At 39.8% G+C, this 57,671-nt stretch carries 53 protein-coding genes and 2 pseudogenes (2 of these 55 running past the window's edge); 34 read left to right on the plus strand and 21 right to left on the minus strand.

The window, feature by feature from the left end; genetic code table 11:
• Nucleotides 1-1,130 carry the 3' portion of a benzaldehyde dehydrogenase gene (locus NG55_RS16710; RefSeq protein ID WP_065343919.1) on the plus strand. The gene continues 325 nt to the left of window position 1, outside the view, so 1,130 of the gene's 1,455 nt are visible here — the last part of the coding sequence; the start codon falls outside the window, past its left edge; it ends in the stop codon at nucleotides 1,128-1,130.
• Nucleotides 1,131-1,184: 54 nt separating this feature from the next.
• On the opposite strand, the gene pobR is transcribed toward NG55_RS16710, so the two are convergent.
• The gene (gene pobR, locus NG55_RS16715; RefSeq protein ID WP_016540239.1) at nucleotides 1,185-2,000 is read right to left on the minus strand and encodes an IclR family transcriptional regulator PobR; all 816 of its coding nucleotides are present in this window, start codon (nucleotides 1,998-2,000) and stop codon (nucleotides 1,185-1,187) included.
• A gap of 139 nt (nucleotides 2,001-2,139) precedes the next feature.
• Here pobR and pobA point away from each other — a divergent pair, with 139 nt between their 5' ends.
• Nucleotides 2,140-3,363, plus strand: coding sequence for a 4-hydroxybenzoate 3-monooxygenase (gene pobA, locus NG55_RS16720; RefSeq protein WP_065343869.1), 1,224 nt, complete (start codon nucleotides 2,140-2,142; stop codon nucleotides 3,361-3,363).
• A 61-nt stretch (nucleotides 3,364-3,424) separates the two neighbouring features.
• On the opposite strand, the gene NG55_RS16725 is transcribed toward pobA, so the two are convergent.
• Together NG55_RS16725 and NG55_RS16730 are read right to left on the minus strand one after the other, a co-directional pair.
• Nucleotides 3,425-4,801, minus strand: a complete 1,377-nt coding sequence (locus NG55_RS16725) for an ABC1 kinase family protein (RefSeq protein WP_016540237.1) — start codon at nucleotides 4,799-4,801, stop codon at nucleotides 3,425-3,427.
• A 195-nt stretch (nucleotides 4,802-4,996) separates the two neighbouring features.
• A complete protein-coding gene (locus NG55_RS16730; RefSeq protein WP_016540236.1) occupies nucleotides 4,997-5,302 on the minus strand; it encodes a hypothetical protein in 306 nt (101 codons plus the stop codon).
• A gap of 165 nt (nucleotides 5,303-5,467) precedes the next feature.
• Between NG55_RS16730 and ybaK the strand changes: the two genes are divergently transcribed.
• The 17 genes from ybaK (at nucleotide 5,468) to NG55_RS16815 (ending at nucleotide 27,735) form a co-directional block, all read left to right on the plus strand.
• Entirely contained in the window at nucleotides 5,468-5,935 is a 468-nt protein-coding gene (gene ybaK / locus NG55_RS16735) for a Cys-tRNA(Pro) deacylase (protein ID WP_065343870.1), read from the plus strand.
• A 335-nt stretch (nucleotides 5,936-6,270) separates the two neighbouring features.
• Nucleotides 6,271-8,055, plus strand: coding sequence for an IucA/IucC family protein (locus NG55_RS16740; protein WP_065343871.1), 1,785 nt, complete (start codon nucleotides 6,271-6,273; stop codon nucleotides 8,053-8,055).
• Complete coding sequence (locus tag NG55_RS16745) at nucleotides 8,048-9,529, plus strand: lysine N(6)-hydroxylase/L-ornithine N(5)-oxygenase family protein (protein ID WP_065343872.1); 1,482 nt, start codon at nucleotides 8,048-8,050, stop codon at nucleotides 9,527-9,529. The genes NG55_RS16740 and NG55_RS16745 overlap by 8 nt, the downstream gene beginning before the upstream one ends.
• Nucleotides 9,526-11,343, plus strand: coding sequence for an IucA/IucC family protein (locus NG55_RS16750; protein ID WP_065343873.1), 1,818 nt, complete (start codon nucleotides 9,526-9,528; stop codon nucleotides 11,341-11,343). Before NG55_RS16745 ends, NG55_RS16750 begins: the two co-directional genes overlap by 4 nt.
• Nucleotides 11,344-11,373: 30 nt before the next feature.
• Nucleotides 11,374-12,012 carry an acinetoferrin biosynthesis acetyltransferase AcbD gene (gene acbD, locus NG55_RS16755; protein ID WP_016540231.1) on the plus strand — a complete coding sequence of 213 codons (639 nt, stop codon included), beginning with the start codon at nucleotides 11,374-11,376 and terminating at the stop codon, nucleotides 12,010-12,012.
• Nucleotides 12,009-12,380 (plus strand): hypothetical protein, encoded by a 372-nt coding sequence (locus tag NG55_RS16760; RefSeq protein WP_016540230.1) that lies wholly within the window; start codon nucleotides 12,009-12,011, stop codon nucleotides 12,378-12,380. The genes acbD and NG55_RS16760 overlap by 4 nt, the downstream gene beginning before the upstream one ends.
• Nucleotides 12,377-13,627 carry an MFS transporter gene (locus NG55_RS16765; RefSeq protein WP_016540229.1) on the plus strand — a complete coding sequence of 417 codons (1,251 nt, stop codon included), beginning with the start codon at nucleotides 12,377-12,379 and terminating at the stop codon, nucleotides 13,625-13,627. Before NG55_RS16760 ends, NG55_RS16765 begins: the two co-directional genes overlap by 4 nt.
• A gap of 9 nt (nucleotides 13,628-13,636) precedes the next feature.
• The gene (locus NG55_RS16770; protein WP_065343874.1) at nucleotides 13,637-16,033 is read left to right on the plus strand and encodes a TonB-dependent receptor; all 2,397 of its coding nucleotides are present in this window, start codon (nucleotides 13,637-13,639) and stop codon (nucleotides 16,031-16,033) included.
• A gap of 25 nt (nucleotides 16,034-16,058) precedes the next feature.
• Nucleotides 16,059-17,309, plus strand: a complete 1,251-nt coding sequence (locus NG55_RS16775) for an MFS transporter (RefSeq protein WP_065343875.1) — start codon at nucleotides 16,059-16,061, stop codon at nucleotides 17,307-17,309.
• A 281-nt stretch (nucleotides 17,310-17,590) separates the two neighbouring features.
• Complete coding sequence (locus NG55_RS16780) at nucleotides 17,591-19,864, plus strand: TonB-dependent receptor (protein WP_065343876.1); 2,274 nt, start codon at nucleotides 17,591-17,593, stop codon at nucleotides 19,862-19,864.
• Nucleotides 19,865-20,177: 313 nt separating this feature from the next.
• Nucleotides 20,178-22,301 carry a bifunctional mannitol-1-phosphate dehydrogenase/phosphatase gene (gene mtlD, locus NG55_RS16785; protein WP_065343877.1) on the plus strand — a complete coding sequence of 708 codons (2,124 nt, stop codon included), beginning with the start codon at nucleotides 20,178-20,180 and terminating at the stop codon, nucleotides 22,299-22,301.
• A gap of 84 nt (nucleotides 22,302-22,385) precedes the next feature.
• On the plus strand, nucleotides 22,386-23,009 hold the full coding sequence (locus NG55_RS16790; protein WP_065343878.1) for a 2'-5' RNA ligase family protein: 624 nt from the start codon (nucleotides 22,386-22,388) through the stop codon (nucleotides 23,007-23,009).
• Between the two features lie 2 nt (nucleotides 23,010-23,011).
• Entirely contained in the window at nucleotides 23,012-23,530 is a 519-nt protein-coding gene (gene cobU, locus NG55_RS16795) for a bifunctional adenosylcobinamide kinase/adenosylcobinamide-phosphate guanylyltransferase (protein WP_065343879.1), read from the plus strand.
• A gap of 1 nt (nucleotide 23,531) precedes the next feature.
• Entirely contained in the window at nucleotides 23,532-24,602 is a 1,071-nt protein-coding gene (cobT, locus tag NG55_RS16800) for a nicotinate-nucleotide--dimethylbenzimidazole phosphoribosyltransferase (protein WP_065343880.1), read from the plus strand.
• Entirely contained in the window at nucleotides 24,592-25,197 is a 606-nt protein-coding gene (locus tag NG55_RS16805; protein ID WP_065343881.1) for a histidine phosphatase family protein, read from the plus strand. Before cobT ends, NG55_RS16805 begins: the two co-directional genes overlap by 11 nt.
• Before the next feature lie 110 nt (nucleotides 25,198-25,307).
• Nucleotides 25,308-26,891 (plus strand): histidine-type phosphatase, encoded by a 1,584-nt coding sequence (locus tag NG55_RS16810; RefSeq protein ID WP_065343882.1) that lies wholly within the window; start codon nucleotides 25,308-25,310, stop codon nucleotides 26,889-26,891.
• 100 nt (nucleotides 26,892-26,991) lie between these two features.
• On the plus strand, nucleotides 26,992-27,735 hold the full coding sequence (locus NG55_RS16815; protein WP_065343883.1) for an adenosylcobinamide-GDP ribazoletransferase: 744 nt from the start codon (nucleotides 26,992-26,994) through the stop codon (nucleotides 27,733-27,735).
• Between the two features lie 61 nt (nucleotides 27,736-27,796).
• Here the strand turns inward: NG55_RS16815 and NG55_RS16820 are convergent, their stop codons facing one another.
• The 3 genes from NG55_RS16820 to NG55_RS16830 form a co-directional block, all read right to left on the minus strand.
• Entirely contained in the window at nucleotides 27,797-29,260 is a 1,464-nt protein-coding gene (locus tag NG55_RS16820; protein WP_065343884.1) for a PepSY domain-containing protein, read from the minus strand.
• A gap of 3 nt (nucleotides 29,261-29,263) precedes the next feature.
• Nucleotides 29,264-31,375 carry a TonB-dependent receptor gene (locus tag NG55_RS16825; RefSeq protein WP_065343885.1) on the minus strand — a complete coding sequence of 704 codons (2,112 nt, stop codon included), beginning with the start codon at nucleotides 31,373-31,375 and terminating at the stop codon, nucleotides 29,264-29,266.
• Between the two features lie 73 nt (nucleotides 31,376-31,448).
• On the minus strand, nucleotides 31,449-31,952 hold the full coding sequence (locus NG55_RS16830) for a hypothetical protein (RefSeq protein ID WP_065343920.1): 504 nt from the start codon (nucleotides 31,950-31,952) through the stop codon (nucleotides 31,449-31,451).
• Between the two features lie 119 nt (nucleotides 31,953-32,071).
• On the opposite strand from NG55_RS16830, the gene NG55_RS16835 reads away from it, so the two are divergent.
• Nucleotides 32,072-32,890 (plus strand): AraC family transcriptional regulator, encoded by an 819-nt coding sequence (locus NG55_RS16835; protein ID WP_065343886.1) that lies wholly within the window; start codon nucleotides 32,072-32,074, stop codon nucleotides 32,888-32,890.
• 24 nt (nucleotides 32,891-32,914) lie between these two features.
• On the opposite strand, the gene NG55_RS16840 is transcribed toward NG55_RS16835, so the two are convergent.
• The 3 genes from NG55_RS16840 to NG55_RS16850 all read right to left on the minus strand — a co-directional run bounded on the left by NG55_RS16840 (nucleotide 32,915) and on the right by NG55_RS16850 (nucleotide 35,756).
• Nucleotides 32,915-33,517 carry a LysE family translocator gene (locus tag NG55_RS16840; protein WP_065343887.1) on the minus strand — a complete coding sequence of 201 codons (603 nt, stop codon included), beginning with the start codon at nucleotides 33,515-33,517 and terminating at the stop codon, nucleotides 32,915-32,917.
• A 141-nt stretch (nucleotides 33,518-33,658) separates the two neighbouring features.
• Nucleotides 33,659-34,750: a 3-deoxy-7-phosphoheptulonate synthase gene (locus NG55_RS16845; protein WP_004653380.1), complete on the minus strand. Its 1,092-nt coding sequence runs from the start codon at nucleotides 34,748-34,750 to the stop codon at nucleotides 33,659-33,661.
• A gap of 118 nt (nucleotides 34,751-34,868) precedes the next feature.
• Nucleotides 34,869-35,756, minus strand: a complete 888-nt coding sequence (locus NG55_RS16850; RefSeq protein WP_065343888.1) for a sulfite exporter TauE/SafE family protein — start codon at nucleotides 35,754-35,756, stop codon at nucleotides 34,869-34,871.
• A 217-nt stretch (nucleotides 35,757-35,973) separates the two neighbouring features.
• Here NG55_RS16850 and NG55_RS16855 point away from each other — a divergent pair, with 217 nt between their 5' ends.
• Nucleotides 35,974-36,342, plus strand: a complete 369-nt coding sequence (locus tag NG55_RS16855) for a hypothetical protein (protein ID WP_065343889.1) — start codon at nucleotides 35,974-35,976, stop codon at nucleotides 36,340-36,342.
• Between the two features lie 36 nt (nucleotides 36,343-36,378).
• Nucleotides 36,379-36,570 (plus strand): hypothetical protein, encoded by a 192-nt coding sequence (locus tag NG55_RS16860; protein WP_016540212.1) that lies wholly within the window; start codon nucleotides 36,379-36,381, stop codon nucleotides 36,568-36,570.
• Between the two features lie 56 nt (nucleotides 36,571-36,626).
• Here NG55_RS16860 and NG55_RS16865 read toward each other — a convergent pair whose 3' ends face one another.
• Genes NG55_RS16865 through NG55_RS16875 form a run of 3 tightly spaced genes read right to left on the minus strand, consistent with a single transcriptional unit; the run spans nucleotide 36,627 to nucleotide 38,757 of the window.
• Nucleotides 36,627-36,905 (minus strand): DUF1634 domain-containing protein, encoded by a 279-nt coding sequence (locus NG55_RS16865; protein ID WP_065343890.1) that lies wholly within the window; start codon nucleotides 36,903-36,905, stop codon nucleotides 36,627-36,629.
• Nucleotides 36,902-38,461: a PepSY-associated TM helix domain-containing protein gene (locus NG55_RS16870; RefSeq protein ID WP_065343891.1), complete on the minus strand. Its 1,560-nt coding sequence runs from the start codon at nucleotides 38,459-38,461 to the stop codon at nucleotides 36,902-36,904. Before NG55_RS16870 ends, NG55_RS16865 begins: the two co-directional genes overlap by 4 nt.
• Before the next feature lie 2 nt (nucleotides 38,462-38,463).
• The gene (locus tag NG55_RS16875) at nucleotides 38,464-38,757 is read right to left on the minus strand and encodes a hypothetical protein (RefSeq protein WP_065343892.1); all 294 of its coding nucleotides are present in this window, start codon (nucleotides 38,755-38,757) and stop codon (nucleotides 38,464-38,466) included.
• A gap of 248 nt (nucleotides 38,758-39,005) precedes the next feature.
• Between NG55_RS16875 and lpxB the strand changes: the two genes are divergently transcribed.
• Nucleotides 39,006-40,184 (plus strand): lipid-A-disaccharide synthase, encoded by a 1,179-nt coding sequence (gene lpxB, locus NG55_RS16880; RefSeq protein WP_081409013.1) that lies wholly within the window; start codon nucleotides 39,006-39,008, stop codon nucleotides 40,182-40,184.
• Nucleotides 40,185-40,226: 42 nt separating this feature from the next.
• On the opposite strand, the gene NG55_RS16885 is transcribed toward lpxB, so the two are convergent.
• Nucleotides 40,227-41,096: a DUF2797 domain-containing protein gene (locus NG55_RS16885; RefSeq protein ID WP_065343894.1), complete on the minus strand. Its 870-nt coding sequence runs from the start codon at nucleotides 41,094-41,096 to the stop codon at nucleotides 40,227-40,229.
• A gap of 36 nt (nucleotides 41,097-41,132) precedes the next feature.
• Between NG55_RS16885 and NG55_RS16890 the strand changes: the two genes are divergently transcribed.
• Nucleotides 41,133-41,594 (plus strand): DUF6231 family protein, encoded by a 462-nt coding sequence (locus tag NG55_RS16890; protein WP_016540206.1) that lies wholly within the window; start codon nucleotides 41,133-41,135, stop codon nucleotides 41,592-41,594.
• Between the two features lie 118 nt (nucleotides 41,595-41,712).
• Nucleotides 41,713-42,327 carry a YidB family protein gene (locus NG55_RS16895; protein ID WP_065343895.1) on the plus strand — a complete coding sequence of 205 codons (615 nt, stop codon included), beginning with the start codon at nucleotides 41,713-41,715 and terminating at the stop codon, nucleotides 42,325-42,327.
• A gap of 68 nt (nucleotides 42,328-42,395) precedes the next feature.
• Here NG55_RS16895 and NG55_RS16900 read toward each other — a convergent pair whose 3' ends face one another.
• From NG55_RS16900 to speB, 3 genes are read right to left on the minus strand one after another with little or no spacing between them, the layout of a single operon-like run.
• Nucleotides 42,396-43,901, minus strand: coding sequence for a purine-cytosine permease family protein (locus tag NG55_RS16900; protein ID WP_065343896.1), 1,506 nt, complete (start codon nucleotides 43,899-43,901; stop codon nucleotides 42,396-42,398).
• A gap of 57 nt (nucleotides 43,902-43,958) precedes the next feature.
• Nucleotides 43,959-45,275, minus strand: a complete 1,317-nt coding sequence (locus NG55_RS16905; protein ID WP_065343897.1) for an MFS transporter — start codon at nucleotides 45,273-45,275, stop codon at nucleotides 43,959-43,961.
• A gap of 52 nt (nucleotides 45,276-45,327) precedes the next feature.
• Complete coding sequence (gene speB / locus NG55_RS16910; protein ID WP_065343898.1) at nucleotides 45,328-46,290, minus strand: agmatinase; 963 nt, start codon at nucleotides 46,288-46,290, stop codon at nucleotides 45,328-45,330.
• 146 nt (nucleotides 46,291-46,436) lie between these two features.
• On the opposite strand from speB, the gene NG55_RS16915 reads away from it, so the two are divergent.
• Complete coding sequence (locus tag NG55_RS16915; RefSeq protein ID WP_065343899.1) at nucleotides 46,437-47,315, plus strand: LysR family transcriptional regulator; 879 nt, start codon at nucleotides 46,437-46,439, stop codon at nucleotides 47,313-47,315.
• A 108-nt stretch (nucleotides 47,316-47,423) separates the two neighbouring features.
• Here the strand turns inward: NG55_RS16915 and NG55_RS16920 are convergent, their stop codons facing one another.
• The 3 genes from NG55_RS16920 to NG55_RS16930 form a co-directional block, all read right to left on the minus strand.
• Nucleotides 47,424-48,527, minus strand: a complete 1,104-nt coding sequence (locus tag NG55_RS16920) for a porin (protein WP_016540201.1) — start codon at nucleotides 48,525-48,527, stop codon at nucleotides 47,424-47,426.
• A 253-nt stretch (nucleotides 48,528-48,780) separates the two neighbouring features.
• Nucleotides 48,781-49,194 carry an HIT family protein gene (locus NG55_RS16925; protein ID WP_065343900.1) on the minus strand — a complete coding sequence of 138 codons (414 nt, stop codon included), beginning with the start codon at nucleotides 49,192-49,194 and terminating at the stop codon, nucleotides 48,781-48,783.
• Nucleotides 49,195-49,290: 96 nt separating this feature from the next.
• Nucleotides 49,291-49,560, minus strand: a complete 270-nt coding sequence (locus NG55_RS16930; RefSeq protein WP_016540199.1) for a YARHG domain-containing protein — start codon at nucleotides 49,558-49,560, stop codon at nucleotides 49,291-49,293.
• An 809-nt stretch (nucleotides 49,561-50,369) separates the two neighbouring features.
• Here NG55_RS16930 and NG55_RS21330 point away from each other — a divergent pair.
• The 5 genes and pseudogenes from NG55_RS21330 (at nucleotide 50,370) to NG55_RS20910 (ending at nucleotide 54,953) form a co-directional block, all read left to right on the plus strand.
• Nucleotides 50,370-50,652, plus strand: a pseudogene (locus tag NG55_RS21330) (hypothetical protein).
• A gap of 79 nt (nucleotides 50,653-50,731) precedes the next feature.
• A pseudogene (locus tag NG55_RS21335) lies at nucleotides 50,732-51,205 on the plus strand (hypothetical protein).
• Between the two features lie 814 nt (nucleotides 51,206-52,019).
• Entirely contained in the window at nucleotides 52,020-52,604 is a 585-nt protein-coding gene (locus NG55_RS16940) for a lysozyme (RefSeq protein ID WP_065343901.1), read from the plus strand.
• Between the two features lie 923 nt (nucleotides 52,605-53,527).
• Complete coding sequence (locus NG55_RS16945; protein WP_065343902.1) at nucleotides 53,528-54,640, plus strand: OmpW/AlkL family protein; 1,113 nt, start codon at nucleotides 53,528-53,530, stop codon at nucleotides 54,638-54,640.
• Nucleotides 54,641-54,839: 199 nt separating this feature from the next.
• Nucleotides 54,840-54,953: a hypothetical protein gene (locus NG55_RS20910; RefSeq protein WP_016540195.1), complete on the plus strand. Its 114-nt coding sequence runs from the start codon at nucleotides 54,840-54,842 to the stop codon at nucleotides 54,951-54,953.
• A 67-nt stretch (nucleotides 54,954-55,020) separates the two neighbouring features.
• Here NG55_RS20910 and NG55_RS16950 read toward each other — a convergent pair whose 3' ends face one another.
• Nucleotides 55,021-55,338: a DMT family transporter gene (locus tag NG55_RS16950; RefSeq protein ID WP_004807239.1), complete on the minus strand. Its 318-nt coding sequence runs from the start codon at nucleotides 55,336-55,338 to the stop codon at nucleotides 55,021-55,023.
• A gap of 199 nt (nucleotides 55,339-55,537) precedes the next feature.
• Nucleotides 55,538-55,981: a BLUF domain-containing protein gene (locus tag NG55_RS16955; protein ID WP_016540194.1), complete on the minus strand. Its 444-nt coding sequence runs from the start codon at nucleotides 55,979-55,981 to the stop codon at nucleotides 55,538-55,540.
• Nucleotides 55,982-56,433: 452 nt separating this feature from the next.
• Between NG55_RS16955 and NG55_RS16960 the strand changes: the two genes are divergently transcribed.
• The 3 genes from NG55_RS16960 to NG55_RS16970 all read left to right on the plus strand — a co-directional run.
• Nucleotides 56,434-57,027, plus strand: coding sequence for a LysE family translocator (locus NG55_RS16960; protein ID WP_065343903.1), 594 nt, complete (start codon nucleotides 56,434-56,436; stop codon nucleotides 57,025-57,027).
• Between the two features lie 48 nt (nucleotides 57,028-57,075).
• Complete coding sequence (locus NG55_RS16965; protein WP_016540192.1) at nucleotides 57,076-57,285, plus strand: hypothetical protein; 210 nt, start codon at nucleotides 57,076-57,078, stop codon at nucleotides 57,283-57,285.
• A 165-nt stretch (nucleotides 57,286-57,450) separates the two neighbouring features.
• Nucleotides 57,451-57,671, plus strand: the start of a protein-coding gene (locus tag NG55_RS16970; RefSeq protein WP_065343904.1) for a DUF4882 family protein. 568 nt of this gene lie beyond the right edge of the window; the window shows 221 of its 789 coding nt (coding positions 1-221); its start codon is at nucleotides 57,451-57,453; the stop codon falls past the right edge of the window.

The raw sequence follows: 57,671 nt of genomic DNA on the forward strand, positions 1-57,671 counted from the left end.
CTATTCAAGTACTGAAACATTGTATCGCTTTACCCGCAACCGATCAGGGCACATTACTGCCAACAGCTGCAGGTAAATTGAGTTTGGCCAAGCGAGTGCCTTTGGGTGTGGTCGGTGTCATTTCACCGTTTAATTTTCCATTGTATCTTGCGCTACGTGCGGTTGCGCCAGCCTTGGCGCTTGGAAATGCGGTGGTCTTAAAACCTGATGAACGTACCGCGGTCTGTAGCGGTTACGCGATTGCCCGTATTTTTGAATTGGCTGGTTTACCACAAGGACTGCTACACGTACTGCCTGGTGGGGCTGAAGTGGGCGAAGCACTGACCTTGGATAAAAATATTGCCAGTATTCAATTTACCGGTTCAACGCATGTAGGGCGGATTGTGGGTGCAAATGCGGCTAAAACACTGAAAAAAGTATCGCTTGAGTTAGGCGGTAAAAACTCGCTAATTATTCTGGACGATGCCGATATTGAGCTTGCGGCAGAGAATATCGCGTGGGGTGCTTTTTTGCATTCAGGTCAAATCTGTATGACTTCTGGAAAAATCCTGATTCAGGAAAAGATCTATCCGCAAGTCAAACAACGTGTGATTGAAAAGGTCAAAAATTTTGTGGTGGGCAATCCTTTGCATAGCGATGTCACGATTGGCCCTTTGATTAATGCCAAACAATCACAACGGGTTGAGCAGTTGGTCAATGAAGCAATAGCGCATGGGGCTAAACTGGAAGTTGGTGGACAGGCCAATGGTGTGTTTTTTGAACCAACGGTCTTAGCAGATGTCAAACAGGACAATCCAATTTTTGCTGAGGAAATTTTCGGTCCTGTTGCCGTGCTGATTCCTTTTAACAGCGATGAACAGGCCATTGAACTTGCAAATGATGGAGATTACGGGCTTTCGGCGGGGATTATTACTGCCAATGTTGGCCGTGGCATGCAGCTTGGGCAACAGCTGAATGTTGGGTTATTGCATATCAATGATCAAACCGTGAATGATGAAACGGTGAATCCCTTTGGTGGCTTTGGTGCTTCAGGCAATGGCACACGGATTGGTGGACCTGCGAATGCGGATGAGTTTACTCAATGGCAATGGATGACGATTCAGGCACAAGCGCCTCATTATCCATTCTAAGCTATCTTGGAAATTCCTTCTGATTTGTCTCTAAAGCATTAGGGACAAATCCTTTTAAATCACATTGCGTAGTTCATTGGCGGTGTTGCGCAGTAGCGGCAAAATCTGCTGGACTAAATAATCTTCTTGTACTCGGTTGGTCTGTGACATGCAGTTTAGCGCTGCAATCGCTTTTCCTTGGGCATTGATCACAGGTACAGCAATCGCAATCACACCGAGTTCGTGTTCTTCTTTGGATAGGCAGTGATCTGCTTCTGATATTGTTTTCAGTACCTCAAAAAACTTGATTTCGTCGGTTATTGTAAAAGGGGTTAAACGTCTTAAACCGAACCTTTTCACCCAGTCCCGTTGAGCTTGTTCAGATAACGCTGCTAATAATACTTTGCCTGTTGAGGTTGCATGTGCAGGTAAGCGATTGCCCAAATGCATACCATAAGGGCTGACACGAAGATTATCCTGCTGAGGCAGATAGCTACGTGCAATCGGGACTACCTCGTTATCATCTAGAACCACCAATGAAAAGGTTAATGTGGTTTGTGCAGATAAAAGATTCAGGAAAGATTGGGCAATTTTAGGCAGATGGGCTGAACTTAAATAAGAACTTGAGAAACGTAATACACGATGGGTGAGCCAGAAATAATGCTCATCTGTCTCTAAATAGCCTAGATATTTCAAAGTTTTAAGATAACGCCGTGCTGCTGTCCGACTGATTCCAGTCCGTTCAGCCACTTGAGTGACATTTAAACGTTGTCGATCAACCCCAAAAGCCTCCAGTAAAGCTAGGCCCTTTGCTAAACCTGCAATGTAGTCTTCCTGACGAATCTGTTCATATGAACTAGGGTGCTCTAATACAGCATCAACCTTAACCATGCTTCCATTCCTGTTATTGTGATGTTTTGTCCGCTATTCGGACAAATGAAATGATAAACGGTTCTTTTCAACTTGGCTATCTCGTGCACACAACTTAAAAGCAGTAAGTTAAAAGACAGCAGATCACAAGGAAGATGTCATGGAAATTTTAACAACACAGGTCGCAATTATTGGTGCTGGTCCAGCCGGATTGTTACTTGGGCAGCTCCTATACCAAGCTGGTATTGAGCATATTATCGTGGAGCAGCGCAGTGCTGATTATGTCGCTTCACGGATACGCGCAGGTATCTTGGAACAAGTTTCTGTCGATTTACTTAAGCAGGCAGGTGTCGATCAGCATTTAAAAGAGAAAGGATTACCGCATTCAGGCATTGAGATATTGACCAATGGCCATAAGCATCGAGTCGATTTATCTGCACTAACGGGCGGAAAGCAGGTCACCGTGTATGGTCAAACCGAAGTGACTAAAGATTTGATGGCTGCCCGAGAAGCTGCACACCTAAAATCCTTTTATGAAGCCCAAAATGTACAGATTAGCGATTTTTATCAAAAGCCTAAGGTGCAATTTGAATATCATGGTCAAACCATCCAGATAGAATCAGACTTTATTGCAGGTTGTGATGGCTATCATGGAATATGCCGAGCCAGCGTGCCTCAGGATAAAATCAAGACCTATGAGAAAGTGTATCCATTTGGCTGGTTAGGCGTGTTAGCCGATGTGCCTCCTGTTGCCGATGAATTGATTTATGTCCAATCAGAACGTGGGTTTGCTTTATGCAGTATGCGTTCAGAAACACGGAGTCGTTACTACTTGCAAGTGCCGATCAATGATCGAGTTGAAGATTGGTCAGATGAGAGGTTTTGGGAAGAACTCAAATTGCGTTTAGATGCTGAAAGCCGAGAAAAGTTGCTAACAGGACCATCAATCGAAAAAAGTATCGCGCCACTACGCAGTTTTGTGACTGAACCCATGCGCTTCGGCAAGCTATTTTTAGCCGGTGATGCGGCACATATTGTTCCACCAACGGGCGCAAAAGGGCTGAATCTTGCCGCTTCAGATATTGCTTATCTGTCAAGTGCATTGATTCAATATTATGTCGAAGGTTCAGATCAGGGTATCCAAGAATATTCAGAAAAATGTTTACAACGAGTTTGGAAGGCTGAGCGTTTTTCTTGGTGGATGACCCACTTATTGCATCGCTTTGAAACAGAAACTGAGTTTGAACATAAGATTAAACAAGCCGAACTCAGTTATATCCTTGGCTCTACAGCGGGTAAGACGACCTTAGCAGAAAATTATGTGGGTTTACCCTATGAGAGTAAAAACATGACTGAGCAAGTCCATGTTTCAATTGCTCAATAGAGCAAATAAAAAAGGCCTGTCCAATGCGTTAGGCAGGCCTTTTAAATATTGAATAAGTAACTTATTCAGCAAATTGCGGAATCATTTTACGTACATTGGTCTTTGCTTCAATCACGGTCATAAAGGTATAAGCACCAATGAATTTGCGACTAATAAACATAAATTCTTTTGGAGGAATCGAGAAATAGCGTGACGCCATCGATTGACCAGCCTGTTGCATTACACGATTATGCAGTTGGCTCTTTTTCCAGTCATAACGATCTTGATCATCCATAATCCCTGTAGGCATATCTGGATTGTTGCTTGGGCAGCTAAATGCCTCTGTTGCAATCAGGAACACATCCGCCATACCAGGTTTAACACTTTCAGGCATGGCATCAAAAAATTCATAGCCTGTCATAGCTTTAACCATGGCATTTTTATCATGCTCATAACCTGCATGAATCAGATTGCGGGCTACGGTCAGTAAATTGTTATCAAATTGGCGAATTGCACCAAAGTCGAGTAGCACAATTTTATCTTTAACATCCTCACCGTTGCCTAAACGAACCAAGTAGTTACCAAAGTTCGGGTCAGTCTGCATTTCACCCCATTCAAATAGTTCACGCACTGCGATTTCTAAAGAGGCTTCGCCTAATCGGTTGCGACGCTCTTGAGGGAGGGAAAGCATTACTGGGCTATTGACTGGTACGCCACGCTCAAAAGTCATGCACAACACTTTCTCAGCGCAAAATTCCTCAATGATTTCAGGCACTACATAACGAGGATCATCTTTCAATCGCTCAGCAAAGCGACGTGTCGTTGCCGCTTCAATGCCATAATCGACTTCACGATGCATCATTTCACGAACTTCATCAAACCACTGATCAAACTCACGGGTTTGAGGCACCATGCGAGTGAGCTTCAGCATGTTCTTAAATAGATTCATGTCGGAATCAATCGCTTCAGCAACACCTGGATACTGGATTTTCAGCACTAACTCTAAACCATCTGACTTACGGGTAGCACGATGGACTTGGGCAAGTGAGGCTGTTCCAATCGGTTCATGATCAATCGTCAGCTCATCGAGTTTCGAGCCCAGTTGATCTTGTAAGTGCGTTTTAATTGCAGGCCAAGCCAAGGCAACAGTTTGGTTGTTGAGTGTATTTAAGGCTTGTGTGATTTCTTCAGGTAAAAAATGTTCGCCATAAAGCGCCATCATTTGCCCAATCTTGACGATTGAACCTTTTAATTTCCCAATTTCAGAAACTAAATAGTGCGCCTGTTCAGCCATGGCTTTTTTACGTTTCTTCTCTTTTTCTTCTTCACTCGAAAATAGGGAAGTAGCACTTGCAGTCGCCCAACGTGTTCCAGCAAGTAAAGAAGCTTTTGCAATAGATAAGCGACGATCCACCGATGAGGTTTTTAGATTCTTAAGCTTATCGTTCTGATCTGACATGAAAGAAAAGTCCTATGCTGAAATCGGAGGGTTGAAAGCCGAGACTTGAATTGTAGCGGATATTACAGCTTTTGAACGTATTAAAATAGTTCAATCTCTTGAATTATCAGTCTAAATTTGTGCAATAAGAGCAACTACTCTTAAATAGCCTAAGTAAAAATTTCGTATTTACGTGATCTTTACTATACATATGTCCTAAATTTTAAACTGAATTTTGAGTGAAGACTTTCGCATTAAAGCCGCTCTGTTGCTATGGATATGTTTCACTAACATTCGCTTAACCTGACTATGATGAAAGCCAACCGCATAAGCTTTGACAATAATAATACTGGGGAGCGTAAAGAAAAAATACTTGGTGTCGTCTAAAGTCGCATCTCTGAAAATGCCTTCTTCAATAAGCATCTCTCTGAGAAATTGTTTTTCAGCTTGTACTGTGCTGGATGATTCATCATCCCAATAATTCTGACGCATTGCCATCAAATTATTATGTTTATAACTCATAAAACCATTGAGCCTGTTTATTTCACCGTTAGCCAATATATGAGGTTGCGAGGTCATTTATCAAGAATAGATTTATATCAAAAATAGCCTAAGTAAATTTAAACCTTTATTTAAAAATGATACACTTATCTAACTGCTAAACTTAGACAAAAATACTGAATTGTTATGACACCTGCTTGTAAACTGTTAGAAAAAAATAAAATATCATTTTCTATTCATGAGTATGAACATGATGTAAATGCAAAAAGTTTCGGACTGGAAGCAGCAGAAAAACTCAATTTAAAGGTGGAAGAAGTTTTTAAAACCTTAATGGTGACCGACGAAAAGAATTATTTCATTGCGGTTCTACCAGTGAATCACCAACTCAATCTAAAAAAAGTGGCGACAGCAGTAGGCTGTAAGAAACTACAAATGGCCAATCCTAAAGATGCTGAGCGCCTAACAGGTTATCTGGTAGGGGGGATTAGCCCATTAGGACAAAAGAAACGTCTTAAGACCGTTATTGATGCGACGGCGAAAGCGTTTGATAAAATTTATGTCAGTGGTGGGAAAAGAGGGCTGGACATTGGTGTTGACCCGCAGGATTTAGCAACATTGCTTGACGCAGAATTCTTTGATCTTTTAGACAAATAAAATAAAAGCTGTAGACAATGTAATTATTAAGATACTGTTATTTCTATGTTTTTATAAATCTATAAAAGCTATTGCCAATACAAAAATTATCATTTTATTTAATGAGAATTATTATTATCTTTTTGTATCTTTATTAAGCTAAATCAATATTTAAAACAATTTAATTCAATAGCTTATATTATTTATTTTAGGTTCTTTTATGGAATTGAAATAGTAAATGATAATAATTATCATTAGTTCCATCTTAATCGCAAACTCCCTTGTGCTTAAGATATGTTTCAGGCCTAAAACATTTCGAAAAACAAATTAACTCTCTTGAAAGAGGATACCGTCAGATGCAATCACTTGCCAATCGGTTGGCGATGCAACATTTCGTCAATGCATATACGCAAGAAACTGGCAAAGGTCACTTGCTAGATAACAGTCAGCAAAGTCCACAACAACAAGCGTTTAGCCAAGGTTTGACGCTGTTATCAATCCCTATCCATTCTATTCAAGCTCAATGTAATTTTCCTCTATCTTATGTCAGTCGAGTCGGGCGACATCGCTTAGCAGATCTTCCACAAATTATTATTCATGGTCAAATCAAGACATTCAGTTCAGTTGCAATCGTCGGGTTATTGCTTGAAGAACTGGTTTTTGAATCTTCTATTCCATTAGATGCAGCTTCTTTGTTAGAGAAGTGGATTCAGAGTCGTGATGCATTACAACAGTTTTTAGCACAGCGTGAAGCTGATTTTGATGACTTAGTCAAAGCAGGCCAGAGTTTTATTGAAACTGAGCAGGCGCTTATTCTAGGGCATAGTATGCATCCAGCGCCGAAAAGTAGAACCGGTTTTGTGCATGAGGATTGGTTAAAGTTCTCACCTGAACACAAAGGCAAGACTCAATTGCATTATTGGTTAGTGCATCAGGACTATATTTCAGAAGGCTGCGCTACGGATGAAAGTATTTCAGTCCAATTAAAAACAGCGTTACAGTGGTATTTGTCTGAAAATGATCTTAATCTCTTAAAAACCCATACTGAATATAAATTGCTTCCATTGCATCCATGGCAAGCCCGTTATTTGCAAAGTAAGTCATGGTTTGAACGTTTGAAACAAACGGGGCAGTTAATTGATGTAGGCTTACGAGGCTGGCAATTTTCTCCAACCACTTCAATTCGAACACTGGCGAGTTTTAATGCACCATGGATGGTAAAACCGTCACTTTCAGTGATGATTACCAACTCGATTCGGGTGAACTTAGCCAAAGAATGCCACCGTGGTGAGTTAACCCACCGTCTATGGCACAATGAGTTTGGTCAGAATATTTTAAAGCAATGCCCAAGCTTAAAAGCGGTGAATGATCCAGCATGGATTGCTTTGAAAATTGATGATGAAGTGGTGAATGAAAGTATCTGTATTTTCCGCGATCAGCCATTCCATCCGCATCAGCAAGTGACATGTATTGCATCCTTATGTCAGGATCATCCAGATAAGCCTTTAAATCGTTTTAATGCCTTATTCGCAAAAATTGCAAAAGCACATCATGAAACCGATTTTTCAGAAATTGCTCTGGATTGGTTTAACCGCTTCCTTGAAGTCAGTTTGCAACCGTTGATGTATCTATACCATCGTTATGGCATGGCTTTTGAGTCACATCAGCAGAATGTGCTGTTGGAGTTAGAGAATCATTTCCCTAAAACCTTATGGTTACGTGATAACCAAGGTTTTTATTATATTGAAGAGTTTGCAACCGAAATTCTGCAAGCACTGCCTGAACTGAAAGAAAAAGCATTTGCCGTTGGCCCTAAAGATTTCGTGGATGAACGTTTTAGTTATTATTTCTTTGGTAATACCTTGTTTGGCATTATCAATGCCATTGGCGCAACAGGCTATATTACTGAAGATGAATTGCTCGAACATTTAACAAGTTTCTTGCAGGAGCAATTGCAGCAATATCCAGACAGTACCTTGTTGCAGGGATTATTGTTTAATTCAACACTGCCTTATAAAGGTAATTTGCTGACACGTTTGCATGAGTTAGATGAGCTCATCGCACCAGTTGAAAATCAATCTGTCTATGTGCAACTGCCAAATCCGCTGCGTATTTCACAGAAGGATGTCAGTTATGCTTGATTTTATTGGAATTGGTCTAGGGCCATTTAATCTGAGTCTGGCCAGCCTGCTACATAATAAAAGCACACTGAACTATGCAATTTTCGAGCAGAAAGCTCAGTTTGACTGGCATGCGGGAATGCAGTTACCCAATACGATATTGCAAGTGCCGTTTATGGCGGATCTGGTCTCAATGGTTGATCCAACCAGTCCATTCAGCTTCTTGAATTATCTGCGTCATCAGCAGCGTTTATATAAGTTTTACTTTTTAGAACAGCCGCATATTCCACGCTGTGAATATAACCACTATTGCCAATGGGTTGCAGAGCAACTGGATTGTATTGAATACCAATCTCGTGTTTTGAAGATTGAACCTCAAACCATTGGCTTTAAAGTTGTGGTGGAATCAGAAGGTGTTCAGCACAGTTATTTATGCCGTCATCTGGTCATCGGAAGCGGTAATGTGCCTCACTTGCCTGAATGTTTGACCAAAGTACAGCAACAGCAACCACAAAAATGTCTGCATTCTGCGCAATATATGACGCATGCCGATACAGATTTACACGGCGATGTGGTGGTACTTGGTTCAGGGCAATCTGCTGCCGAAGTCTTTATTGATCTGTTTGATGAGCAGCAAGATACAGCCAATCATCAGTTCGACCTACACTGGTTTACGCGTTCTCAGGGCTTCTTCCCAATGGAATATGCGCCATTAGGACTGGAACATTTTAGCCCAGATTATGCACAGCATTTTTATACTTTACCAACTGAGAAGAAAGAACAGCAATTGCAGCAGCAGTCTTTGTTATACAAGGGCATTAGTGCAAAGACCATCCGTGAAATCTATCAAAAATTGTATCACCGTAGCATTGCGGGACAAAGTTTGCAGACACATTTACATAGCCAATGTGATTTGAAAGATGCAGAAGTCTTAGATACGCAAAAAATTCGACTGCATTTCCAACATCGTGCCACGGCACAGGCTTTCCACTTAGATTGTGATTTCCTGGTTGCTGCAACAGGCTACGTTACGCCTGACTTTGACTTTATGCAGTTGCTGAAACCTTATATTGAATTTGATCATAAACAGCGTTGGCAAATCACTGAAGACTATCGTGTCGTACATCATCTGAATGGCCATATTTTTGTTCAAAATCAAGAAATGCATAGCCATGGTGTCGGTACACCAGACTTAGGGCTGGGTGCTTATCGTGCAGCGACAATTATCAATCAATTGCTTGGTGAGCCACTTTATGAACTTGCTCAGCAGGCGCAAACCTTCCAGCATTTTGAAATCACTCAAAATCCTAAAATCCAAATGGTAGATGACAAAGCGCTTCCAGAAGATGCTGTTTCTGGAAAAGTTGTGAACAAAAACCACTCTATTTTAAAGAAAACAGAACAGAACACGATTACGGCACATTCAAATAGTCGCTGTGCAAATACACGGGCACAAAACGCTTCTGTACATTCAACTTATGAGAAATTGATATGAACTTTGCAACTTTAAAAATTAATCAGCAGCAATGGCGTGCCGCTGGGCAGCGTCTCATTGAAATGGCGATTGCAGAGTTTCTATATGAAGAAATTATTGAAGTGAAAGCCATATCAGCAGGACGTTATCAGTTAGATCTGGGCAATCGTCAGTATGAGTTTCAAGGCCATCAATATTTGTTAGGGCACTGGAATATTCAGGACGGCTCGGTACGTGATGTAAGCAAGGGTCAGCAGAGTGACCAACCTGCCTGGAATTTACATGAGTTTATTGTTGCAATGGCTGACAGTTCCAATGTAAAGCCATTCACCAAAGCGTATTTGATTAAGGAAATGAATAATACTTGGTTGGCAGAAGCGCACCTATTTAATGAAGCGCGTTTACCAAGCACAGCAGTGCTGACTGAACCGCACTATAAAGTTGAAGGCATGCTACGTGGTCACCCTTGGCTGATTATGAGCAAAGGCCGTATGGGCTTTGGTTATGATGATTATTTAAGTGCTGCACCAGAGCTATCTCCAGAAGTCAAAGTACTCTGGTTGGCAGTACATCGTGATCTAGCAGAATTCCGCAGTACAGAACAATGGGATGCTTGTGGTTTATATCAACATGAATTTGATGCCAATGAACTACAGCAGTTCATCCAAATTTTGAAAGAAAAAAATCTCGATCCTCAAAATTACTTTTTGATTCCTGTACATGCTTGGCAATGGCATCAATGGCTGGTTCCAACCTATGCCAATGAAATTGTCGACCAGAAAATCATTGAGCTCAACATTAGCCAAGACAGCTATGTGCCAATGCAGTCTATTCGCACATTATGCAATACATCAAACCTACAACGTCATTACATTAAGCTGCCAGTCAGTATTTTCAATACCGCTGTTTATCGTGGACTACCATCAAAACGTAATCTTGCTGCGCCAGCTGTAACTGGATGGTTAAAGCAAATCCATCAGCAAGATCAAGACCTGCAGAAGACTGGTGTGGTTTTCTTGGGTGAAGTTGCAACTTTAACCATTCACCAGCCATGTTTTGACCGAATTGAAGGTGCACCTTACCAATTTAAAGAGTTATTTGGCTGTTTATGGCGTGAGAGTGTCGATCGCTATGTTGATCCATCACAGCAAGTGCTCTCTCAAGCAGCCTTATTGCATCGGGATATTTCAGGTCAATCAATCCTGAGTGTACTGATTCAAGCATCAGGCCTAAGTCCTTTGACATGGTTGGCGCAGTTTGCCCAAGTGTGTTTAAGCCCGTTATTACTGTGTCTGTATCGCTATGGCCTAGCTTTTTCTCCGCATGGTGAAAATACCATGTTGGTACATGAAAATGGTGTGCCAAAAGCATTGGTATTAAAAGACTTCATTGATGACATCAATTTGGTGGATGAAGATTTCCCTGAGTTGGCTCAATTGCCATCTGAAGGTGATTTGTTGCTGCGACATGATGCTGCCGATTTAAGTCATTTTATTTTCACTGGGCTGTTCATGGTGCATTACCGTTATATCTGTAATGTGTTCTTGCAAGATTACCCAGAATATTCAGAACAGGATTTCTGGCAAACCATTTCTAACACCATTGTTGCGTTTAACCAACAACATCCCGAGTTGGCTGAACGTGCTGAAAAATTTGCCATGTTACGCCCAACCTACACCAAAATTTGTTTGAACCGTGTCCGCCTATTTACCACCAGTTATAACGATGAAGCAGAGCGTCCAGTGCCTGTATTCCTTGATCCAATCCCGAACCCAGTTAGCCCTGAAACGTTGGCTGAATGGTCGATTCAGCAAAATGAATCGAAAGCGGGTTAAGTCTTCTTCTAAATTTTATAAAGGTTCGATATGAAAACAATTTCTCAGCAATTACCTGACTACTTTGAATACCACGAAGATGGAACACAGTATTACTTACGTCAAGTGCAATATCCACAAGATATTCCTTTGCTGCATCAATGGATGCATGAACCGCATGTTATTCCACAATGGCAATTGAATAAATCTGAGTTAGATCTACAAGTTTACTTCGACAAAATGCTAGCAGATGACCATCAGCGTTTATTAATTGTGGGCGTAGATGGTAAAGATGTGGGTTATACCGAGATTTATGAAGGTAAGCGTGATCGTCTAGGCCGTTATTACCAAGGTGATGACAATGATCTTGGTTGGCATTTGCTATTTGGCGATAAATCTGTGTTTGGCAAAGGCTTTTTACGTCCAACCATTCGCTTACTGAGTTTCTATATTTTTGAACATTCGCAAGCGAAAAAAATCGTGGGTGAACCAGACCATACGGTTAAACCTTATGCTGCTGTGGTCGCAGAACTTTGCTACGAAACTCAACGTTTAATTCCGATGCCAGAAAAAACGGCAATGCTGTATTACTGCTTTAGAGAAACTTTTTATAACAAGTTTGGTGAATATTACCAAACCTCACAACAACAGCTAGCTGATCAGCCAGCCAAAATACTGAGTGTTACATGAGCTTATCCATCAATGAGATGCACATCTTGGACATGCGCTTTGCAGCGCATGTCTCAGTGGCCGAATTTGAGCAATGGTTAACGCATATTCAACAATATTTCGAACAAAAAAGAAGTTTTGTGCTGATTATGCAAACCGAGCCGAACACTGAATTTCCTGAAGAATATCGGGTGATTCAGGGGAAGTGGTACAAACAATATAAACAAGATTTTTATCAATATTGTTTAGGCCTTGCTCGCATTGCCCAAGATGAAGCAGATCGTATTCGATTAGACACGCCAGCTTTGCAAAAAGCCTGGCATGTTCCTTATTTTGTCAGTTTAGAAAAGACCGATGCCGTGCAATGGGCGATGCAGAGGTACTTATGAATCAACAAATAAAACCTGACCAAGATTTTCCAATCAAAACAGTCTCTGCACTGAGTCTATCTGTAGTGGTGGTGTTGTACCTTGCACATGCATTACCGCTGTATTTTTACAATGTTGCCTTACCTGCGATTTTACGTCATCAAGGGGTCGATCTACGCTGGATTGGCATGTTGTCATTGCTGTATATCCCATGGGCCTTTAAGTTTTTTTGGGCGCCCTTAATTGATCGTTTTTATTTTAAGGCGCTCGGTAAACGTAAGACTTGGCTTTTATTTACTCAAATTGCCTTGGTATTAGGTGTCGTTGCCTTGGCTTTGACTCAATTCGATTATGGTCTAAGTATCTTTGTCATTGTCGGTTTATGGATTTCAACCTTTGCCGCAACCCAAGATATTGCGATAGATGGTTATACCGTTGAAACCTTTTCTGAATCCGAATATCGCCTAGGCAGTATGGCACAAAGTATTGGTGTGGCACTGGGCAGTATGATTGGTGGTGCTGCAACTTTGTGGCTGTATCAATTGTATGGTTGGCAAACTGCACTGATCTGTTTAGCTGCTATGACAGCACTGACCATGTTGGCGGTGTTTCAAATCAAAGAAAAATCGAATACAGAAAAAATTGCCAAACAAGCGCCGAGTTTAATTCGAGCATTTAAACGTCCAGAAATGTTATGGGCTTTGGCTTTGATCGTGTGTTATCGCGTAGTCGAAGCGCCAGCAATGGCCATGCTAAATCCGATGTTGATTGATCAAAAATGGTCATTGGCAGAGATTGGTGTACTGATGTCTGTGATTGGCGCGGGCATTGGTTTATTGGCCGCAGTAACAGCCGCATTCCTGTTAAAAAAAATTGCAGCAACACAATTGCTGATTTGGGCTGGTTGGGCACGCAGTTTGGTCTATCTGTTACTTGGCGTAGCCGTTTTACTTAGTTGGTTTAACCAATGGCATATGTTATTGGGGCTATTTGTTGTGGTTATTTTGGCGATTCGCTATATCGCCATGACCGCTTTATATGCTCACTTCATGCATACCAGCTCTAAGGAACAAGCGGGAACGGACTTTACCATTTTGGTCTGTTTTGAGCTGCTGGTTTATTTCATTGGCGGTGCAATGTCTGGTTTCTTGGCCAAAGCCTTTGGTTATGGAAATTTCTATCTCATTTTAGCGGCAGCATCTGTGTTGAGCGTTTTGCTCAGCCAAGTGTTAATCCATAAAGCAAAACAAACGGAACAACTCACCTAGGGGTAATTTATGAAAGTACGTTCACTTTCAACATCATTAACGCTGTTAAGCTTAGCAATCAGTACTCAGCTATATGCTCAAACAGTTGAAACAGATGCATCTGTTCAAACGACTGCTGCTGTAACAAGTCAGAAACCAACACAACTTGCACCTATTGTGGTGACAGCATCGCGTTCAGCACAAAGTATTGCTGAAATTGCAGGTACTGTGTATCGCATTGAACAAGAAGATATTGCAAAACAAGCTGCTGCGGGTAAAAGCACAGCAGATATTTTAGGTTTATTAGTTCCATCGTTAACACCAAGTTCTGGTACAACCAGTAACTATGGTATGACCATGCGCGGTCGTACAGTTCAATACATGATTGATGGCGTACCACAAACAGGTTCGCGTGATAGTTCACGTCAATTAAATAGTATTAGCCCAGATATGATTGAGCGTGTTGAAGTGGTCTCGGGGGCAAGTAGTATTTATGGTTCTGGTGCAACAGGCGGGATCATCAATATTATTACTAAAAAAGGGTCGACCGACGGCGTTCATTTTGAATCAAAACTTGGTGTAACTTCTGGCGATAACTTTAAAAATGATGCCTTGGCTTATGAGGTGTATCAATCTGCTGCTTTTAAACAAGGGGACTGGAATGGTTTTCTTGGGGCAAGCTATACCAAACGCGGTGAGATTCAAGACAGTCATGGTGACCGAATTGGGCCTGAAGTCGCACAGACTGACCGTCAAGATACAGAAACTATTGATGTGAATGGTCGCTTGGGTTGGCAGTTTACTGACAAGCAAAGTATTAGTATCGGCGCACAATATTATAATGACGAACAAGATAGTGATTATGGCGCCGATTACGGGCAAATTTCTGGTTATAATGCAGCCAATTTATTATTTCCAACGGCTGTGACCCCGAGTTTAAAAGCAGTCAAAGGTTTACAATTAGATACTCAGCCTAGAACAAAGCGTTATGCAATTAATACCCAATATGAAAATCAAGATATATTGGGCCAAAAGTTGAATGTTGAAGCATTTTATCGTAATGAAAAAGGGCGTTGGTTTCCAACAGTGTCTCCACTTGGACATGGCACTTTAAATGGTGGCTTAGCACAACTTTATCCAAATTATGCTGACCCACGTTCACCTGATTTCTTAAAAGCTGTTCGTCTAGGCTATGCTGTTTTACAGTCAGAATCAGAAATTGATGTTTGGGGCTTACGTACTGCCTTACAAAAAGATTTTGAGATTTCAAATCGTAAGTTAGGTTTAATTTACGGCGTAGATTATGAAAATGAAAAGGATAAAGCCTCTGCGCGTCGATTTAGCTTTGATCAGTTTTATGCAAGTAATGGTCTGAATTTTGAACCAGAGAAAACATATCAATTTGGACCAGACACAGAAATTAAAAAATTAGGTGCCTTTTTACAGGGGCATTATGAAGTATCAGATCGATTGAATGTTCAAGCTGGTATTCGCCATGAACGAATAGACAGTAAAGTTTCTGATTCAACGCCTTATCGTGAATCTATTCCTGCTGACATTTTGACAAACGACTTAAAATATCCATATACCGCAAAAGCATTGGCAGGAGGTAAGGTTAAACATGATGCGACATTATTTAACTTAGGTGCAGTTTATCATTTAAATGATGCTCAACAAGTTTTTGCTAACTTCTCACAGGGTTTTAGCATTCCTGATGTGCAACGTATGCTTCGTGACGTTCCAGCTAATTTCGTTGTAAATAGTAATAATATTGATCCGATCAAGGTCAATAACTATGAATTAGGTTGGCGTTTGCAAGGTGATAGCGGTCTAAATACAAGTGTAACTGCTTTTTATAATACTTCAGATAAAGTTGTACGCTTTAATAGTGCCCCAGCATACAACATTGATGTTGTGGATACTGATGAGCGTATTTATGGTGCTGAAGCAAATGTTAATTATCCAGTAACTGAGAGTATGTCATTAGGAGGTACAGTCGCTTATACACGTGGGCAATTTAAAAATTCAGATGGAAAATGGCAAGAGTTAGATAGCACCCGTATTTCTCCTTTAAAAGGTACGCTCTATACGGATTGGCAATTTACAGACGGCTTTGGTCTCCGTGTTCAAGCACTTGCTGTAAGTGGTACTGATAAAGCGACAAAAGAAATGCAAGACTATAAAAATATAGATCCAGCAGGTCGAAAAAATATCAAACTGCCTAGCGAAATTAAAGGTTTTGCCGTAATGGATGTGATCGCCAATGCGAAAGCTGGTCCAGGAACGGTAGGCTTTGGTGTCTATAACGTTTGGAATACGGAATATAAAACTGTATTTAGCCAAGCTGCGGAATCTGTTTATGGCGCTATGTCGAGCCTGCCTGCACAAGGCCGTACTTATGGTTTGAGCTATACCCTCAAATACTAATCTAATCAAAAAGGCATCTGTTTAGATGCCTTTTCTTTTGATGATTTTGATGATGAACAATAATCTAAAATTTTTAGCTTTAGCTGCTTTGATCAATGGAACTTGTTTTTCCATGATTCTCCCTTTATTGGCTCCACTGACTCGTCAATTACATTTATCTGAATTTCAAGGTGGTGTGATTGTTTCAGCAGGGGCAATCTGTATGGCATTAGCATCGATTTGGATTGCGAAAAATAAAAGCAATCAGTCTCCTAAGCAACTCGTCAATTATGGTTTTTGGGGAATGACTTTTACTTGGGCTATTTTTACCCTGATTTTGTATTTTGGAACAAAGGCCATTTTACCAACACTATTGATTTTTATTTTGCTGGTACTGAGTCGTGCTTCTACAGGCATTTTTATGGCTTTGCCACAAATTGGTCTGCAAAGCTATGTAATGACACATGCGAGTGAAGCCGCTGATCGTAGTAAACAGATGGCTATGTTTGGCGCAATGAATAGTTTTGGCATGATTGTTGGTCCATTTGCAACCTCTATTTTATTGTTTGGCGGTTTACTTTTTCCGATGTGGATTGCAGTGGCCTTACTGGGTTTGGTGAGTATTGCGCTTAGCATCCTGTTTAGTAAAATCCCAAAAAGCCAAACTGATAGCTCTAAGTTTGAACAAGAAGAAAAGAGTACCACCGAGCATGAGTCGATTCTCAAACAAAGTTTTATTTGGTTAGTTCTTGGTTTTGCGACATATGTTGCGATTGTGACCTTGAATATGACGGCTGGTTTTTATATTCAGGATCGGTTTTATCTCAGTAGCCAACACAGTGCGATTTATTTCTCTCAATGTATGTTAGTGGTTGGAGTCTGTCTGGTACTGACGCAGCTTTTAATTGTGAAAGTCTTACAACTTAAATTAAATAGTTTAGTGATTATTGGTTTAGTCACCATGTGTTTTGGCTTATTACTTTCACTCTATGCACCTACAATTTTTGTATTTCAGGCCAGTTATATTTTTTATGGGGTTTCTGTGGCATGTTTATTACCAGCATTTACCACAGGCGCTGCTCAGGCCGTATCACAACAATCACAAGTTAAAATGGCAAGTTTTTGTACGGCAACACAGGCATTGGGTTTAATTGTTGGTCCTTTACTTAGTACATTCCTGTACCGTTTTAACACTCATTTTCCATTTTATTTACTCTTATTTTTAATGTTATTCATTGGATTGTACTTTTGCTGGTTTTTTATACGCCAACAGCAAAAGTATCTTTTAGTCGAGTAAATGAGTCAATAATGTCTATTTTCGTATTTGTCGGGCAAATACCGCTATTTAACGTTTTATTCATGCTTGGCTGATCATTGTGATGCAAAAGGTTTGTTGTTTATAAGATTGATGCAACCATTTAAATAGATTTAACAGGGTGGTGATATTAACAACTTAACGAAATGAATATAGATAAGACATCTTGTTTAAAATGATTCTCATTATTATTTTTATTTAGTATTATAGCCTGCCTTTTGGATATTTTTTGAGTGATATTCGGGTCTTGGAGAAAAGAGAAAATGACAGCCAATAATGAGTTTAGGGCAAAACTAGCCCTGTTTAAAATGACACCATGTTATCTTGCTGTTATGGCAATGTTTGTACAACATGCGAATGCAGAAAATGCTGCTGTAGTTGAGTCATCACAGAAACCTGTCGCACAGTTAGAAAAAATTGTTGTGACTGCAACCCGTACACCGAAAAATATTGCAGAAATTGCAGGGACAGTACAGACCATTGACCAAGCACAGATTGCACAGCAAGCTATAGCAGGGCGAAAAGTTGCAGATGTACTGGCACAACTTGTTCCATCACTCGCACCAAGCAGCGGTAATACCAGTAATTATGGTCAAACCATGCGTGGGCGTAATGTTTTGGTAATGATTGATGGTGTTTCACAAACAGGTTCACGAGATGTTTCGCGTCAGCTAAATAGTATTAGTCCAAGCATGATTGAGCGTATTGAGATTATCTCAGGGGCGACCAGTATTTATGGCTCTGGCGCAACGGGTGGTATTATTAATATTATTACCAAACGTGCGGACACCTCAAAACCGTTGAGCTTTGAATCCAAAGTTGGGATTACTTCTTCGGATACATTTAGAGGTGATGGTTTAGCATATGAAGTGGGGCAATCGGTTTCCTTTAGTCAAGGCAATGTGGATGGTTTTTTAGGCGCAAACTTTACCAGTCGTGGTTCTCAGTTTGATGGGAATGGGGATCGAATTTCTTTAAGTCCTTGGCAAGGTAGCACCATGGATACGGATACCCTCGATGTAAATGGACGTTTGAATTTCAATCTAACAGATAAACAAAGCCTAAGCTTTGGCGCACAATACTATAAAGACAAACAAGAGACAGATTACGGCCCTGATTATTCATACTTACCGACAACGGGGACAAGTAATGACATGGGAGCCCCAAGCTATAAAGCAATTAAAGGCTTGAAATTGAGTGATCATCTATTTACTGAACGCTATGCAGTAAATTCGCAGTACCAAAATCAAGATTTTTTAGGCCAAGTACTCAATGTTGAAGCTTACTACCGTAATGAGAAAGCAAGATTTTTCCCTTATGGTTTAACAACCAAAGCTGTAACTTCAGTGAATCAATCTCAATCAGAAGTTAAAGTTGCGGGTTTACGATCAACCATGCAGTCAGACTTTAATATTGCAGATAGAGAGCTAAAACTGACCTATGGCCTCGACTATGATTGGGAAAAAGACGAGCAGTATATTGATATCTTGGCGACGAAATACCCATATTTAGTTTATACGCCAACTGGTGTACGCAAAGGATACGGTCCTAACACAGAAATTCAAAATATTGGCACCTTTGTACAAGGTGACTTTGCTGTGAATGACCAATTGAATATTCAAGCAGGTATTCGCTATCAATATATTCAGGCAGATACCGATGCTTATATTCCAAGTCGTGAGTCTGTAACAGTCCCTGCAGATTCAACACATGACGATAAACCGCTATTTAATTTAGGTGCGGTTTATAAGCTCAACGATACTCAGCAAGTTTATGCTAACTTTTCTCAAGGTTTTAGCTTTCCAGATGTACAGCGTATGCTCCGTGACGTATCAACCTACACGGTTTCAACATCAAACCTTCAGCCGATTACGGTAAATAGTTATGAGTTAGGTTGGCGTTTAAATCAGGATGATGGTCTCAACCTTGCTTTAACCGGTTTTTATAATACCTCTGATAAAACGGTACAATTTAATAACCGAGCAGCAAAAATTGTAGACACTGATCAACGTGTATATGGAGCAGAAGCAACCCTAAGTTATCCATTTATGGACAGCTACAAGGTTGGTGGTACTTTGGGATATACTCGTGGTCAATATAAAGATGCAGCAAATCAATGGCATGAACTCAATTCATTTGCAGTTTCTCCAATCAAAGGAACGTTATTTGCTGAATGGGACAACAATGAAGGTTATGGTGTTCGCGTTCAGATGCAAGCAATCAAGGGAAGCAACAAGGCTTATAATGATGATCGTGAACTTGTTGCTCGTGCAAATGCAAGCCAAGATGCCGCATTCCAAGCTGCTGTCAAAGCAGATGCGAATAGTGCAGCAAAAATTAAAGGCTATGCGACTATGGATGTATTAGGACATGTTCCTGCCTGGAAAGGCCGCGTAGATTTTGGTGTATATAATGTTTGGGGTCTCCAATACAATACTGTATTCGCACAACAAGCTGCAGTATCAAATGGCAATCCATTACTTGCGATTCCAGCTGAAGGCCGTACCTATGGTCTAAGCTATACTTTTAACTATTAACTAATTGATATCAAAAAATATCCGTCATCGCTACGGATATTTTTTTGATACTTTATATCTGTATATTTTAATAGCTGTTTTTTAATGTCTTTCTGATTTTCGTCAACCAAATTATGATTTCTAGGTGAAAAAACGTTCATTGTTTTCCTCATAATGCAAGTATTCTGACTATTTCAATCGAATATAGCTGAGAAAAATAGCCTTGTTGTTTATTTTTTAATCAAATTTATTTCATTTATTGACGTTTTGGATTTTAGCCAATTTTTTTATGTACCCTATAAAACGTCATAACAAGATAGATAAAGGAGTAAAGATGCTTATTTTTCATGATTATCCTGTTCAAGGAGCGCTTTTTGACATGGATGGAACAATGTTTGATACCGAGCGTTTACGCTTCCAGACATTGAAACAGGCATCAAAAGAGCTGATTGGACAGGAATTTTCAGATGAATATTTGATGCAGTGTCTAGGGTTGAGTGCGAAAGCATCTGAGCAGCTAGCACAAAAGTTTTACGGTGCAAATGTTCCCTATACTGCCATTCGCAAACGTGCAGATGAAGTTGAATTAGAGTTTGTCCGTAACAATGGCGTGCCGATTAAAAAAGGCTTGGTACAAGTCTTAGAGCGTCTAAGAAAATCAGGCTTAAAAATGGCAGTCGCGACTTCGAGTCGTCGAGCGATTGCAGAAGAATATTTAATTAACGCGAATGTTTATAAGTTTTTTGATCTTTTGGTCTGTGGGGATGAAGTTGAAAAAGGCAAACCGCATCCAGAAATCTTTTTTAAAGCCGCACAAAAACTAAACTTACAACCGCAACAGTGTCTGATGTTCGAAGATTCTGAAAATGGAATTTGTTCAGCCTATGATGCAGGCGGAATTACCATTTTATTTAAAGATATAAAAGAACCCAACGATCATATGCTCTCGAAAGCAAACTTCTATTATTCTGATATGTACGAATGTTTGAATGCTTTAGATGAGTTTATTCCCGAAATGGGCATGCCACAGTTACAAGAGTTATTTCCACAAAGTTCTAACCAGTTGACTGTTGGGATTCATGGTTTTGGTGCCATTGGTGGTGGCTATATTGCACAAATCTTGTCGTATTGGGATGGTTATACACGACCAAAACGCATTCTGGCCTCAACCCGAAATCGTCTATATCTAGAGTCAGTCAATAGTTTCGGCAGCTATAGCATTCGCTATGGTCAGTCTTCTTATGATGAGCGTATTGATAATCTCACAGTGATTGATGCCGACAATGAACAGCAGATGTTAGAAATGTATATGCAATCTAGCCTGATCGCACTGTGCTTACCAGAACAAGCGATTGAGTCTGAGGCAAAAATCATTGCGAAGGGATTATTGGCTCGTTTCATGTCAGCAGATGCAGACAACAATGAGCCGATTACTTTTTTGATTATTTTAAATAAAGTCTGCGCAAAATATTTGGTCTTGAAACATATCCGTGAAGCTTTATTGGAATTGACGGATGAGGATATTGCCGAACATATTTTAAGTGAACATTATTTTTGCGATACCGTGGTCAATCGAATGGTATCCAAGCTTACCGATCAGGCCCTATATCGTCAGCTCAATATTAAGCATAACCTGTTCAAACAATATCAAAATGACCTCAATCCAGAAACGATTGAGTTGTCAGATGAAACTGCGTTGACTGAAAAGCAGGAACAGCAGATCACACATTGTTTAGAAGATATGCGCGGACAGTTTCAAACAGGGCAATTCCTACAAAATATGGATCTGATCTTGTTCCATAGTGAAACGGATATGCCGATTTATGTGGAAAATCGTAGCCCGTTATTAAGCAAAATGCGTCAAATGATTTTAGTGGATCAGATTTCTGAGATTCAAATCATTAAGAACCGTCTATGGAATGGCTGTCATGCCATGTTGGCGTGGTATGCCAGTGCACTTGGACATGACACCATTGGTATCGCCATGGCGGATCCAAAAATCATGAAATATGCAGAGCAGGTGGTTAACGAAGTTAAATTGGGTCTAGCCAATATGATTCCCAATCAAGCCAAAGAACTGGACCGAATGGCGGAAAGTTTCCTGCATTCTTGCCGAGCGGCCTATAAAGATCCTTGTGAACGTGTAGCTCGTGATCCGCTTAGAAAACTCAATCTGAATGAGCGCGTATTAGGCAGTTTAGAATGTCAGGTGCAACAACAGCTTCCTTATCAAAAGCTGATACAAGGTGCAATTTATGGCTATGCCTATGCCTTGAAAAGGCTTGGGCTGGATGAGATTAAGATTGTAAAACATGTCCAGACCAATATTGAACATATGGACATCACTGAAAATCAGAAAAAAGCCTTATTAAACCAGCTCTATCACGGGATTCAGGCGGAACTCAATGACAATGCATTCATGTCACAGTTGGAGGAGTTGAAACCTCTAATGGCATAAACATCAGTGCTCACGGTGAATGCAGCTTAACTTTGATCTGGGTTTATGTTTGAATAACACAACCTTAAACAGAATGCTGAAGTTGTGTTATTACAAGCAGACACCCAGTTGATTGCGACCGAAATATGCGATTATCCTGAATGGCACAAAGGTCGTTCAGATTATGGGCTTTGGTATATTGAGATTGATCAACCTGAGTTGATTCAATATTTAGATGAAATTCAAGCACAATTTTCTGATCTATTGCTTCCTGCACAGCAACGCCAATATCACATTACTTTATTTGTCAGTGGTTTCTTGCAGCCTGCTGTTGAGCAATACGACGATGATTTTCAGATTCAACAATTACAGCAGCAGATCAAACGGATCAAAGCATTACAGCTGACAGCTTTTGAGCTGGAAATCACACAAATTGATAGCTTTAGCAGTGCCTTGTTCCTACAGATTCAAGATCATCAGGGCGTACTGGCCCAAATTCGTCAGCAATTTGCATATGTATCGGGAGAGGTTGCTGCACTTGAATATTGTCCGCATATTACTTTAGGTCTGTATCGTGAAGCTTGGCTGAGTGATATTGTACTGGAGCGGATACAACAACTTTCGTTAAAAACCATGAAGATTCAGGTCAAAAAACTGACTTTCGGCTATTATAAGGCACAGATTTTACAGGGATTACTGTATCCTTATCAGCAAATTGAACTAGGTTAGATATGTTGCAACTGATTTTAGGTGGGGCGCGCTCTGGTAAAAGTCGTTTGGCAGAACAAACCGCCAAAGAGACAGGTTTATCCGTCATTTATATTGCAACGGCGCAGGCCTTAGATGCAGAAATGCAGCAGCGTATTGCGCATCATCAACAGCAACGTCCAGCCCATTGGCAGGTACTTGAAGAACCGATTTATCTGGCAGATCGACTCTTGCAATGCGATCAGGCCAATCAGTTGATTTTGGTCGATTGCTTAACCTTGTGGCTCAGTAATCTGTTATTGGCTGAAGACCCAAGCTTACAGCAACACCAGATGCAAAAACTATTCGAGGTCTTAGCACAACTACAGTCTCAAATTATTTTGGTCAGTAATGAAACTGGGCTTGGAGTGGTACCGATGGGGGAAATCAGCCGTCGTTTTGTCGATGAAGCAGGGCGTTTGCATCAGACCTTGGGGCAACTCGCCAATAAAGTCATGTTTTGTGTGGCAGGCTTTCCAATGATTTTAAAAGATGAGAAATAACATGACTGAACAAGCGCAATGGTTTTTAGCTGCCGTACAACAACCAGATTTGGAAGCCAAACAACAAGCTGAACAACGTCAACTGCAATTGACTAAACCCACAGGTGCTTTGGGGCAACTTGAGCAGCTAGCCATTCAATTGGCGAGCTTACAAGGCACGGTCCATCCGCAGATTCAGCAGCCTTGGATTACCATTTTTGCGGGTGATCATGGTGTTGTGGCCGAAAATATTTCGGCTTATCCGCAAGCCGTGACTCGTCAAATGCTGCAAAATTTTGCCTCAGGTGGTGCAGCTATCAGTGTGATTGCCAAACATCATCATGCACATTTACAAGTGGTGGATTGCGGTACAGTGGGTGATACCTATGATTATGCAGGGGTTGAGCGCCATTGTATCCGTGCAGGTACAGCCAATTTCGCTCAACAAGCAGCAATGACGGAACAGGAATGCTTAGCGGCATTACAACTGGGTAAAGACAGCGTTGATCGTGCCAAAGCTCAAGCTGCCGATATTTTTATTGCAGGGGAAATGGGGATAGGAAATACCTGTTCAGCTTCAGCACTGGCATGTTTGTTGTTGCATGAAGATGCCGCACAACTAACTGGGGTGGGTACAGGAATTAATTCCCAACAGTTACAGCATAAGATTGCTGTCATTGATCAAGCGGTGAAGCGACATCAAGTAGATGTTGCTGACGATGCTTTAAAAATCTTGGCTGCAGTAGGTGGTCTAGAAATTGCGGCCATGACTGGCGCTTATATCCGCTGTGCGCAAATCGGTTTGCCAATTGTGGTGGATGGTTTTATTAGCTCGGTTGCAGCCTTGTGTGCGGTACGTATTCAACCCCACAGTCGCGCATGGATGTTGTTTGGACATCAATCAGCTGAGTATGGACATCAAAGTGTCTTAAAAGCATTGGGTGCACAACCTATTTTAAGCATGAATTTGCGTTTGGGTGAAGGTAGTGGTGCAGGAGCTGCACTATCTATGTTGCAACTGGCTTGTGTTCTGCATAATCAAATGGCCACCTTTGCCGAAGCTGCGGTTACGGGTGATAAAGTTGCACCTTGATTTACTGCGGCATGGTGAAACGACACTCAGCCATACCTTACGTGGACATTTGGATGATGCACTTACTGAACAAGGTTGGTTGCAAATGCAATCCACCATTCAGCAGCATCTCGAAGCTCAAGTACAATGGGATGTAATCATCAGTTCACCATTACAACGCTGCCAAAAATTTGCGGCAGCACTGGCGCAACAACTTGAATTACCTTTGCTGCTCAATGCAGAAATTAAGGAAATGTATTTTGGCGATTGGGAAGGTATTGCCACGCAAACCATTTATGAAACAGCACCTGAGCGATTGGCTAACTTCTGGCAATTTCCAACCCGATATCATGCACCCAATGGGGAGTCGTTGCATCAATTCCAGCAACGTGTCATACATGGTTTTGATGAAATTTATACTCAAATGCAGCAGCATCATTGGAATAGGGCTTTGGTGGTGACACATGGTGGGGTGATTAAATTACTCACTTGTTTGGCGCGTCATCATAAGTTAGATGATCTATTAAGCATGCCCGCAGAGTTAGGAAAGCTATATGCTTTAAACTTAACTCAAATTGAAAATAAAATTCATTTTTCTGAAAAGACAGCAACTTAGCAGCGATAAAATCTTATTCTATTTCCAGTATTTGCTTGGGTCTTGTAATCGAACTGTCATTGCCACTGCCTATGATACAGGGCATTTCTTGACCTATAAGCAAATCATCCATGAATATATTATTGAAAAGCAGTGTGTTATGCGCAAGCATTGTATTGGCGGCATGTAATAACGACAATCACGTAGAATCGCAAAATCCGCCAGAAACCAATACTGCATCAAAATACTATCAGACCAAAACCCCATACCAACCGCAACAAGATCTCAAAAAATATGAAGCCATTCCGCAAGGTTTTCAGCCTGTATTTACAGAACTGGTTGCACGTCATGGTTCTCGCGGCTTATCTAGCATTAAATATGATTTAGCGCTGTATAACCTATGGAAGCAGGCCAAAGCTGAAAATGCACTTACCCCTTTAGGCGAAAAGCTGGGGGCAGATTTAGAAACTATGATGAAAGCCAATATTCTTCTGGGTTATGGTGTAGATGGCATCCGTCAGTATGGCTATGGTAATGAAAGCATGCAAGGTATTCAGGAGCATCGTGGTATTGCTGATCGTTTATTGCAACGGCTTCCAACTTTGTTCCAAAGTGCAGCACAGCAATCATCATCAATTTTAGTGCAAAGTTCAGGTGTGGATCGTGCCGTAGATAGTGCCAAGTTTTTTACTGCAGAATTGATTCAACAGCAGCCACAATTGAAGACACACATTTCTCCAGTCTCTTACACCAGTTTAGCCAGTAGCAGTGTGCCATCAATTGAAGATGGTGGGGTAGATCGTTTCAAACTCTATTTTCATAGTTTGAACAAAGAGCAAGATCTAGTACAACCTTTATCGGCGCAACAACAGGCGATTTACGATGCCAGCCAAGCCTATCAGCATTTTGAAGAGGATGATGCAGATTTGGTCAATAAATTAAATGAGCTTGTGAAAAATAGCCGCGCTGAACAGGTGGCAATGAGCGTGTTGAATCCGCTTTTTAAGCCTGAATTTATTAAGAAACTGGGAACAACGGGATATGTATTTAGCAATACCGGCTCTTATAGCGTCACGTCACCTAAAGGTGAAACCATTACTGAAAAAGGAAAGGGAAAAAATAGTATTGCCAGTGCTGTGGATGCAGCGGCCTATATCTATGAGTTGTATTCGATTTCAGGCGGTATGAAAACTGAACTGAAAGGGACTGATTTTGATCAGTATATGCCTGTAGATGCAGCAAAGTTCTATGCTGAATTTAACGATGCCAATGATTTTTATAGCAAAGGCCCAAGTTTTACTGAATCGAAGAATGTCACCAGTGCTATTGCCCAAGGTTTAAAACAGGATTTATTTAAACAGGTCGATGCGATTGTGGATAAACAGCAGTCACATCGTGCAGTATTACGTTTTGCTCATGCTGAAATCATTATTCCTTTGGCGACCAGTTTAGAGTTGCATAACATGATGCAGCCGTTACCGTTACGTCAAACTTATAGCTATAACACCAGCGCTTGGCGTGGTGAGACGGTGTCACCGATGGCAGCAAATCTACAGTGGGATATTTATCAAGATAAGCAAGGCACAACCTTGCTGAAAATGTTCTATAACGAGAAAGAAACCTTGTTTAAGTCGAGTTGTAACTATGCACGTTATAGCAATAACAGTTTTTATTATGATTATTTAAAGCTTAAACAATGTTATCAAATTCAATAATCTAAGATATTCGATCTTTTCATTTGGGAATAGCTTGCTATTCCCAATTTTATTTCTTCATAATCCATGCACGATGAACCAGATGTGATTGAGAGGTTGCATGACACCTTTTTGGATTGCCTTGCAGTTTTTGACCGTTTTACCGATTGAGCTCAAAACAATGCCAAGTGCCAAGCAGAATGGTCAGGCATTACTATTTTATCCTTTGGTTGGCTTGTTGCTTGGAATGATTTTATTTGCCTCAGCAATGCTGTTGGTAAAGCTTCCGACCATCTTGAGTGCAGCACTGATCCTCATACTCTGGATTTGGCTGACAGGTGGATTACATCTCGATGGTTTAGCGGATAGTGCAGATGCGTGGGTCGGTGGATTTGGTGATCCTGAACGAACCCTAAAAATTATGAAAGACCCCGCTTGTGGTCCAATCGGCGTGCTGAGTTTAGTCGTAGTATGCTTGCTGAAATTTGTGGCCTTATACGTTTTGCTCGAACAACAAATGGCTGCCTTTTTAATTGTCTTGCCTATGCTGGGGCGCAGTGTGCCACTGTTTTTATTCCTCACCACACCTTATATGCGTGCTCAAGGTTTAGGGCGTTCTATGACTGGTTTTATGCCAAAAAAGCAACTTTGGATGGTTTTTGTCATTACAATTGCATTGCTTTGTATGTTTAAATGGCTGGGTTTAGTCTCACTATTGGTTTTTTTACTGATGCTTTTCTATTTGCGTTCTGTATTTATTAAACGTATTGGCGGGATTACCGGCGATACGGTGGGTGCTGCGATTGAGTTGGCTGAAACTGGTGTGATTCTCAGTGCTGTGATTGCTTCATTCTATATTATTTAAAAAATTGACCACTTGATGTGGGGTGATCCTCCTGCAAACAGAAGGATCACTTTGAGTGATGTTAGCGTTTGCCCAATTGAACCCAGAAACCAAGCACAGCGAGTAAAGCAACCAACCCGGCAATCGTACCTAGGATGATATCTCGAAGCGTTTTATCTATTGGCAACCATGTCCATTTATGTAGATAAGCAAAACTAAATCCTTCTAAAGCATCTTGTTGCGTGACCTTAGTTGCAATTACGCCACTGCTGGGCTCAATATACAGTCTGAGTTGATTCTCTAACTGCGTTTCAACCTTAATCACGGGCAGACGCTTGTTGATAAACCCATATTCGCCTCCAAAACTTGTCACCCATGCGGCCTGTTGAACTTGTTCAGGTTGTAATCCTAAATAACTTGCAGCCAATTGTTTACTTTGTTTAAGAATATCAATCAGTTCACCATTACCAGCATCTACAAACTGAATCGCGGGAACTACTGTTTTAGTCGTGTGATGATCATGCTGCTTCGTTGCCGCCGTCATGCTGCCTTGTAATGGCTCTCGTCCGATGGCTTGAATCATCCAAGCTGCACGGCTATGTGTTTCTCTAAAGGATGTGGGAACAAGATCCAGCCGTTGAATAGGCTGTTGAGTGATGTGTTGCCATACTTCTGTAGTTAAATCAGCTGTATGGAAAACAGGTTGAATATTTTTAATATCGGGCTTTTTTTGCCAAATATGATAGAAACCACTAAGCACCCAAAGCAGAATAAAGACGCTTAAACTGATGCCTAAATAGCGATGCAGAAAGCGTATTGGTTTTTGCCCTAGACGATGATTGCGCCGATTGTGAATGTTAAAGAATAAGCTTATCCCCATAAAAATCATGCAGAGTATGCCAATCAAAGCCAGTTGCATAAGAACAGTTTGGCCTATCCAAGCTTGATCACCCCACGTCCATGTATGACCTAAGCGGAAGATTTTTGCCATCCACATCTTTTGATCATTGGAGAGTGTAGCCAATCGGGCTTGTGAAGGATCAACATAGGCCCGTAAACCATTTTGAAAATCAACCCGCCAAACAGGCAGCAAACGATTGACACTCTGATAATCATCACTGAATGTGGTGATGATTTGACTGGATACAATGTCCTGTTGCGATAAGCCTGTATACCAAAGTGCTAAACGTTGGGCATCCAATTGCTCCGCATTGGCCAGCAATTGACCTGTCTGACTATCATAATATTCAGCAATCTTTTGATTCGGTTGTAATACGCGATAGGCAATCTGCTGAGGTGTTAATTCAATCACCTGTAATGCTGAAAACTGTGCGATTTGATGTCGCTTTAAAACATCAGATGCTGCTAAGGCATGTGTTAAATCCAATTGTTGAGATGGGGGCATTCGTTTCACAGGTTGAGGTTGTGTTGCACTCATGATTGGATGCAACACACCTGTTAAAGACCAAAGTAAAACGAGAATGCCGAACACCATTCCAAAACGACGGTGTAAGGACAGTCGTTGTTTAAGTTGTCTGGCATTCATGGCTTATTTCCCAAAGTGGTAACTTAAGCCTAATAAATAGGTGCGTGGTGCAGCAGGTGTGTAGCTGGCCTGATTATTACTAAATGAAGTACTTTCCGCATAATGCTTATCTGTGGCATTCAGGATTTGTCCAAAAATTTCATAGGTATTTTTACGGTAATTGGCACGTAGATTCAGCAAAGTATGGCCATCATACTTTTCCGTGTTGGCATCATTAATCCAGTAAGGACCGACATATACCGCTTCCGCAGAAAGTAATAGTTCAGGTATGGGCTTGATCTGGTATTCAAGCGTGCCAAATGTTTTAGGTGCGCTTGGCATGGTGTTACCGCTGTAATCTAAAACGCTGGAAGGTTGAAACTGTTTATATTCATGTTTGGCAACACTGCCTGAGAGTTTTAAGCGCTGATCATAAAGCTCACTGAGCTTCCAAGTTCCCCCAATTTCAATGCCTTGATGTAAGGTTTTACCTGTATTGCGTGGCTCACGGGTATTGTCTGGCTTGGTATAGCTCATCACTTCATCTTCGCCTTCTAAGCGATATAGCGTGATTTCACCATCTAAGCGATCATCGAATAATTTAAAGCGCAGACCCGCATCAATATTCTCAAATGTGGCTTCTTTCAAGTCAGGTGTCACCAAATTTGCACCGTATAAACTGCTGACTTCGGGTGGGACAAAGCCCTGTGACCAATTGCTATATAGATCAATTGCTTGCGTTACGTTCCAGACAAAACCGAGTTGAGGGCTGGCCTTATGAAAATCACGTTTCTCATTTGGTGCACCTGTAATTTTTGATGGGGTTAATTTGTTTTCATAGTCATAACTAATCCAATCATAACGTGCGCCACCGACGAAATTTAAAGTCGGTAGCACTTGCCAATTGGCTTGCGCATAGACGGCCTGATTATTCACGTCTACATTAAAATCTCGTAGGCGTTGGCGTTGTTGATAACCGGTATACACCAAAGTGTTCGGATCACGGAAAACTTGAATATCATTGGTTTTGGCTTGGTTGGGAGAGTGTTCAGCCATCGCACCAACAATCAGTTTGACTTGATCAAAACTAATCGCGTGTTGAGCATTTAAACCATAAGACTGAAAGGCATTATAGGTAGTTTGTCCGCTATACGTGCCTGTCGGTTTGCCATTTTGGATATCAGTACGGATGTTATAACTTGGGTTTTGTTCAGTGGTATTGTCTCGATAATATAAGGTGACTTGGCTTTGTTGCTGATCATTCCATTGATGACTAATTTGAGAAGAAAGCCGTGTGGCATCCACTTCACGATAGGTAAAGGTTTGGTAGCTGTATCCAGGACGTTTGCGATAATCATCCAGATTTAAGCTACCCGTCATATCTGCTTTTAAATGGTTATAACTGACAATATTTTTAATTTGTGTGGCATCAGAGATGCGCCAGTCGTGTCTGAGCGTCACACTCTGTTTATTGCTTTCAGCATGGTCTTGCCAGCTATCACCACGATCACTGGCATAGGCTGAAATTCTTAAACCATGCTCGCCCCATTCGCTATCAAAGGTATTCGATGCACCCACATCGACACGGCGATATCCCTCAGAACTGGCACTGATGCCCAGATCTGCTGTTGCTGTCGCACTTGGAGCTTTGCTGAGGAAATTAATGGTTCCACCAATGGCATTGCTGCCATATACGCTACTGGCAGGACCGCGTAAAATTTCGATGCTATCAATACCCGCCAAATTCACTTCATATAAGGCATTGTGGTTAAACACGCCCACGGGACGAATTGAAATCCCATCTTCTAAATATTGATAAACAGCTGCTGTAGTAATGGGCTGGCGAATGGACATCATATGCTGTTCATTACCCAAGTCATTCATTAATACACCTGGGGTTTGATTCAGCACCTGTCCAATAAACGTTGCATGCTTATCTTCAATGTCCTTGCTGTTAATTTTACTGATCGCAGCAGGGGTATTATTAATCGATTCACCTTCACGACTTGCGGTCACAACGATGGTGGCTAAGGTTTTGGTCGCATCAGAGGGTACAGTTTCTGCAAGAACAACCGAGCTATAGCCAACAGACAGGCACGCAGCCGCAAGTACAGACAAACGGAATGGAGTATTCATTTTGAACTCTATAAAAAGCAATAAACGAGAATGCACCGCCGTCATTTACGGGGTACGAAGTAAAATTTGCGTTTTATAAAGCGAGTGGCGGGGCTTGTTTGATTGGAAAAATATAGAAGATACGGGCGATGTGCAGATCTTCTGTCCACGTATGGCACAGGCAGCGAACGCGACTGAACCAAGCCAGTAGAAATATAATAATGAATGCAATCAGCGGCATGATCGCAGCGGCATCTAGACCATGTGAGCAGAGAGGACAATGCTTCATAATTTGGCTGGCCAATGCATACACATGTTGAGCATATTCACTCAGCTGAGCATGTTTGGCATGTTGTAGCTGCGGTCCGTGATGCATGTCATGCATGCTGTGTTGATGATGACTTGAATGCGTCTGTGACATCAACGAGACATTTTGAATTTCTGTGACTTGGCAATGGCTTGGCATTGCATAAAGTGCAGGTACGACGCCTGTATGAACCATCGTTGGTAAGAAGATATGCCAGAGTAAACACAGCAAAGTAACCGCGCCGAAATAGGCACGCCACTTAAGCAAATGTTGACGAAAACTGGACTTCATATCAGCGATACGTCGTAGGAGAAATGAGGCAGCAGTATAATCAAAAAATGACTTATAGATCAAAGCAAAATTAAGGTATTCTGAGACTGCTGAATTCAATATTTTATAGGCAGATCAGCGTGTCAAAAATAGCAAATCAGTCCGATTGGATTGTTCGGGCTTCTGAGAGTGATCGCTTGGAAAGAATAGAAGCTTTCTTTTCTGATCATGCATATGAACCACACCAACATGATACCTTTGCGATTGGTCGTACCTTGTCTGGTGTACAAAGCTTTCATTATCGTGGTGAAGTCCGACATAGTCAGCATGGCATGACCATGGTGTTACATCCAGATGAAAAGCATGATGGCAGTGCGGGGACTCAAGAAGGCTTTCACTATCGAATGATGTATGTTGAACCTGCATTGATTCAAAAAATCATGAAAGGCAAACCGCTGCCTTTTTTCAAACATGGGCTGAGTGATGATCCACGGCTTTATCGTGTTACTCATACACTATTACAAAACATGCATGATCCATTGGATATTCTAGAAGAAGAAGATGCGTTGTATGACTTGGCAACAACTTTGTATGAAGTCTCAGGTCATGCGCCACGTTCAAGGCAGCGTTATGATTATATTGCGGCTGAAAAAGCCCGAGAATTTATTCATGCTTCACTAGATCAGAACATTAGTTTGGATGATTTAGAACAGAATATACAGCGTGATCGTTGGAGTCTTTCTCGAGATTTTCGATTGCTATTCGGCACCAGTCCGCATCGTTATATGACTATGCGTCGGCTAGATATCGTGAAAAGATGTCTGATGTACGGAGAGTCGCTGACGCAGGCTGCCATCATTGCTGGTTTTTTTGATCAGAGCCATATGACTCGGCATTTTAGCAAAGCTTTTGGGATTACCCCAGCAAGATGGAAACAGATTTATACACGTCAGAAATAAGCTGTGTTTGCAACTTAAAAAGCTCTAAATAAGATGCATACCTTTTAAGAAATCACTCAACATAAATAGACCTGAAATAATTAGGAAGATACCCAGTATTTTATTTAGATGATTGAGCCAAATTGGATTACTCAATTTTTTGCCAATTACTGATCCAGTAAATGAATAAAGCAACGGAGCACCCGCTGCACCAAGAGAAATGAGTAATGAAACAATGAGAATCAAGCTACCAGTGATATGTGCAGCAGGGTACATAATGGTGGTCACAGGTAAAATCACCAAAATCGCTTTAGGATTCAGACTTTGAATCCAGAAACCATTCCAAAAATTGAGGCTTTTGTGTTGGGTTTGATCTGTTTTTAATTCAGTATGCGCTGTCATCATTTTATAGGCGATATAAAAGGTATAAAGCGCCCCGATCAAGGCAATAAAATGCAAATACGCATGGGGAATCAATGCTGCACCTGCATAGCCAAATACAACAAATAGCATCAGCATGGAACAACCCACACCTGCAAAAAAGCCCAATGTTCGAGAGAACTGTCCTGTTAGACCCGCATTTAATCCCATAAAGTTCACAGGACCAGGGCTGTACATCACACTTAAGGTATAAAGAAAAATTTCCATGCTCAACCTAAATGAATCAATAACAAAGGATGATCAAAATAGGGTAAAGCGCTATGCGCTGTATTGTACGTTTGTGCAAGTTAGTCGAATCGACAAACAAAAAAACAGGCTCATAAGAGCCTGTTTTTTGTAAAGATTGAATTAACGTGTTGGTAAGACGTCTTTCAATGCTTCATGCATTTCGAGTAATGCTTTTTCTGTGGTTTCCCAATCAATACAGCCATCCGTCACTGACTTGCCGTATTCAAGATCACATAAGTTTTCAGGAATATCCTGACGCCCACCTTTTAAGTGACTCTCCACCATGATTCCGACAATTGATTTGTTGCCATCAAGGATTTGTTCTGTGATATTTTTCAAAACCAAAGGCTGTAAGTACGGGTCTTTGTTTGAGTTGGCATGGCTGGTATCAATCATGATCTTGTTGCTGACTTTAGCTTTTGCCAAAGCGGCTTCAGCCTCAGCAACTGAAGTGGCATCATAGTTCGGCTTGCCATTACCGCCACGTAATACCACGTGCGCATAAGGGTTACCTTTGGTATTGATAATCGCAACTTGACCGTTCTCATTCAGGCCTAAGAAGCTGTGACCATGTTTAACTGATTGCATCGCATTGGTCGCAACGGTTAAGCCACCATCGGTACCGTTTTTGAAGCCAACAGGAGATGATAGGCCTGAAGACATTTCACGGTGAGTTTGGCTTTCAGTGGTACGTGCACCAATTGCTGACCATGAAATCAAGTCTTGATAGTATTGTGGTGAGTTTGGATCAAGTGCTTCAGTCGCACATGGCAAACCTTTTTCATTCAGATCAATTAATAATCCACGACCGATATGCAAACCTTTTTCAATATTGAAAGAGTCGTTCATATCTGGATCGTTGATTAAACCTTTCCAACCAACTGTGGTACGTGGTTTTTCAAAATAAACACGCATTACTAGATATAAAGTGTCTTTTACTTTTTCGCTGAGCACTTTCAGGCGGTCAGCATATTCATGTGCAGCTTTAGGATCGTGAATCGAACAAGGGCCAATGACCACAAACAAGCGTTTGTCGTTGCCATCTAAAATGTTGCGTACAGTTGCACGTCCTTGTAACACAGTTTGAGAAGCAGCATCAGATAAAGGGAGGTCAGCTTTCAGTTCTGCTGGGGTAATCAAAGTTTGAATGCTTTTAATATTAACGTCGTCGATATCTGGCTGAGAAACTGGATTTGACTGTAGAGTATTCATTGCTGTCACAAATTCAATCGAAAGAAAAGGTTATTTTGTCTACGAATATAGCATGAAATGCCGATTGATTAACTAGCGAAAAGCATAATTTATGTAGAAATAATCGGCATTACAACGCTTAAACAGTTGTTGTTACATGCTTTGTTTGCTGAATCACAACAGCTTGGTGTGTTTCAACTGGCTTTGGTTTCGCCTTAATTGGGTTCACCATAAAGTTCACACCCAAGGCAAATAGGGTAATGCCTAGAATTTTACGGATTAGTCGTTCTGGCATACGTGAGCTGATGAGTGTACCGACAATAATGGCTGGAATTGAACCCACCAATAACCACATTAACAGGGTAAAATCGACATTACCTGAAGACATATGGCTTAGGCCAGCAACCGCTGTCAGTAATACCGCATGTACTACATCTGAGCCAATGATACGGATCATAGGAAGGTTTGGGAACATAAGCACTAAGGCCATGATACCGAAAGCACCTGCACCCACAGAAGATAAGGTCACAAAGATACCAAGCACGATACCCATAATCACAATGTAATGACGCTTGTGTTGCAATGCATGCTGTTCACTTTCCATATCCGCTTGTTCGCGGTTACGGAATTTGTCAAAGAACTTTTCAATTTGTGCTCGGAAAACAATTGAAATACCCGTCAACGTCAACATAAAGCCCAAGACCATAGTCAGAACAGCTTTATAATGCGTTGATTGACTGAGATAATGTTCAAGTACCCAAGAGGTTGCAAAAGAAGCTGGAATACTGCCTAAAGCGAGCCAGAGTACAATTGGCCAGACAATATTCAGTTTTTTTGCATGAACGACTGAACCACAGAATTTAGAGATTGAGGCATAAAGTAGATCAGTACCAATAGCAATATGCGGTTCGATCTTAAAAAGGCTAATCAGGATTGGAGTCATTAATGAACCGCCACCCACTCCTGTAATACCGACACAGAAGCCAACCAATACCCCAGCCATAATAAATTCTATAGGACCAAACATCGACAATATGCCTAATTATGCAAAAATCAGCATATCTTATGCTTTTTTTAGATAACTCGTTGTGATGAATAATGATTTGCTTATGCAAAAAAAAGCTAAAGAAAGGCGAATTTACCGCTTTTTAGATCAATTTTAATTCAGTTTGGCTTGCTTTATGAACGGTGATTGGTTTATTTTGAGATTGATACACGGATTGTATGTTTGATTATTTCGCCTTATGTCTATTTTCATTCGAAGCCTCATTTCATTGCTGATTGCTATGTGTTTTATCACCAATAGCTATGCAATGGCTGTGTCTGAAGTGAGTCAACCTGTTGTAGCGCAAGTCATGAAAAATCATGCTGCAATGTCAGATTGTGGAATGTCTACCATGACGAAGCATGACCCTATGGACAGTGGCAAAATAGATATATCGCATTGCCAAAAGAGTCTGTGCTGTGTCGTGGCAACATTTGAAGATAGCCCTCATTCCATCGAACGAAGCATACAATCGCTTAAAACAGCAAATTCAACTTATCTAGATCAACTGACTTTAGGCATTTATCAGTTACCTTATCGCCCTCCAAATCATGTCCTATTTTTATAAATTCAAATTTCTTATTTTTATTTCAAGGACATGATTATGTTTAATATTAAAACCATTTTGCTTTCAACACTTTTATTGGCTACAACTGTACCGGCTTTTGCTGCAGGTAATTGTTGTAAGGAAAAAGAGGCCGCCAATAAAAAAGAGTGTTGTGAAAAAAAGATGAAATGTTGTGATGACAAAGACAAAACTGCTGCTCAGGAAGATCATAGCCATCACGGGCATTAATTTTTAAGTAATAAAGCTATCCTTGGCAAAAGTTGAGGATAGCTGTTATAGCAAAATCATTTTAGTTTTTTAGTGGGTTTTAACTCATTCACAGATAACACCAATATAAAGGTCACTGGTGTGGCAAAGATCCACCAACTAATAAAGCCAATGGAACTACCATACTTTAAACAAAGCAGGCTACCTGCAATTAAGAAGCAGAGATAAGCTAAGACTCTAAGGTGTGTTTGATAGCGAATGAAAACCTGTTGTTTGGCTTTACTGACTTGCTTGGCGCTACATTTATACAGCAACAACATCCCGATGAAGGTCAATACAAGGCTCAACAGAATCATGCTTTAACCTCTTGTTGCTTCGCCAACTTGCTTTTAATTTTCTGAGCGGATTTCGCTTGAATCGGCTGAATATTTCTAAAAATAAACACGGCAAATAGGGCACAGACCAGCAGAAACAAATCAATTCGCAAGAATATCCAATAGCTATGTAAATCAGTGATTAACTGATGTTGAATCAAGTATACTAAGTTATAGATCGGTAGAATCAAAGCAATCAATCCGAAGATACAAATCTGTGATTTCCATAAATATTGTTTTTGGGTCAATAAAGCGATGATAAAGCTCAGTCCCCATACGCTGAAAAAGGTATAAATTTCATAGTTGGGTGTGGTTTCAGTGATATGGACCAATCGATTGGCGAATAGATAGCCGAGCATTGCCGTAGGAAGGCCGACAAAGGCTGCAACATTTAAACGATCCACCAGATAATAGCCGAAATGAAATTGATTCGATTTATTTTGAATCTGGCGCTTTAGGCTCCACAGTAATAGGCCAGACGCAATCATCAAACATCCCAGAATGCCTGAGCAAAAGAAAGCGAAGCGCAGTATCGGCTGAGCAAAAGTCGCCATATGTAGGCCATAAACACCTGCATTTAAGGTCGCAACAGCACTTTCATTTCGGGTATTCGCCAATACATGACCTTGACCATCAAAGGTGATTTGTGCCTGATTTAAGCTAATCGAACGATCTTCTAATTGCTTAAAGGTAATGATGGCTTGGTCTGTATTGGGATTTTTGACCTCAATCGATGCTAAGGCTTGATCTCCCCATTGTTGTTTTACTTTTTCTAATAAACTGCCAATCGGCAACATTTCCGCTTTTTTAGGTTCAGCTTGATGCGTTGTGCTTTTTTCAGTGGTTCTGATCTCAGTAAAATATTGAAAAGGATTCTCTGGATAAAGCTTTTGCATGCCCCAAGGCAAGTACAGATAAAAGAAAATCGCCAAGCCTGTAAAGGTAATGGTCAGGAAAAATGGCAATGCCAGTACAGAAGAGACATTATGGAAGTCCAACCAGGAGCGTTGCGATTTAAAGGTTCTGAGAGTAAAGAAATCGGTAAATATCTTCTTATGCGTGATAATCCCAGAGACCAAAGCAATCAGCATAATAAAGGCAGCGAGACAGGCAATCAGCCGTCCGACCATGATGGGAACACCATAGAGCTGAAAGTGGAAATTATAAAAGAAATCTCCGCCTTGGGTCGCTGAGAGTTTTAGCTCTTGCCCTGTATTGGCATCTAAACTACGGCTTTCATAGCCGCCGCTGGCTTGTTGCCAATACATTTTATTGACGGGTTCTTCATGATTGGCAATATTGAGATACCAAGATTTGGCATCAGCCGCATTTTTAGCTAAATAATCCGTTGCTGTACGGATAGCAGTGTCTTGATTAACTTGGTATTGCGCCAGTTGTGGCTGCATCCATAGATTAATCTGATGTCGATAATAGGAGCTGGTACCCATTAAAAAAATGGCAAATAAAAGCCAGCCAAAAATTAAGCCTGTCCACGCATGCAACCATGCCATTGATTGGCGAACGCCTTTATTTTGCATTTTTAATTTAAACCCACAGATAAGCCAAACAATGCGCCAGTCAAAACCAGACTGATCAAGCTGAGTTTGAGCAATGAATGCGTACAAAAACTCAAAATGATAAAGGCCAGATAAAAGAGAATTGAAATAAAGGCCGCAAGATAGATTGCCTCTGCCTTGTCTAATAAATGGCTAAACAATGAACCAAGTCCAAGGCTCAAATACATCATGCACACGTAGCCAAGAACAAAGCTCAGTACAAAGCGATAGAAAATGCTCAGTCGATAGACAAGCGAAACAGATGCAGATTTAGCCATAAAGGGTCTTGAAGCAAAAGAAGGGAGAAATAGATCACATATGGAAATGATTCTTGTTTATATTAAGTCTTAGCTGAATCTCAATCAATTCTTCATTCATCGTAAATCTAGATTGTATTTTGAATAATAAATGTCATCTTAGATCAGAACTGATGTTCACCAATCATGAACAATTTGCACGGTGTAGGGTGATTCGATGTAAAATCATTCTGTTAGAATCATTTAAACATTTCTGTGGGGCGTAGGTCTTGTTAAAGCAAAAACTAAAAATTGGTATCGTGGTGGGGGAAGTTTCTGGAGATACTCTAGGAGTGAAACTCATGCGCAGTTTTCGCGAACAGGGCATTGATGCTGAATTTGAGGGGATTGGTGGCCCACAAATGATTGCAGAGGGATTTCACAGTTATTATCCGATGGAAATTCTTTCGGTGATGGGAATTGTTGAAGTCCTTAAAGATTTAAAAAAGCTGTTTGCTGTGCGTGATGGTCTAGTTGAACGTTGGACTGAGCATCCCGTTGATATCTTTATTGGTATTGATGCGCCCGATTTTAATTTACGGCTATCTAAAACTATTAAAGAAAAACAGTTACCGATAAAAACTGTGCAATATGTCAGCCCGTCGGTCTGGGCGTGGCGCCAAGGTCGTGTTCATGGCATTAAACGCAGTATCGATTTGGTTCTGTGCTTATTTCCATTTGAAAAAACCTTTTATGAAAATTATGAGGTTGCCGCCGCTTTTGTTGGGCATCCATTGGCAAAGCAACTCCCTTTAAAAAATCCAATTACTGAAGCCAAACATCAATTGGGCTTGTCTGCACACAAAACCCATATTGCTTTATTACCAGGTAGTCGTCGTGGTGAGATTGAGCGATTATTGCCCTTATTGACTGGCGCTGCAGACATTCTGCATCGAAAGCATCCTGATCTGGAGTTTTTAATCCCTGCAATTAATGATGCGCGCAAGCATCAGATTGAACAAGGCATTCAAAATCTAGATGCGAGCTTGAAATCTAAAATTCATGTTTTGGAAAATAGCGATGCCGAGTCAAAAGTTGGTCGTATGGTGATGAATGCCAGTGATATTGTCGCTTTGGCCTCTGGTACCGCGACGCTGGAAGCAATGTTATTGCATCGTCCAATGGTGACTTTTTATAAGTTAAACTGGTTGACCTATCTGATTGCGAAATTCATGGTCAAAATTCCGTATTACTCATTACCGAATATTATTGCAGGTAAGAAAGTGATTGAGGAACTGATTCAGGCCGATGCAACACCACAGCATTTAGCCACTGAAATTGAACGTTTAATGGATCATGAAACGGCGCATATCCAAATGATGCAACATTTGAGTATGCATAAACAGCTTATTTCAGGTAATACCGAAGACCCCGTACAGGCGATTTTGAATTGTTTAAAAACGGGCTAAATAAAAAGGTGGCGATTAGGCCACCTTTTTTATGCATATTCTTCAGGCACGAAGGATTAGTTCATAACCTGTATATTTACGGATATTGATCACACCGATATCAAATAATAAGTATTGACCTTTGATTCCTTGCAATACACCGCGAATTTTTGGTGTTTTATCCAAATTCAGCGATTTAATCTTTTCAGGATAATGCTCAACCGGATAGATAAATTCACGTGGCGTTTCATCTTCCAAGAATTCCAAGCTCTCGTTAAATTCAAGGTTTTGATTGAATTCTTCACGGATGCTTTGAATTTTCGGAGCGAATTCTTCAAGAATTTGATCACGTTGCTCAAGCAGATTTAACGGTTTAGCTTCACCTTTCAGCAATTTGCGCCAGTCGGTTTTATCTGCGATTTGTGTACCAATTAACGTTTCCAAATGCCCAGACAAACGACGTGAACCGACTTTCATAATGGGTAAAGCTTGGGTTGCCCCTTGATCTAACCAACGGGTCGGCATATTGACAATACGGGTAATCCCGATCTTTAAGGCACTTGAATTGGCCAAATACACAATATGTGGTTGGAAACAAACATCATGTGCGAACTGGTCTTCACGACAGGTTCCCAAGTGATAATGGCAGGTTTCAGGTTTCATAATGCACAGGTCACATTCGGCCTTGGTTTTAAAACATTTAAAACAATGACCCTGCGAATAAGACTTCGGTGTTTTTGCGCCACAAGAGGTACAAAAGATATTGCCAGTCCATTCGATCTCAATTTCTTGACCTAAAACAAAAGGAAGGTCAGTTTCTGAACGATCTAATATAAATTTATATTCAACATTTGCCTTGCTTGTTGATTGATCAGTTACACTATGCGTTTTGAGCGCTGCATGCATTTTATGACAAATGCCTTGTAGTTCCATTAATAAACTCTCATCTTTCAATCAAGGGTTGCAGTTATGGCTGAACAAAATGTCATCACTTCTATGCTAGACGATTTATCTCAAGAACAGCCCATTCATACTGCACTTTGTATAGGTCAGCAGATTGACCAAAATGCTTCAATTCAATGGCATTATTTTAGCGTAACTGACTTTTTAAGTCTGCCATTTACGCAGCGTTATGATTTAGGTTTTGTATTATTTGATACAGAAGAAATGCAAAACATCACTGAAACGCAAAAATCACAGCTGTTAGTGAAGCTACGTGACCTGATGGCAAAACGAATTGTCGTGGTTAGTAAATTGGGTGATGAAAAATTATTGCGTTCGCTTGGTTTTACTCAATTGATTGATAAAACCACACATGGTAGTGATTTTGCTTTATGGCAATTTAATATTTTGACTTATAAGCATGTACCTGACTGGTTTAACTCCAAATTTTGGGCGAATCCTGAGAATTGGAATAAATTCCGCTGGTAAAATAATCAGGCTGGAAAGAGTTGCAAGTTCTTGCAAAATTTAACAATTTAACTTTGTTTTGTGCTTTCAAAGCAGCGTATGCTTTTTGCATAAATAATTCCAAAGGAAAGTTTAAGTCATGACTGATTTAACCAACATTGTTGAAATTTTAGCAAAGCAAGCTTTAGGCGGTCAGCAACAATCAGCCCAAGCGGGTGGTTTAGGTGGAATTTTAGGTTCTGTTTTAGGTCAACTTGGTGGGCAACAGCAAAATACTCAAAGCCAGCAAGGTGGCTTAGGTGGTATCTTGGGTTCTGTTTTAGGGCAATTGGGTGGTGGAAATACTTCAACCCAAAGTAATGCAACTGGTGGTAATACCGCACAAACTTTATTGATTGCAGTTTTACCATTGGTGTTAGCTTGGATTCAAAAACAAGGTGGTTTACAAGGTGCATTGGATAAACTAAAAAATGCCGGTTTATCGAATCAAGTGCAAAGCTGGGTAGATCCACAGCAACAAAATGCACAAGATGTGCCAGAGCAAAATATTCAAAGTTTATTTGATGACCAAGATGTAGAACAAGTTGCACAACAAACCCAAGCACCGAAACAAGCCATTTATGGTGCAATTGCTTCAGTATTACCGCAAGTGATTGACTCTTTAACACCGCAAGGCAGCAGTACCAATCCGCAAGAAGCCAACCAAGATATTCAACAAGTCTTGAATTTGGTGAGTGGTTTCCTTAAAAAGTAAAAGATTTGATGTGAAAAAGCCTGTTCTCTTGAGCAGGCTTTTTTCTAAGTTATAGATCTGCATCATTGCTATTCTGACACCAATGATCGATTACATTGCTGCTTGGTCTTTTTCACACTAGATGTTGCTCTGTATACAGAACTTGGCTCAGGGAACAGTTTGAGCAGTGAAATATAAAGCAGTGCTGCGAGTGTAATACTGATCGGTAAACTCAGATCAAGACCATTGAATACATGCCCCCAAATACCAATGAACTGATCTGGTAAATGCACAAAGCATAAACCGATAAGCGCGCTTGAAATCCATGCGATGATGCCACGCCAATTCCAGCCATGATGAAACCAGTAAGCGCCACCCTTTAGGCCATTTGCAAACACCTGTAAATCATCATTTTTATAGTAACCTTTCCGTGTGATAAATCCGATAATCATAATGATGATCCAAGGACTGGTACACACCACTATTAAAGTGGCAAAAGTCATGACGCTTTGAGTTAGATTCGCTGCAAAACGACCTAGAAAAATAAACAGGATGGACAATAGGCCAACCCAGATCGTGGCTTTAACACGTGTAAGCGATTTTGGAAAAAGACTCGACATGTCCAAGCCCGTACCGTATAAGGCTGTCGTTCCAGTAGATAACCCACCAATCAGTGCAATCAGACACAGAGGAATAAAATACCAAGCAGGTGCAATCTGAATCAGCCCAGCGATGTAATTATTTTGTTCGATAAATACGGGAGTACTACTAGCAACAATGCTGGCGGTGACTAGGCCAAAAAGAAAGGGAATGAGGGTTGCAAGTTGGGATGCAAACACGGCTGCCATGATTTTAGATGAAGCTGTTTCCTTTGGAATATAACGTGACCAGCCACCTAAGAAAGTTCCGAAGGAAATTGGATTACTGAATGCAATCAATGCAGCACTCATGAAAGCCGCCCAAAATCCAGCTTGTCCGAGTTGAATTTGTCCTGCGTAAGTTGAATCAAATTGCTTGGAAAAAGCAAACAGACCTAAAAAGAATAACAGGCTAGAGGCGATCACAGCCACTCGGTTCACCAGTAGCATAAAGCGAAAGCCATAGATACAAATAATCAGTACCACTAAGGCAAAGCCGCTATAGACCAATCCATATAGCCAATTACTTTGATAAGAACTGTCAAACAGTCGCTCAGTTGCGCCAATCAGTGCATCGCCAGAACTCCAAACGGAGAGTGAAAAGAAGGCAATGGCAGTGAGTAAGGATAAAAACGAACCGACGATTCTGCCATGGACACCAAAATGGGCGCCAGAAGCCACGGCGTTATTGGTTCCTGTACGCGCACCAAAAATTCCCATTGGTGCTAAGATACAGGCCCCTAAGATAACTCCGCACAAGATTGCCCAGAATCCAGCTTGAAAAGAGAGGCCAAATACAATCGGGAAGCTGCCTAAGACACAGGTCGAAAAGGTATTAGCACCACCAAAACTTAAACGAAATAGATCAAAAGGGCTTGCTGTACGAGCATGAGCCGGTATTTCTTCGATGCCAAAACTTTCAATTGTTGTAATCTGTTTAGAACGATCTCTTTGCATAATACGCTACTCTTAATATCCATTTATCAGATTCATATTCGCTTGTTTGCTTATCCATTAAGCGGCTTGTTTGGGGCTGCTGTGCTTTTGTTCAGCCTGTTCCTGAGAGTGTTGCTTTTGTCTTAATCGGGTAATGCCACAAATGCCAATGAGGGACAGTAGCGAAAGAAAACTAAATAAGAAGGCCAAAGGTAACCATTGACCTGCATAATGTTGAGCCAACAAAGTGCCAATGATGGGTGTAGTTCCACTGGTGATTGCCGCAATCATTTGATAGGAAATGGAAATCCCTGAATAACGCACATGTGCAGGAAACGCTTCCGCCATAAAGCCAGCGACCACAGCGTATAACGATGACAATGCAAGCACAGCCAAGGTGATGCCTAACACGATGAAATAGATATTTTTAGTACTGACCAGCATAAACATGGGATAAGGAATAACGATGCAGAGGATTGCTGCCCAGAATAAAAAGCGATGTGCTCCAATTTTACTGGCATACCAAGCCGCAATAGGCATGGCTAAAAATTCAAATAGGGTGACCCAGAACAATGCATCTAATATCGTGGGGCGGCTGATCCCCATATATTGGGTGACATAGCTAATCATAAAGGTATTGGTGAAAAAGAAACCCGCTGTCCCAATGGTAATCGCCAGTCCAGCAAAAACCACTTGAGGCCAATAGTTTTTAAGCAACTCTTTTACAGGGTACTTGGCGATTTCTTGTTTGGCTTGCATCTGTTTAAATTCAGGGGATTCTTCTACCCCTAGACGGATGGCTAGCCCAATGAGCATAAATACAAAGCTGAGTAAAAAGGGCACCCGCCAGCCCCAGCTCAGTAAGGCTTGTTCATCTAAAGATGTAATGCCTTTAAAGATCAAAAGACACAGAATCAAACCTGCTGGGCTGCCCATTTGAGCAAAAGAGGCAAAAAAGGTTTTTTTATGGGCAGGCGCATGTTCGCTAGCCATCAATACCGCGCCACCCCATTCTCCACCGACGGACAAGCCTTGCAAAAAGCGCAGTACAATCAGTAGAACGGGTGCCCAAATTCCAATATGATCATAACTGGGGATCAAACCAATGCCAGTAGTCGCCAGTCCCATCAGCAGCATGGTAAATAGCAGCATTTTTTTGCGACCTAATTTATCGCCTAAATGTCCAAAAATAACAGCAGCAATCGGTCTGGCAATAAAACCGACAGCAAAGGTTGCAAAAGCCGCCAATGTGCCTGTTACTGGATCGGTTTCAGGGAAAAATACCAAACCAAGTACAAGAGCTGCAGCCGTGGCATAAACATAAAAGTCATAAAACTCAATCGTTGTACCTACGAAGGCTGCGGCAGCAGCCCGTTTTGATTGATCTTTTTTCATTCCATCTCGACCTATTTTTATCCATATGTTTTTCTTGTTTTATCGCGGAAATTTATTTGCGTATTTTCACTCCTGGGAGGACGCATAACATTTCATATAGCAGATTTGCACCCAGTAATGAGGTATTGCCTGTCGTGTCGTAGGGTGGAGAAACCTCAACCAAATCACAGCCAATCAAGTCTAGGCCCTGACAGCCGCGAATAATTTCCATTGCCTGAATCGTGGTCAAGCCACCAATTTCAGGAGTTCCTGTACCTGGTGCCCACGCAGGATCAATTCCATCAATATCAAAGGAGAGATATACAGGACCTCCAGCCACTTTGGCTCTCACTTCCTCCATCAAGGGAGCGAGTGATTTATGCCAACATTCTTCTGCTTGCACTACACGAAAGCCTTGACGTCGACTCCAGTTAAAATCATCTGCGCTATAGCCTTGAGCCCGTAAACCAATTTGCACAACGCGCTGACAATCCAGTAGTCCTTCTTCAGCAGCTCTTCGAAAGGTAGTGCCATGTGCGACTTTTTCACCAAACATCTCATCATTGACGTCTGCATGCGCATCGATATGAACCAAACCAACAGGCCCATGTTTTTTATAAATCGCACGCAGGATTGGAAGGGTCAGCGTGTGATCACCGCCAATGGTGAGTGGGATAATCGGATGGGCCAGTACACGGTCGTAATGTTCTTCAATAATGCGTACCGCTTCGGTCAAATTAAAAGTATTGATCGGGACATCACCAATGTCAGCTACATTGAGTGAATCAAAGGGTGCTGCGCCAGTTGCCATGTTATATGGGCGAATCATGACCGATTCGGCACGAATTTGCCGAGGACCAAAACGTGTACCCGAGCGTAAAGATGTACCAATGTCTAGAGGAATCCCAATAAAAGCCGCATCCAATTCGGCCAAACCTGCCTCATTGTCGACAACTGGTAGTCGTAACATTGAGGCAATACCACCAAAACGCGGCATTTCATTGCCACCAAGTGGTTGATTTAAACGCTTGTTCATTTGCTTCTCCTTTTTCTTATTTATTGATCAGCTTGGAACAGGGTTAAATCCTATTTTTTAAAAACTTAGTTTTGATTTTTCTAAACTAAGATTTACAAGAATGTTTTAAGATGAAGTGAGGCAGAGGGAAAATTGAGATAAAAGCCATGACACAGATGGATATCAAGTTAGTTCGAATTTTTGTCAGCATTGTGAAGAATCAAGGTTTTGCCAATGCTCAACAAGAGCTCAACCTATCAACTTCGGCAATCAGTACCTATATGACTCAATTAGAGCATATGGTCGGTTTCAAGTTATGTGAACGTGGTCGTGGTGGTTTTTCTTTAACTCAAAAAGGCGACATGTTTTTTCAGGAAGCCAAGCGCATACTGAATGAATTAGAAAATTTTTCCAGACATACTGCACAGATTAAGGGGGAACTGACAGGCACCATTAAAATAGGACTGCTGGATTCCATGGTGACAGATCGAAATATCCCCTTAGATCAAATTATTCAGCAGTTTTCAGAACAAAATCCAAATGTTTATATTAAATTGCAGGTGCAATCACCCTATGAACTACAATCGGGAATTTTGGAAAATCGTTTTGATGTTGCGATAGGATCTTTTTTTCTTAAAATGAATGGCGTGATGTATCAATCTTTGCATAAAGAACAACAATGGCTATTTTGTAGCGATACGCACCCCTTGTTTGAGCAGCATGGGCTAATAGCAGAAGTGATTCGCCGTGAAAAAATGGTAAGTCGTGGTTATTGGAGTCATACCGAGCTGGCAAAACAGGGCTTTAAACATGCTTTTGCCACAGTAGATTCGATGGAGGCGCAGTTGGTGCTAATTTTATCTGGGCAATATATTGGTTATTTACCTGAGCATTTTGCCCAATATTGGGTGGAACAACAGCGTTTAAAAGTGTTACTTCCAGCAACGTTTGGCTATGCAGCACCATTTTCACTTATTTTTAGGCGAGGTAGAGCCCAAGACCCTGTCATTCAAAGTTTCCGTAAGATTATCAAAGGTTTTTTTTGAAGAAAGCTTCCAAATTAGAAAGTAACTGAGAGTTGTGAGTACAACATAAAAAGAAAAAGGGCAGATCAAGATCGCCCTTTTTCATATAAGTTTGAATATTGCTTCAAATTAGAAGTTATATTCCATACCTAAACCGATGGTTGTTTTCTTATCATCTTTCACTAACCAATCACGTTTTTGTTGACCTACAACACCGTAGAAACGTGTTTGTTTATTGATTTGATAATCAGCGCCTACACCATAAAGATCTTGTTTACGATCATCACGACCATTCACTTCAGTTGTAGAAGAGATATATTCTGCTTTTAACTTCACAGGAGTAGAAGGGATTACGTATGCAGCTGTTACGCCATAGGCATCTTCTTGCAGACCTTTATATGAAGTAACAACAGCTGGAGTACCGCTTGTTACTGCAACCGTGTCATCAGTTGGTTGAGCTGTTTGCCATAATGCACCAAGCACTAAACCATTAACACCAGCTGCTGTTAAGTCTAAAGAACCTGTTACACGAATTGCATCTGAATAAACGCTATTGTCGCCACTTAAGTCACTATAAGCATTAAATTTAGAAGCAACACCAAAGTTACCCGCAACAGCTGCTGCTAAGCCCCAATCTTTGTTTTCATAAGTAAGAGAGGTTGATACACCATCACCGAAACCATCACGGCTGCCTTTTTGGCCTTTTGCATTATTTTTTACAGCAGACGATTCTTCACCTTGTTGGAACATAATGTTGAATGCTAAGCCACCGAGTAATTTTTTATCAGTTTCAAACGCAATCACATTCTTTAAGCGATCTTCACCAACTAAAACTTTAGTCATATCTAGTTCGTTGTGATCGTTGAAAATATCTTGGTTATTGCCCGCAGCATTTTTAAAGTAAGAGTCATGTTGACCTACTTTTAAAGTACCGATACCGTCTGACTTAATACCGATATAACGGTTACGGTTACTAAATACATCACCGTCGCCATCTGCACTGATTTGCCATTCAATTAAGTAAACTGCTGAAAGGTTGTCAGTCAGTTTTTCTTCACCTTTTACCCCGATACGAGAAGCGTTTGAGTTTACTTTAGTTACGCTTTCATCTTTAAAGCCATTCTTATCAATTTGATCTAAAGTCACATTGAGCTTACCATACAATGTTGGTGCTGCTTGCGCTGCATTCATGGCTAAAGTTGCTACAGTAGCAGCAAGAAGCAATTTTTTCATTGAGATTTCTCCAAAACACTTTTTGTAAATGGCTGATGCCTTAGTTACTGTTATGAGCTTGCTTATGTACATAAAGTTACATAGCTCACTGACTTGTATGCAGTATCGGTAAACTTTGTGACAGAGAAGTGAAAGAAAAATGACAGTTTGATGACGATTCATATTTAGTAATAATTATATTTCTTATTGTTTTTTATATAATTAGCAAACAAAAAAAACGGAGTAAAAACTCCGTCTTTATAAAAATAAGAACTTAGAGTGCAGCTTTGATTTTTTCAGCGAGTGCTGTAATTTTTTCCTGATCACCCATTTTTGCTGCATGGCGACCAAGTTCATGCACTGAACTAGGAATCAGATGGAAATGTACATGAGGGACAGTTTGTCCCGCTGCTGCACCTGAAAGCTGCATAAGCACGATACCTTTGGCATCTAAGGCAGTTTCCATTGCTTTGGCAATTTTCTGCACGATTTGGATGGTATAGGCAGCTGCATCAGCAGGGAGGTCCAGCAATGTAACTGCTGCTATCTTTGGAATCACTAAAGCATGACCATCTGCTTGGGGCATGATATCCATAAAAGCGAGGACCTGATCATCTTCATAGATTTTGATTGCAGGTAATTCACCGCGAAGGATTCGTGCAAAAATATTTTGGTCATCGTATGCCATGATTCATCCTTTAAATAGGGCGTAAGCTTTAAATTGGTGAAATGTGCACTCAATTAGCAGAGTGATACGGAGTATTAAACTCCGTAATTGACTTGATTATTTGCAGTTCAGCTCTTTTTGACGAGCTTTGATTTCATCAAGACGTTGTTGCTCTTTATCCGAAAATTTTGGCTTAGTTGTGTGGCAATTTTCATTACCAAACTTTGCTTTAGCATCAGCGTCTTTAAAACAGAATCCTTTAGATGCATAGATCAGGTTATAGTCATCCTGTAACTTTTTGCATTCTTGTTCTGGTGTCGCAGCTTGTACACTAAAACCTGTTAAAGTCATTAAGCCAGCAAAAACCGCAACCATTAACTTATTCATGAGGTGTTCCTCTAATCAAAAAAGTATAAATCAATGCTGTATGGAGTATGTCCATATGGCGATTGATCGCTACACATATACCAATATAAGGTTTATTAATAAAATTTCAATGAAACTGTATGGTACGAGTGTAATTTTACTCCATAATTTATCCATATAATATTAAAAAGCTTTATATATCAATATCTTTATTATAATTTCATATAAAACAACTGGTTAAGATGGTTGTTATTGTGCATTAAATTGCTTGTTTTATGGTATTTCGCTCTTTTTAAAGGTTTATTTATATATTGATTACTACTATATGAGTTTTAACAAAATAAAATGTAGATGATATTCTGGGTTGTATTTTGTTCACAATTGCAGAATAAACAATGAAGATTGTAAATGGATTTGAAATCATAAAAATTGAATAGTGAATGCTTTATTCAGAATATTGAGAATGAGTAAGATAAGATTCAACGCGGATTAAAAAATAAAGGCCCACTAGATAGTGAGCCTTTGGGGTGGCGTCCTTCGTTCTTTCGATTTACTACAGGCTGGTTACTGCTTCTGTCAATGGGAGTAAAATACTGACCCAACGGCAGGAACCCTGTGAAGTATCAATACAACCATCGGGAAGTCCTTGCTCCTGCATGGCTATTATAGTGAATACAGGACTTGCATTGTAAGTAATTCTAATTTTTTGATTGCGAGGCGTCTGGGGCTTAATTATAATTGATTGATATTTATTTACTTTTATAAATTAATTTTCTAATTTATTGCCTAAGCGCCATTGAAAGCTAAGCTTTTTAACAAGAATATGAAAAATGCTGAAATATATTAAAACTAACCTTCCTATCCTTATCTTGATCATTATTGTTATAGGGGGACTCGGCTATCCCTTTTATTCAGGTAAATGGATTATGACGCCCCGACTAAGCGAAATTGACAGTAAATGTTATGGGGTAGATGTGCCAAGCAGCATTGAGCATAACAAAGTACTACTTTTTTTGTTCATGTGTTCATACGGTCGGTATTGAAAATAAAGAAGAGAAATATAAGTATTGTCGTAATAGAATGGATAAAATTGCTTACCGGCAAGATTCTTGATGATTTGGTATTTAGGATTTAAATTTGAAAGAATTGTGTAGGAATTATAAAATATATCCGTGCCTTTCTTTATTTTACATTGAGTGTACTTGATGTAAAAATATTAATATTTCTAATAAATTCAGTTGTGACTGTTTCAGTGGATAGTGCTGATGATTTGTTTAATAAGCCTCCATCACTTTTAATCTTAAAAAATGACACACCCGAATTTGAGATCAAAAGTCGTGAGCATGTTGATTTCTTTGAGTCAGCAAAGCAACAAGAACAAGATCGTCTAAATCAGCGTGATGTAAACGTGGCTAAGATGTATGAAACTCGGTCAAATACATCTAAGATGAGCCCATTTGAAAGATTTCATATCTTCAAAAAAACAATGATACTCGTGCTTTAGATGCGTATGAATATATGAGCAACAATTAAATTCACTACAGAAGGCTCGAAATAGAGGCGTCATCTCAGGCGGAGATTATCAACAAAAAATTATCCAACAAAATCATATGCTTTTAGAGTAAAAAATAATCAGATTAAATTATCAGTTCCAGTTGGAGAATAAATTCAGTCTGTTCAAAGCTCATCGAAAGGTGGGCTTTTTAGCGCTAGTACTTATGATTAGTTAAGACCTCTCTATCGCGCTGATAGCCAAGTTCAACAAGAAGAAATAAGTTGTGCCTAAACTGAGCTACAAACACTCATTGTGTAGCTCAGCTTTAAAATTTTCTCAAAATAAGTGGAAATTTATTGATTTGCATCACACTTTTGTCTATATTTGCCATGTTGTTTGATAATAACTAAACAACAATAACCTTCATTCAGCGCAAAAAGAATTAAGGGGAAGCCCACTCATTGAGTGGGCTTTTTAATTGTATTGAATATCCAACTTATTGGTACTGGAAGTAGAGCTATAGGAAGAGTTTATTATTTCCAATTAAACGAGAAAGCAAAATTGTTATGTATTACAAAAAATAAAAGCCCGTAGATTGGAGTCTTAATCATGGTTTCACATGTGACCATGTTTGTTTTACTCAAATTAGCTTCAAAAGAAACGATCAGGGGTCGTGTCCTTCGTTCGATAGGCTTCCCAAAGTGTTACTTTTTGGAAATAGATCAGCTTAAGACGACCTCAATGGCGGGAACCCAGTGAAGTAGGTGTTGATTAAACAGAAATTTTGACTTTGCAGCGAGTTATTACACGCAATACATTACTTAGATTGATTGCTAAGAAACGTTCAAATACAAATCTTGAATGTTAAGAATTATCAGCGTTTTGATGTACTTAGCATTAAATATACGTTTTCCAATCTTTGTAAATGCTATTGTGGATTTTCGTAGTAAGATCGAATGATGGGTAAAATGTTAAGTGAGGAATCATGAAGGCTATTTGGGATTATTTCCGCAAGATTGTTGATATTAAGCAGTCTCAACAACGGATTGATGCTAAAGATACGCATATCAATGTTGCAATGGCCTATGATGCAGTTGATATGGTTGGTGTAGCTATAGATTACGAAATGTCCATAAGTACTCATGGTATCAATCTTATTACAAGCTTTGAAGATCTAAAACTAAATGCCTATGATGACGGCGTGGGGGTGTGGTCTATCGGCTTCGGTACTACAGTTTATCCAACTGGTGTTCCAGTTAGGCAAGGGGATAGTTGTACATTAGAGCAAGCAAATTCCTTTTTTCAATATGATCTAAAACGCTTTGAGAAAGCGGTCAATGAAGCGATAACCGTTCCCATTTCTCAAAATCAATTCGATGCTCTTGTTTCCTTGTCATATAATATTGGCAGCCATGCTTTTAAGAGCTCAACGTTAGTGAAGTATCTAAATGTACTTGATGAATATGCTGCGGCAGAGCAGTTTCTGGTCTGGAATAAAGCTGGAGGAAAGGTGCTAAAAGGTTTAGTCCGCCGACGTGAAGCAGAGAGATCTTTATTTTTAAAATCTTGAATGATGCCTATTAAATTCAATCTAAAATATGCTAATTAATTGATGAAATTTATAAGCAGCGATGCTTTTTGTAATTCAGCACAATGAATAGACAAACGAAAAATAATATAGAAAATAAACATAGGTTTTTAAAAACACTCTCAGTTCTAATTCTTATGTCCAATATAAATTGGATGGTATCCTGTATGCTTAACCCAACCTCAAAGTATGGCCGAATAAATGAATAATAAGGTGGAAACCATAAAAAGAATAAATAGAATAATGATAGTAGAATTGAAATAAAGGTGATTTCTTGATTAACGAAGTAAAATATTGAAATAAAAAGACATATTTCTATGGGGATTAAGAAAAGGTCAATTGATAAAGCCGCGATTACAGGAAAAGCGAGAATTATCCAACAAAGCACCCATGTGAATTTGTTATATATTATTTTGTGTCGCATTTTATAGCTTCCTTAAAATTATTATTGCTTATAAAAACATATTTTGTCAGGACATCAGGTTCGGAATTTTATGATTCAACTTGTCTAGCATTATTATAGCAATTAAATATAACGTGCAATTTTTTTCATCAGCACAAAGAGCAGTTAGGAGAGATTGAAAAGTGTAGGATGCAGATGGAAAAGCATTAAAACAGTGAAGTCACTGTCTAGAGACCTAAACAAGTTTTTCACTAAAGATGTAGCCCTTGATATTGGCTTTAATCCCTTCCAATTTAGATCTTTATAGCTTCAGTTTTTTTTAAGTATCATTTTATTATCCATTAATTAACTCTGTCTATTTGTTAACCAGTTCACGAAATTTAAGTGATTAATCACCTTTTATCAGGAAGTAAAATTTAACATTTGATAAAAAATAGATAGTGGTTATATTCGGGAAACATATTACTAAATCAAGTAATGTGGAATTTCAGGATGAAATACAATGAAAAAAACAGCAACAAAAATCGTAATAGCAACGACTTTAATCACATTAACTCACTTATCTTATGCTCAGGAATTTAAACGATTCTCTGTCTCGGCGGGTTGGTTACATGTTATGCCTCAAGGTAAAGCCAATCCATTTAACATTAATACCAGTGTGAAAAATCAAACAGTGGCTACTGTAGGAACTATTTCAACGACTAGCTTTTTAAACTCAGTTGATCCAAATGCAACGATGACTGATTTAGGCGGGGAGGTTTGGAATTTAAAAGATACACTCACAGAGTTCTTAGCTCAACCCGAAATTCAGGATCAACTTACAGATGGTAATGGTAATGTTCTGGCTGAAGTTACAGGTACCGCAAGAATCAATGGATTAGAAAACTGGCAGCAGAAAGATGCAGGTCTAGAAGTAGATGATGTAGATACTTTGGGTTTAATGTTTAACTATTATCTAAATGATAATGTATCACTACAACTTATTGGTGGAATTCCACCTAAAGTTGATATCAAGGGTAAAGGCGAAATATATGCACCATTGAGCGGGTTAGCAATGTCATCTGCTGACTTAGTTAAATATCTTTTCCCTGATGGGATTGTATTAGGCCAAGCTGTTCCTATTACTAATTTGGGTAATAAACCGAATGCCGCAACTGTCCGTGCTTGGACACCCGCAATCGAGGCGCAGTATCAGTTTGGGCAAAGTGGAGTTGATAAATTTAGACCATATATTGGGGCTGGCTTAATGTATGCACATTTTAATCAAATCAAACTCAATGAGGGGATTAGATCTGATCTAATTTCAGCTGGTCATATGATCCAAAATGTATTAGATGGAAAAGCTGGCGCTGCGTTAGACCGTAAAGAATCAAGTGGTGACATGAAAGTTAAGGTTGATGCAGATGATGCAATCGCTCCAATTGTCTCTGTTGGTTTTACCTATGATATTAATGATGCTTGGTATGGTGTAGGTTCTGTGTCATACGCAAAACTCAATAATAAGGCAAATATTGATGTTGTGAACAAAACTACTGGTGCCAAGTTAATTCATGCCTCAACAAAAATTGACATAGATCCACTTATTACCTATGTCGGAATAGGTTATCGTTTTTAAGCGATAAAATGAGTGAAGAAAAGTACCAATTCAAAACGTCCTTTTCTTCATTCAAAATATTTATGTATTGAAATTAGAAAATTTTAGAGGGAACATATCTAAAAATGTAGAAAGTAAGCGATTGATTTTTAATCTAAATAAATTCAAATTTAATTCATATTATGTGATAATTCTCTCGATTTATCAATAAATTGAAAATATGAACATTTTAAAATTCTTGAGAAGCTTTAATACGGTGGGGGTTTATCTAACGGTTGCGAGCATTCTACTGGTCAGTCTTATTGTGTATTTTTATTATATTAATCCCAATTAAGCGATATTGCTTTAAATAAGCTAATTTTATAAAACCCTCAAAATGAGGGTTTTATAAAATTCAAAAATTAGGGTGTCGTCACTTTCATCAATACCACGCCAAATACAATCGATGCTGCTGCTAAAAGACGTAAAAATCCCATCGGCTCGTGCAGGAAAAAAATCCCGATCAAGAATGCACCTACAGCACCAATACCCACCCAAATTGTATAAGCTGTACCTAAGGGGAGTGTTTTCATTGCAACAGCTAACAGGCCGAAGCTTAAAATCATGAAGACAATTGTAATGATGCTAGGCGTAAGCTTGGTAAAACCATCGGACATTTTCATGGAATATGCCCATACAATTTCAAAAATACCAGCTAAAATTAGATAAGCCCAAGCCATTTCGACACCTCATTATTAATATTTTTAGGTCGTCCTAAAGCTTGAAAATTTGAATAAAGAGGTCGTCCTCTTCAGAGACTATATAAGCATTATTGGTGAATGACTTCAATTCATTTTTGTTAATTTTTATTCCAATTGGTAAAAAAGGTACCTGAAAGAACAGATACCTTTAGTACATTCGTGTAAATAAGTTTCTTATTCACGAAACATAAGCTTGGACATCATATTCTGGTTCACCAGCTAAAACAGAAACGAATTTCTCAACAGTATCAGCCGTTAGCAGATAAGGGTTGAATTCTTCCAAATGGTACTTCATGAAAAAGTCTGAAATATTGGGATTAATGGGTGAAAACTTCATAGACCATTGAGAGAAAAAATGATTCTCGCATTCGGTGTAATAGAGGATTTCACAATTGATATGTCTTTCATCTTTCACAATTTTGTTGTAAAACAAATCGTCTACGATGCTCTTTGGGCCTTCTAAACATTGCACGAAATAGCCATGCCCATAATATAAAACACCTCGAATATCGTTGCGATAATTAAAATCCACAGCTTCATCAAGGATTTTAATCAAATCTGTTTTTAAGTTTGAGTCGATATTTTTAATTTTGCTTACATATAAAAGTCTTACAGACTCCATCAGTTTTGCTCATTTTTGAGGTTGAATTCTTGTTATATAGAAAAAATAATGGCTTGTATACCTTAGTCTGTAACACACATATCGAATTTTATAAGTTGTGATTTTCTAGAGCTAGGTAAAGTGAAGTGGTAGCAGGTCATGTTTTTTCACGCAGAAGTGAGATAGCCTCTTCAATTTTTAGACTTGAATTTCTTCTATGAATTCTTAGAAATAATCATAATATTGTGTGAAATACGTGGCTCTATCTATATGGAATTATTGAGAATAATGTGACTTTTATCACACATATACGAAAAATTGGTTAAATCTAAAATCAAATTGTAAATGAATTAATATTTTGATTTTTAATGGAAAATATAAGACCAAATATTTTTGGTTACAACCATTTTGTCGACAAGACTAGATCTGGTTTGCCATATTGCGTTTGCGAAACTTAGCAAAGGTATTTGTCTATGGTGTCATTTCTATTTATTGGTTTGATCATTACGATCTTACTAACACCAGGTCCAACGAATACATTATTGGCTTCGTCTGGAATCCAAGCGGGTATTAAAGGTTCACTAAAATTAATCCCTGCTGAAGTTATAGGTTATTTTATTGCCATTACAACATGGGGCTTTTTACTTGAGTCTGTTTCACACTATGTGCCTTGGCTACCACCTTTAATTAAGCTGCTTAGTGCGACTTTTATTATCTATTTGGCAATTAAGTTATGGATTACTTCAACTAAAGAGTTGGATTTGAATCAACCTTTGATTACAACTAAGGCTTTATTTTTAGCAACCTTACTGAACCCTAAAGCTTTATTATTCGCTTCAGCCATTTTTCCACACACTGCTTGGCTTAACCTACATGAATATGTTGTTCATATGGGAACATTCTTAGCATTGATCACCCCAATTGCTTTTTTATGGATTGCATTTGGATCTATTTTAATTTCCAACAAAATTTCGTGGCTGAATCAACGTAACTTACAACGTTCAGCAGCATTTGTTTTAACTTTCTTTGCGATGCCGCTGGCTTATTCAGCAATTTCATCGTTCTAAATTTTGGTTTTGCTGCTGTATTTAAAATTTAAAAAATTGGAGTTTTTAATGAGTACTATAAAAATTAAGGTAAAGGATCAGTTTGAGGCCGAAAAGATCGCGACAGCCAAAGTAAAAGCTGTCAATGATCAAGAAATTCCCTTCTTTAAACGAATTGAACATATCGAAGTTGAAGGGGAGATTCTTCTACCCAATATGGATTTACTCTTTGAAAATCCTAAAGATGGCAGTATTTACCGGTATGTCGGGGCAGTGTAGATTCATTGGCCATTGCTTGAAGACATTGACCCACGTTTAAACGTGGGTTTTTAATACTTCCTATTTTTCAATAGAACCGTGCTATCTGTACCCATTTATCTGTTTTTACTCACTAATTAAATCAAAAATGTATACTGAATGTTCTACTATAAAAAGGATTAACCTATGAAAAAGATAATTTTAGGGGCGTTTTTGAGTACGATGATTACATGGAGTAGCTTTGCTGCTTGTACTTATAATTTAGATGCCACTCAGGCTCAGCTATCACAAATTGATTCAACCATGACTAGGTTTCCTAACATACTAGGTGCTAAAGCAAGTTTTAATGTAGATGCAAGTAGCAGTGTGAAATCTTATATGTCCATGAGCAATGCTTTCGCAAATAA

It is taken from the genome of Acinetobacter gyllenbergii, from assembly GCF_001682515.1.
Lineage (GTDB): Bacteria > Pseudomonadota > Gammaproteobacteria > Pseudomonadales > Moraxellaceae > Acinetobacter > Acinetobacter gyllenbergii.

Excerpts from the sequence above, each read along its gene's own strand:
- pobR (WP_016540239.1), bottom strand. The coding sequence starts at position 2,000 with ATGGTTAAGGTTGATGCTGTATTAGAGCACCCTAGTTCATATGAACAG.
- pobA (WP_065343869.1), top strand. The coding sequence starts at position 2,140 with ATGGAAATTTTAACAACACAGGTCGCAATTATTGGTGCTGGTCCAGCC.
- NG55_RS16725 (WP_016540237.1), bottom strand. The coding sequence starts at position 4,801 with ATGTCAGATCAGAACGATAAGCTTAAGAATCTAAAAACCTCATCGGTG.
- NG55_RS16730 (WP_016540236.1), bottom strand. The coding sequence starts at position 5,302 with ATGAGTTATAAACATAATAATTTGATGGCAATGCGTCAGAATTATTGG.
- ybaK (WP_065343870.1), top strand. The coding sequence starts at position 5,468 with ATGACACCTGCTTGTAAACTGTTAGAAAAAAATAAAATATCATTTTCT.
- NG55_RS16740 (WP_065343871.1), top strand. The coding sequence starts at position 6,271 with ATGCAATCACTTGCCAATCGGTTGGCGATGCAACATTTCGTCAATGCA.
- NG55_RS16745 (WP_065343872.1), top strand. The coding sequence starts at position 8,048 with ATGCTTGATTTTATTGGAATTGGTCTAGGGCCATTTAATCTGAGTCTG.
- NG55_RS16750 (WP_065343873.1), top strand. The coding sequence starts at position 9,526 with ATGAACTTTGCAACTTTAAAAATTAATCAGCAGCAATGGCGTGCCGCT.
- acbD (WP_016540231.1), top strand. The coding sequence starts at position 11,374 with ATGAAAACAATTTCTCAGCAATTACCTGACTACTTTGAATACCACGAA.
- NG55_RS16760 (WP_016540230.1), top strand. The coding sequence starts at position 12,009 with ATGAGCTTATCCATCAATGAGATGCACATCTTGGACATGCGCTTTGCA.
- NG55_RS16765 (WP_016540229.1), top strand. The coding sequence starts at position 12,377 with ATGAATCAACAAATAAAACCTGACCAAGATTTTCCAATCAAAACAGTC.
- NG55_RS16770 (WP_065343874.1), top strand. The coding sequence starts at position 13,637 with ATGAAAGTACGTTCACTTTCAACATCATTAACGCTGTTAAGCTTAGCA.
- NG55_RS16775 (WP_065343875.1), top strand. The coding sequence starts at position 16,059 with ATGCCTTTTCTTTTGATGATTTTGATGATGAACAATAATCTAAAATTT.
- NG55_RS16780 (WP_065343876.1), top strand. The coding sequence starts at position 17,591 with ATGACAGCCAATAATGAGTTTAGGGCAAAACTAGCCCTGTTTAAAATG.
- mtlD (WP_065343877.1), top strand. The coding sequence starts at position 20,178 with ATGCTTATTTTTCATGATTATCCTGTTCAAGGAGCGCTTTTTGACATG.
- cobU (WP_065343879.1), top strand. The coding sequence starts at position 23,012 with ATGTTGCAACTGATTTTAGGTGGGGCGCGCTCTGGTAAAAGTCGTTTG.
- cobT (WP_065343880.1), top strand. The coding sequence starts at position 23,532 with ATGACTGAACAAGCGCAATGGTTTTTAGCTGCCGTACAACAACCAGAT.
- NG55_RS16810 (WP_065343882.1), top strand. The coding sequence starts at position 25,308 with ATGAATATATTATTGAAAAGCAGTGTGTTATGCGCAAGCATTGTATTG.
- NG55_RS16815 (WP_065343883.1), top strand. The coding sequence starts at position 26,992 with ATGACACCTTTTTGGATTGCCTTGCAGTTTTTGACCGTTTTACCGATT.
- NG55_RS16820 (WP_065343884.1), bottom strand. The coding sequence starts at position 29,260 with ATGAATGCCAGACAACTTAAACAACGACTGTCCTTACACCGTCGTTTT.
- NG55_RS16825 (WP_065343885.1), bottom strand. The coding sequence starts at position 31,375 with ATGAATACTCCATTCCGTTTGTCTGTACTTGCGGCTGCGTGCCTGTCT.
- NG55_RS16830 (WP_065343920.1), bottom strand. The coding sequence starts at position 31,952 with ATGAAGTCCAGTTTTCGTCAACATTTGCTTAAGTGGCGTGCCTATTTC.
- NG55_RS16840 (WP_065343887.1), bottom strand. The coding sequence starts at position 33,517 with ATGGAAATTTTTCTTTATACCTTAAGTGTGATGTACAGCCCTGGTCCT.
- NG55_RS16845 (WP_004653380.1), bottom strand. The coding sequence starts at position 34,750 with ATGAATACTCTACAGTCAAATCCAGTTTCTCAGCCAGATATCGACGAC.
- NG55_RS16850 (WP_065343888.1), bottom strand. The coding sequence starts at position 35,756 with ATGTTTGGTCCTATAGAATTTATTATGGCTGGGGTATTGGTTGGCTTC.
- NG55_RS16855 (WP_065343889.1), top strand. The coding sequence starts at position 35,974 with ATGTCTATTTTCATTCGAAGCCTCATTTCATTGCTGATTGCTATGTGT.
- NG55_RS16860 (WP_016540212.1), top strand. The coding sequence starts at position 36,379 with ATGTTTAATATTAAAACCATTTTGCTTTCAACACTTTTATTGGCTACA.
- NG55_RS16865 (WP_065343890.1), bottom strand. The coding sequence starts at position 36,905 with ATGATTCTGTTGAGCCTTGTATTGACCTTCATCGGGATGTTGTTGCTG.
- NG55_RS16870 (WP_065343891.1), bottom strand. The coding sequence starts at position 38,461 with ATGCAAAATAAAGGCGTTCGCCAATCAATGGCATGGTTGCATGCGTGG.
- NG55_RS16875 (WP_065343892.1), bottom strand. The coding sequence starts at position 38,757 with ATGGCTAAATCTGCATCTGTTTCGCTTGTCTATCGACTGAGCATTTTC.
- NG55_RS16885 (WP_065343894.1), bottom strand. The coding sequence starts at position 41,096 with ATGGAACTACAAGGCATTTGTCATAAAATGCATGCAGCGCTCAAAACG.
- NG55_RS16890 (WP_016540206.1), top strand. The coding sequence starts at position 41,133 with ATGGCTGAACAAAATGTCATCACTTCTATGCTAGACGATTTATCTCAA.
- NG55_RS16895 (WP_065343895.1), top strand. The coding sequence starts at position 41,713 with ATGACTGATTTAACCAACATTGTTGAAATTTTAGCAAAGCAAGCTTTA.
- NG55_RS16900 (WP_065343896.1), bottom strand. The coding sequence starts at position 43,901 with ATGCAAAGAGATCGTTCTAAACAGATTACAACAATTGAAAGTTTTGGC.
- NG55_RS16905 (WP_065343897.1), bottom strand. The coding sequence starts at position 45,275 with ATGAAAAAAGATCAATCAAAACGGGCTGCTGCCGCAGCCTTCGTAGGT.
- speB (WP_065343898.1), bottom strand. The coding sequence starts at position 46,290 with ATGAACAAGCGTTTAAATCAACCACTTGGTGGCAATGAAATGCCGCGT.
- NG55_RS16915 (WP_065343899.1), top strand. The coding sequence starts at position 46,437 with ATGACACAGATGGATATCAAGTTAGTTCGAATTTTTGTCAGCATTGTG.
- NG55_RS16920 (WP_016540201.1), bottom strand. The coding sequence starts at position 48,527 with ATGAAAAAATTGCTTCTTGCTGCTACTGTAGCAACTTTAGCCATGAAT.
- NG55_RS16925 (WP_065343900.1), bottom strand. The coding sequence starts at position 49,194 with ATGGCATACGATGACCAAAATATTTTTGCACGAATCCTTCGCGGTGAA.
- NG55_RS16930 (WP_016540199.1), bottom strand. The coding sequence starts at position 49,560 with ATGAATAAGTTAATGGTTGCGGTTTTTGCTGGCTTAATGACTTTAACA.
- NG55_RS16940 (WP_065343901.1), top strand. The coding sequence starts at position 52,020 with ATGAAGGCTATTTGGGATTATTTCCGCAAGATTGTTGATATTAAGCAG.
- NG55_RS16945 (WP_065343902.1), top strand. The coding sequence starts at position 53,528 with ATGAAAAAAACAGCAACAAAAATCGTAATAGCAACGACTTTAATCACA.
- NG55_RS20910 (WP_016540195.1), top strand. The coding sequence starts at position 54,840 with ATGAACATTTTAAAATTCTTGAGAAGCTTTAATACGGTGGGGGTTTAT.
- NG55_RS16950 (WP_004807239.1), bottom strand. The coding sequence starts at position 55,338 with ATGGCTTGGGCTTATCTAATTTTAGCTGGTATTTTTGAAATTGTATGG.
- NG55_RS16955 (WP_016540194.1), bottom strand. The coding sequence starts at position 55,981 with ATGGAGTCTGTAAGACTTTTATATGTAAGCAAAATTAAAAATATCGAC.
- NG55_RS16960 (WP_065343903.1), top strand. The coding sequence starts at position 56,434 with ATGGTGTCATTTCTATTTATTGGTTTGATCATTACGATCTTACTAACA.
- NG55_RS16965 (WP_016540192.1), top strand. The coding sequence starts at position 57,076 with ATGAGTACTATAAAAATTAAGGTAAAGGATCAGTTTGAGGCCGAAAAG.